This window comes from Clostridium sp. UBA2485 (assembly GCF_002341865.1).
Lineage (GTDB): Bacteria > Bacillota > Clostridia > Clostridiales > Clostridiaceae > Clostridium_J.
Map to the genome: position 1 here is coordinate 1 of NZ_DDOV01000074.1, position 57671 is coordinate 57671.

A 57671-nucleotide genomic window follows, 5' to 3' on the forward strand; every position below is an offset into this window, starting at 1 on the left:
GTTAGAGAAAAAAGCAAGTGGATTAGATCTAAAATTATAATTCAGGAGGAATGTTATTATGAAAAATGATCAACTTCGTGCATCAGTATTAAGCGTTAAGCTAATAGCTAACGTTAATCCTGATATGGCAAAAGAGTTTGAGTTAAAGCCTGAACATAAAAGTATAGGAATAATTACTGCAGATAGTGATGATGTTACATACACTGCTTTAGATGAAGCAACAAAAGCTGCTGACGTTGAAGTTGTTTATGCAAGATCATTCTATGGTGGAGCTGCAAATGCAAATACTAAGCTTGCAGGTGAAGTAATAGGAATATTAGCAGGACCAAGTCCAGCAGAAGTAAGAAGTGGATTAAATGCTGCAGTAGACTTCATTGAAAGTGGAGTTGCAACATTCTACAGTGCTAATGAAGATGATAGCATTGTATACTATGCACAACCTATATCAAGAACAGGTTCATATCTTTCTAAAACAGCAGGAGTTAAAGAGGGTGAAGCAATAGCTTATTTAATAGCTCCACCAGTAGAAGCAATGTACGCATTAGATGCAGCTATGAAAGCAGCAGCAGTTGAATTAAAAGCATTCTTTGGACCACCATCTGAAACAAACTTTGGTGGAGGGCTGTTAACTGGAAGCCAATCTGCTGTAAAAGCAGCTTGTGATGCATTTGCCGAAGCAGTTAAGTTTGTAGCAGATAATCCTACAGATTATTAGAATTAGGTCATTGTTATGAAAGAATCAACATTAGGCCTTTTAGAGACATATGGATTTGTAGGGGCTGTTGAAGGATTAGACGTAGCTTTAAAATCTGCAAATGTTAAACTTGTAAGCTGTGAATTTGTTACAGGTGGTATTGTTACTATACTTATTACTGGAGACGTAGCTTCTGTAAAAGCTTCAATAGAAGCTGCTTGCTCAGCTGTTGATAGATTAGGTAGCTTAAGAAATGCTCATGTTATAGCAAGAGCAGAAGAGAATGTATGGAACATACTAGATGGTAAAAAGAAAGATAGTTCTAGAAAGACAGATGAAATATCAGTAAGCGATAAAATCTTACCTACTAAAGTGGAGAATGAAAATACTGATAATGATGTAAAAGATACAGTAGATAACATAGAAGAAGATACATTAGATACTNNATACTGTAGATGAAATTCAAGAATCAGAAAATGATTCAATTGCAATAGAGGATAAGAAAGATATAAAACTTAGCTTTGAGAATCGTGAAGAGTTAGAAGCATTAAAAGTTCCTGAACTTAGAACTATTGCAAGAGAATTAAAGGAAAGACAAAAGCTTTCACTTACAAAAAAACAAATCAAATTTAGTAAGAAAGATCAGCTTATTGAAGCCATACTGAAGGAACAGTAGGAGGAAATAAAAATGGAAATGGTAGATAAAGACTTAATATCAATACAAGAAACTAGAAATCTTATCATTAACGCTAAAAAAGCTCAAGAAATATATAAAACTTTTTCTCAAGAAAAGGTTGATTCAATAGTGAAGGCTATAGCAGAAGCTGGAGAGCGTGAAGCTGTTAAATTAGCTAAAATGGCTTGGGAAGAAACTGGATTTGGGAAATGGCAAGATAAGGTTGTTAAGAATGTATTTGCTAGCAAATTAGTTTATGAAAACATGAAAGACTTAAAAACTATTGGAATTATAAATGAAGATAAGGTAAATAAAGTTTTTGATGTAGCTGTACCAGTAGGAGTTATTGCTGGATTAATTCCATCAACAAACCCAACATCTTCAACAATATACAAAGTATTAATTGCATTAAAATCAGGAAATGCTATAGTAGTTTCACCACATCCAAATGCAAAGAACTGTATTATTGAAACTGCAAAAATATTAAATGAAGCAGCAATAAAGGCAGGAGCTCCAGAAGGATTAATTGGATGTATAACAGTTCCATCACTTGATGGTACAAATGCATTAATGACTCACAAGGATACATCATTAATACTTGCTACTGGTGGAGAGGCTATGGTTAAAGCAGCTTATAGTTCAGGAACACCAGCTATAGGAGTTGGACCAGGAAACGGACCAGCATTTATAGATAAATCAGCAAATGTTTCCTTAGCAGTTAAGAGAATTATTGATAGTAAAACTTTCGATAATGGAGTAATTTGTGCTTCAGAGCAATCAATAGTAGTAGAGGAATCTATGAAAGAGATTGTTAAGGCAGAACTTATAAAACAAGGAATGTATTTCTTAAATGAAGAAGAATCTGCTAAGCTTGGAAACTTCATATTAAGAGCTAATGGAACAATGAATCCACAAATTGTTGGTAAAAGTGTAGAAACATTAGCTGAAATGGCTAAATTAAATGTTCCTCATGGAACAAAGGTATTAATATCAGAACAAACTACAGTGGGCAAAAATAATCCTTATTCAAGAGAAAAACTTACTACAATATTAGCATTTTACACAGTAAAAAATGTTGAAGAAGGAATAAAACTTTGCACAGAGATATTAATGAATGAAGGTAAAGGTCATACTTTAGTATTACACTGTGAAAATGAAGAAATCATAAAAGAATTTGGATTAAGAATTCCAGTTTCTCGTTTATTAGTTAATACACCAGGTGCTTTAGGTGGAATCGGAGGATCAACAAATCTTACTCCAGCACTTACATTAGGCTGTGGTGCTGTAGGAGGAAGTTCAACTTCTGATAACATAGGACCAATGAACCTATTAAATATAAAGAGAGTAGCTTGTGGTGTTAGAGAGCTAGAAGAACTTAGAGGAAATGGAGCTCAATGCGAAAACGCATCAACTACAATTTCTACAGAACAATTAGATTTAATTGTGAATAAAATCATGGAAAGATTAGCACAAATAAAGTAAGCAATAAAATATTAACATAAATTTAGTTAAAATTTTAAAAAATAATTTTTATGCAATTTAAGGAGGAATTTTAAAATGGCAAATATGAACGCATTAGGAATGATTGAAACTAAAGGATTAGTGGGAGCAATAGAAGCAGCAGACGCAATGGTTAAAGCTGCAAACGTAACTTTAATAGGAAAAGAGCAAATTGGTGCTGGATTAGTTACTGTTATGGTAAGAGGAGATGTTGGAGCTGTTAAAGCTGCTACAGATGCAGGAGCTGCTGCTGCTGAAAGAGTTGGAGAATTAATATCAGTTCATGTAATTCCAAGACCACATAGTGAAGTTGAAGTTATACTTCCAAAATACGAACAACAATAGTCTAAATTTAAATAATCCTAAAAATTATTAATATAACTAGGTATCTTTAAAGAAATAACTAATTAGCATTCTGGTGTATTTTATGTCATACACATGGCAATAACCTATAGATAGCAACACTATCTATGAAAACTTGCTCTTTGCTTGACACAAAATATCTTAGAATCTTTGATAAATTATTTTATTTCAGATACCAAACCAAAGTCTAAAGATTTCTACAACTCATCACAAAAGCTCGTGCCGAATGGCATGAGTGTGATGAATGTAGATGATGTAGATTATATAACTTGTAGTATTTCATGCTACAAGTATTGTGGTTTAACAAATTAATGTCCATCTTATATAAGGATGTGAGATGATGAGTGTTTTAACAGAAAGTATTTTAAGAAGTAAACTGAGAAATGAAAATTTAACAGAATATGTTGTGGAAAAAGGAGTAATAGTAACTCCTTCAGCAAGACAATATTTACAAGACAAAAATATAAAATTAGTTTATAAAGAACAACAAACTGAAAAAAGTAATCAGAATATTCAAAGGGAAGAAAAAGTATTTAACCCTAAATATGTTCATATAAATGGTGGAGTTTTTGAAAATAAACCAGAACATATGACTCAACTAAATGGTAATAAATTAGTAGAAAAAGATCACAGAAGAATTATACTAAGAGGAAAATTAGATAGCCTTCAAGCTAAAATATTACAAACTCAAATTCAATGTAAAAACTTAAATGAAAAAAAGGTGCTAAAGGATTTGGAAGAGGTTTTAGCTTATGTAAGAAAAATATTAGAAGTAGAAGTAACAGAAAAAGAATTACCAGAAGTTGCTTTGATTGGGTTAAATTCAGAAGAATTAAGAGCTACTTCTCATAACCCTAAAAAATATTTTAATATAGACCATATAATTTTCCCAAGCTATGAAATGGGAGATATAGTTGTAGCTTTAAATGCATTAAGAGCAGAAAGCAGAGAAGTTGAAATTGATGCATTAAAAGCATTTAAAAACCAAGATGGAGAACTATCTAGAAATGATATAGCACTAGCTTTGAATAGATTAAGTAGTTGTTTTTATATAATGATGTGTAAGTATGTTTCTGGAAAGTACAAATAAGAGGTGACAATTTTGAGTACAGTAGATTTAAATGTTAATTATATTATAGATGAAGTAGTTAAAAGACTACAAGGTGGAGAAGAAGATAATACAGTACTTGTAGAAGCTTCTGGTCGTCACGTTCATCTTTCACAAAAAGATGTTGATAGTCTTTTTGGAAAAGGTTATCAACTGACTAATAAAAGAGAACTATCTCAACCGGGTCAGTATTTATGTGAAGAAAAGGTTACTCTTATAGGACCTAAAGGAACATTACAAAATGTTTCTGTTTTAGGACCAGTAAGAGGAAACACTCAAGTAGAGTTATCAAAAAGTGATGCTGTTTCTATAGGACTAAATGCTCCAGTTAGAATGTCAGGAGATATTAAAGGTACTCCTTCTATAATTCTTGCTACACCAAAATCAGTATTAAGAATAGAAGAAGGTGTTATTGCAGCTAAAAGACACATACACATAACACCAGAAGATGCTGCAAAGTTTGGAGTAAAAGATCAAGAGGAAATTAAAATTAAGGTTGGTGGAGAAAGAGGATTAATCTTTGAAAATGTTGCTGTTAGAGTAAGTAGTAAATTCCAAACAGCTATACATCTTGACTATGACGAAGCAAATGCTTGTGGTTTCACAAAAGGACTTCGTGCAACAATAGTTAAGTAGAAAGGATTAATTTATGAAAGGCTTAAACGAAGTAGATAATCTAATTAAAGCCGTTGAAAAGACCATTAAAAAACCAGTAAAAGTAAAAAGAAATGATGAACTTTATGTTGGTGTAGACTTAGGTACAGCTTACATTGTAATTGTTGTACTGGATAAAGAAAGAAATCCTGTTGCCTGTGAAATGGAATTTGCGCAGGTAGTTAGAGATGGTCTTGTGGTTGATTTTATTGGAGCTACTAATATAGTTAGAAAATTAAAGAAAAAAATAGAAGATAAGTTAGGAATTGAACTTACGAAAGCTGCTATAGCTGTTCCACCAGGGACTAGTGAAAGAGACATTAAAACTCATAGTTATGTAGTTGAAGGTGCTGGCATGGACGTTGTATCTGTGGAAGATGAGCCTACAGCAGCAAATGCAGTATTACAAATAGAAAATGGAGTTGTAGTTGATGTTGGTGGTGGAACAACTGGGCTTTCCATATTTGAAGATGGAAAAGTTATATACACTGCTGATGAGCCTACAGGTGGAACTCAATTATCTTTAGTTATATCAGGAGCTTACAGAATCCCATTTGAGGAAGCTGAAAATAGAAAAAAGGACCCTGAAAATTATAGAGATATATTTCCAATGGTAACACCGGTAATTCAAAAGGTAGCTTCTATTGTTAACTCTCATATAAGAGGATTTAATGTGGAGAAAATTTATTTAGTTGGTGGAACTTGCTGCTTAAAAGGATTTGAAAACATTATTCAAAAGGAAACAGGTATAGAAACAGTGAAACCAATTAATCCTTTCTTAGTTACTCCTTTGGGTATTGCAATTAACTGCGTTAAATAAGGGAGGTATGTTGATGTATAGTGAAGATTTAGTTGAACTTATAACAAAAGAAGTTATGAATAGACTAAAGATATTATTAGAAGAAAATAATAAATCAAAGAAGAAATTATTAATTCTTGAACATTCAAAAGACTTATGTCCTATATTATCTGGAGCTTTACAGGATAATAACTTCATCATAGATTGTTTAGACAATATGGGTGATATTGAAAGTTATGAAGGAATAATATTACAAAATATCTCTAATAGTGAATTAGCTAATCTTTCATTAACCATTCAAGGGTCAATGAAAGAAAAAGTAGCAATTGAAGCAGCTTTAAAAGGCTTAAACTTATATGCTATGGAAAAAGGGGTAGAATATAAAAAATATACTACCACTGCTAATAGAGTTTTATTCAATACATTTAAAAATCATGAAGAAAAACTTAAAAGCTATGGAGTTAATTTTGTAGGACTAAAAGAGCTTTTATCTACTTTGAAAAGTGAGAATGTCAATGTTGCTCCAAAAACTGAAAGAAATAATAAAACAGATAAAGTAGAAGTTTCAGTTCAACTTAAAGATGAAGCAAATAGATCAGTTAAGAAAAAGCTAATATCTGAAACAGATTTAAGAAATTTATATAAAGATGGAGTAAAGGAAGTAGTAATTCCTAAAAAATCTATAGTGACACCACTAGCCAAAGATTTTGCTAGAATAAATAAATTACTAATAAAATTTGAGAGTTAAGAAATTTATTAGGAGAGGAAAGGTATTTAATTATGATTATTGGAGAAGTAGTAGGAAATCTATGGGCTACGAGAAAAGATGAAAATCTTAGTGGATTTAAATTTTTAGTTGTAAGAAAACTAGACTGCAAAGGTGAAAAAACAGACAACACAATTGTGGCTGTAGATAGCGTTGGCGCAGGAATAGGTGATCAAGTGCTTATTGTTTCTGGTAGCTCTGCAAGATATGTAATTGGAGATAAGAGAGCACCAATAGATGCAACAATAGTAGGAATAGTAGATTCACTAGAATTAGTATAAACTAATTATATTAACATAAATACACATTACATGGAGTTGATTTTATGAGTAAATCTTTAGGACTAATGGAATTTAATAGTATTGCAAGAGGAATAGAAGTAGCAGATATTATGTTTAAGGCCTCTAATGTGGAGGTAGTAACATTAAGACATATATGTCCAGGAAAATTTATGATTATACTTTGTGGTGATGTAGAAGAAGTAAAAGAAGCTATTGAAACCTCAAAAGAAATAGTAAATAAAAATATCGTAGCAAGCTTTGTAATTGCTAACGCTCACGAAGAGTTAATAAATGGACTGAAGAAAAGACCCTCTATTGATAATTTTGATGCTGTAGGCGTTATGGAAACTGCTAATGTTACGTCTTCATTAATTTCCTTAGACCTTGCATTAAAATCAGCTTCCATTAAACTAGTAAAATTAGTTATAGGTAATGGTATTGGTGGAAAATCTTATTTTGTAGTTACAGGTTCGGTGAGCAGTGTGGAGGAAGCTATTAAGGTAGCTGAATCTATAGTTGAACCTAAAAAAATAATTCATAAGACAATTATTCCGTCTCCTAGTAAAATTCTTTTAGAAAATCTATAAAATTATATAAGGAAAGAGGATGGCTATATGGATATAAATGAAATCATTATGTATATTATGGTAATATTCATGGTTGTAGGAGCTGTGGACAAAATCCTAGGAAATAAATTTGGATTTGGAGAGCAGTTCGAAGAAGGACTTATGGCTATGGGAGCTTTAACTTTAGCAATGGTAGGAATTATATCATTAGCTCCAGTTTTAGCAAACGTATTAAAGCCGGTAGTTGTTCCAGTTTATAAAGCTCTTGGAGCAGATCCATCAATGTTTGCTACAACATTACTTGCTTGTGATATGGGTGGATATCAATTAGCACAGCAATTAGCAGAAGCAAAAGAAGTTGCACCTTTTGCAGGATTAATATTAGGTTCTATGATGGGACCAACAATAGTATTTACTATACCTGTTGCATTAGGAATTATAAAAAAAGAAGATCATAAATTTTTAGCTAGAGGTGTGCTTGCAGGTATAATAACAATTCCAATAGGATCTTTTGTTGGAGGATTATTAGCTGGATTATCTCCATTAGTAGTTCTTATGAACTTAACACCTATAATAATAGTTGCAATTCTTATTGCTGTAGGATTAAAATTAATGCCAGAAAAAATGATAAAAGGTTTTACATACTTCGGAAAGTTTGTAACAGCTGTTATTACTGTGGGATTAGCTGCTATAATAATTGAAACAATCACTGGTATAGTTGTAATTCCAGGAATGGCTCCACTTTCAGAAGGAATAAAAGTAGTTGGAGACATTGCAATAGTTCTTGCAGGAGCATATCCATTAGTACACTTTATAACTAAAGTGTTTAAAAAACCATTAATGAAATTAGGTTCATTATTAGGTATAGGAGAAGTAGCAGCTGCAGGTATGATAGCTTCATTAGCTAATAGTATTCCTATGTTTGGTATGATGAAAGATATGGATAATAGAGGAAAAATAATAAACGTTGCTTTTGCTGTAAGTGCTGCCTTTGTATTTGGGGATCATTTAGGCTTTGCAGCAGGTGTTAATAAAGATATGATTGCACCTATGATAGTTGCTAAATTAATAGGTGGTGCTTCAGCAGTAGCTTTAGCTTGTTTTATGACACCAAAAAATGAAGTAAGTAAATAAGATGTTTTAAAGGAGATGTTATTATGGAGAACATAAATGAACAAGCAATTGAGGAAATAGTAAGAAGAATAATAACAGAGAAACTAGGTCAAGTGGCACCTGAATTTGAGAAGCATGTAGATCCAAGTGGCATAATGTCAATAAAGACTAGTACTGTAAAGCCAGAAAAATTTGATACTGGTAAAGAAGGTGACAAGGTTTACTTAAAAGATGTAGTAACACTTGAAGAAAGTCCAAGATTAGGCTGTGGTGTTATGGAAATGGATCAAACTAGTTTTGCTTGGACATTAAAATATGATGAAGTAGATTATATAATTGATGGAACTTTAGAAATCGATATAGATGGAAGAAAAGTTGTAGGTAATAAAGGTGATTTAATCTTTATTCCTAGAAATTCTTCAATTCATTTCACAGTTCCAAATCATGCTAGGTTTGTATATGTAACTTATCCAGCAAACTGGGCAGAGCTTGAGTAAAATAAAACTTATTTTAAATAATATAAAAGTGCCTATGGACATAGTCTATAGGCATTTTTATATCTATAGGAAATTTTGAAAACTAGAATTAAAAGTATTTAACATAAATAGAAAAAACCTGAAAATAATTTAAAACTTTTATCTTAATACTTATTCTTAACAATTATAATTTTGTTATAGTTTTTTATTAGTTGTTCTCTTATGGTTATTTTAATTAATATATTAAGATTATTTTAAGTTATCGTCGTTATTTTCTAATATTTCACTATGTTTACGAATAGGCTAACTTTGAGCTTCTGCTATATTATTTTCTTTAAGTTCCTCATTATATTCTCTGCTTAAAATTTCTTCATTACAGCAACATGTAGAGTCATTGTTTGTTTTTATAGGATATTTTAAAATATGATTTTCATTATTAGGAAATTCATATTTTCTGATATCAGGTATCATTATATGCTCTTTGGCCTTTTTAAAAACATTACTCTCAACATTAACTTTTGAATTATTATCAGAACTGTTAACATCCATCTGTTCTTGAAAGCTATTATCACAGCATTGAAGAGTTTCTTCTTCTTCAAAAGATTTAATTATTATATTTTTACCATTATTAAATTTTTTATCAATGCAATCACAAAGCTTTTTATTATGCATTTCAGAAAGTTTATCTGAAACTACTTTTGCGACTGCTGCCACACCAATAACTGTAAGTGCGGTTTTTATAACCTTTCCAAATTTGTTATTCATTATTTCCACTCCTTTAAAAGTCACTACACTATGCTATTAGTAGTTTGTATACTTTTCTATTTTTTATGTAATAAAATATTTTTATACAGCTACTTTATTTATAATTATCCTATAGACTATTATTGTTAGTTTTATTTTCTTATATCTATCAATAGTATTACCAAAATATATAATCTTAATATTAAACAATTAATTTTCTATTATAGAAATAAAATATATTAAATTTTTTCTTTTTATATTATCTAAATACTCTAATGTGAGTTTTTTCCCTTTAAGAGTTCCAGCTACCATAAGATGACAAAGAGCTATACCACTATCGATTTTGTTAATATGATCAAGAGTTTTTGCCATTTTGCCTTGTTTAACTCTATACATATGAATGATATTATCCTTTTTAAAAAACCTCCAAGGTTGGCTGTTAATTGCAGAGGGTGCATGTCTTACTGCATTCATTATTTCTAGCCAATCTTCAGTTAAGTTGCAATCTATAATTTCACTTAGAGCCTTTCGTTTTGTACTAGAAGCTAATTTTGAAGGTATATCAGTTTCTCTATTAGGATTAAATCCTATAGTATCAATTAAATTATCTTCTAACTTTTTTGGTATAACATCTTCGTAATGAAGAGGATAACCAAAGGAAATAACTATAACTGCCACATGATTATCGGGCATTTCAATTACGTTAGTAAGAAGTTCTTTTTTTATAAATCCTCCAATCCAACAAGTACCTAAATTAAAAGTAGTTAATTTGAGTACTAGATGCTCCAAACTATAGCCTACGTTTTCCATATAGCCTGGTTTTTCTTCAGAGGTAACAATTAAATAATGAGGAGCTTTAATCTTACCATAGCTTCCAATTATACCCCTTGATATGTCTTGAATTTTTTTGCCATCTTCTACAATATGAATTTTCATATCTATGTCTGATAATTTAGGGACAATATGAGTGTATTCTTCAACTTCCTTTAATATAGAAGATGCCAGAGGTTCTAGCTTATATTTTCTAATAGAGCATCGTTTATAAATTGCATCGAACAAATTATTATCAATCACAATACTACTCTCCTTTGATAAGCTTTAATTTTTTCATAATATCTTCTAAATGAAGAATATAGCTTTGAATACTGTTTATGTTATTACTGTATTTAAAATTATTTTGAAGTATATCATTAAAGTATATAAGCCCTAGCTCATTTAGAGATTTTTTAAATTTAATCTTATCTTCTTCATCTAAAGAATTATATCTAATTAAAATTTCATCATTAAATTCACTGATATTATTATTTAATCTTTCAGCCTTTTTTATATAGTTTTTCCTTCCGAAGCAAAAGAATACTATACAAATCAAAATATAGAATATTGTTATATACATAAAAAGTTCCTTTCATTAGGTATTTATAAGAAGAAAATAAGAATTAATTATTATGTAGCTCTTAATATCTTCCATTTAAATATATTTTTTATCATAATTGATTATGGTGCATATTAATAAATATACAATACTTAGAATAAATTTTATCATAATCTTTAAAAAGTATAAAGCTGTATTACTTACAAATATTACAAAGCAGATAAACATTTGTAAGCGTTTTATAATGAATTTATAAAAATTAACATTATAAAAGAAAAAGTAGATTAGAATCTATTACTACAAATAAATCATTGGCTATTATATCTAGAGGTATAATTGGGCAAAGAAGAGTAATAATTCTATAAATATAGTAAAATAGAAACCAATAATTAATAATTTATTAACAATATATTTAAAAAAAGGATATTATACTCATATATAGAAATATTTATATTGAGAGAGTACTTGGAGGTGTTTATATGAGTAAATTATATTATTGTATTGATTGTAAGAGATTGGTTAAAAATTCAGAAAAATGTGATTATTGTAATGGCAGTTTTTTAAAAGCAATAACAAATGGAACACCAGTAAATGTAATAGGAACTAAACAAAAAGGAAAAGTATTAAAAGTAGAAGATAGTACTGTAAAATTGATTGTTATAGATGAAGCTAAAAATAAGCTTATAAAAGAGTATAAAGCAGAACAATTAAGAAAGGTACTATAATAAGATATTTTGCATATAATATAAAAAAGAAGTATTTGTAGCTTGTATTTAACTTATGCATAGACTGTAACAGCTATGACAATTTGTTAAGTTAAGAGTTATGAATACTTTTTTTATTATGTCCTAAGCTATAGGATGATATCTATAATTTTAAAATAAGAACTGTTATAAGATTTGATAAATTGCTATTAAAGTATTAGAATGATTTAGGGGTTAGTACAAAGGAGGGGTGATATGAAAAAAATTAATGGAATAATTTATGCCATGCTTTCTTCAGTAGGTTTTGGCCTTATGCCTATATTTACAAAGATTGCTTATAATAATGGACTAAATCCTATAACAGTAGTTACTCTTAGATTTTTAGTAGCTAGCATTTTATTATTAGGGTATTTTATTATTTGTAAAGTGAACTTTAAGATTAATAAAAAGCAACTTATAATACTTATGGTTATTGGTGTAACAGGATATTCTACCACAGCCTTAACTTTATTTTTATCATATAATTATATTACAGTAGGTTTAGCTACTACTATGCATTTTATATATCCAGCTTTAGTCACACTGTTGTCTTTCATAATTTATAAGGAAAAGTTAAATAAACATAAGATAATATCCTTGTTATTATCTTTAATAGGAATATACATTTTAGTGGGCATGGATATAGGTGGGATAAGTCTTAAAGGAAGTTTCTTGGCATTATTTTCAGGATTAAGCTATGCAGGTTGTGTTGTTAGTATGGCAAGCAAAGCTTTAGAGGACTTAGATAATAAAGTTATAACCTTCTATCTTGCGTTATTTTCAGCTATTGCCATGCTTTTATATGGAGGATTAAAGGGAGAACTTATAACAACTTTGAACATATATTCTACTTTAGCGGTATTAGGAGTGTCCGTAATCTCTACAATAGTAGCTATTATATTGTTTCTTCATGGTGTTAAGATAATAGGAACTTCAAATGCAGCTATATTGAGTACTTTTGAACCTATTGTTGGAGTAATTATGGGAATTATAATATTTAAAGAAACTTTAACTATAGAACTTTTTGTTGGAGGAATATTTATAATAGCATCAGTTATAATACTTTCACGTTCAGTAAAGGATAATTCGATGAGAATAAAGGAAGAAAGATTAGAAGAAGTGAGCATAAGAAAATCACATATTGAGAATTAATTAAATAAATACTAAATTCTAAGTTGAAAACAAAATAAAATAGGTGTTTATAACAGCTCAATATAAACATCTATTTTATTTTGTCATGAAATTGTCATAGTTTTTGTTTACAGTAAACTAAAGAGCATTTTTATTGCAACAGCTAAAGACATGGTTACAAATATAGGCTTTATTATTTTAGAGCCTTTATTAATGGCAAGTTTTGTACCTAATTGTGCACCTAATATCATAAATATTGCTACTACTGCTCCAATCTTATAATCAATAGAATTACTTAGAGCGAAAGTAATTAGTGCAGAAATATTGCTTGCAAAGTTTAAACATTTGCTATTAGCAGAAGCATGTAAAAAATCAAATTTATAAATTTTTATTAATCCAAATACTAAAAAAGAACCTGTACCTGGACCAAAAAATCCATCATAAAAACCAAGTAAAAATGCAAAGCATATACCAATTATTATATTTTTCTTTGTAAGACCAGAAAAATTATCTTCACTACCTATATTTTTTGAAAACAATGTGTATATTCCTATACCTAAAACTAATGCTAATACTAAGGGATAAAGGAACTCTTGATCAATTAATAATACGGTTTTAACGCCTAATACAGAACCTATTAAAGTAAATGGTACAAGGAACTTTAATAGCTTGAAGTTAATAAAACCAGATTTCCCGAATTTATAAGCACTAGTAAAAGAACCGGTAGTAGAAGCAAATTTATTAGTTCCAAGGCTAAGATGTGGAGATACTCCTGCCATTAAGTAGGCTGGTAGACTTATAAGTCCTCCACCACCTGCTATAGCATCAATAAAGGCAGCAGCAAAACAAGCAATAGATAAAAAAATTAATTTAGCTAACATATTAACACCCCTAACAATACATAGTCCATGTAATATTATAAAGGGTATCTATGATATTTAGAAGGGGATTTCTAAAATACTATCATATTAGCTAGTTATTTTCTTGCATATGCCTAAAATAAATATTTTTCTCATTAGTATTATACATAAAGAAGTTAAAATTATAATTAAATAAGGAGAGATAAAATGAGCAATAATAATGAACATATAATAAGCTTTAAGGAAATATTCAAAACTACAATAATAGATTTATTAATTATGCTAGGAATTTCAGCTTTCAGTACCGTTATATTAGACTTTGTATTAAGATTATTTGGGTATTTTGTTGCAGAAAAAATTCAAACTATATTGGTATTATACTTAATTACATATATAATATATAATGTTGTAATGACATTGAAAAAGGATGGAATGACTTTTGGACAAAAGGTTTCAAAGCTAAAATTAGTAAAATGTGAAGAAGAGAACAAAGAGTTACAACCAGCTGTTGATATTGAAGACTAATTTTTAAATTGTCCACCAGAATTTCCTAATTTTTAAAGACGTGTATTAAAGAATAGGAGAAGATATTAGTGAGAAAGAGAAAAGAATATGAATTTTTAATAGAAACTACAGAATTTCCAGGTAAAGGTGTTGCCTTTTATGAAGGAGAAAAAGTAGCTATAAAAAATACATTACCGGGACAAAAGGTAAGAGCAAAAGTTACTAAGAAAAACTCTAATGGAGTAGAAGCTAAATTAATGGAAGTTTTAGAGGATGTAGATTATAAAATAACTCCTCATTGTGAAATATCTAATCAATGTGGTGGATGTAGCCATGCATTTTTATCTTATGAAAAACAACTAGAACTTAAAAGTGAACAAATATTAAAGCTTTTAGATAATGCGGGTATAACTGGATATGAATTTCTAGGGATTGAAGGAAGTCCCAAGGAACTAGAGTATAGAAATAAAATGGAGTTTACCTTTGGAGATATGGAAAAAGGTGGAGAACTTACTTTAGGAATGCATGTAAAAAATCAGAATTTCAGTATAATAACAGTAGATAAATGCAAAATTGTTGATGAAGATTTTAGAACTATATTACATGCAACCCTAGAGCATTTTAGAAAAACAGATCTTCCATATTATAAAGTGTTAAAACATGAGGGATACTTAAGAAATTTAGTTGTAAGAAAGGCAATAAATACAGGAGAAATTCTTGTAAATATAGTAACTACAACTCAGAAAGAATATGATTTTACACCTTACATAGAAGAATTAAGTTCTTTAGAACTTAAGGGAAAAATCACAGGAATAATACATACATTAAATGATTCTTTATCCGATGTAGTTCAAGCAGATAAAGTAGAAATACTTTATGGAAGAGCATATATAATAGAAAATTTATTAGGATTAAACTTTAAAATAAATCCATTTGCCTTTTTCCAAACTAATACAAAAGGCGCTGAAAGACTTTATAGTATAGTAAGAGATTTCTTAGGAGATTCAGACTCAAAAGTGGTATTTGATCTATACTGTGGAACTGGCACTATAGGACAAATTGTAGCTCCAAATGCCAAGAAAGTAATAGGTATAGAACTGATAGAAGAAGCAGTGGAAGCGGCAAAAGAAAATGCTAAATTAAATAATTTAAACAACTGTGAATTTATAGCTGGAGATGTAGCGAAGGTAATACAAAATATAACTGCAAAACCAGACATAATAATTCTAGACCCACCAAGAGCAGGGGTACACCCAGTAGCACTTGACTACGTAATAAAGTTCAATGCAAAGGAAATAATATATGTATCCTGTAACCCAAAAACTTTAGCAACAGATTTACAAGTGCTAACAGCAGATGGCTACAAAGTGGAAAAAGTTAAACTTAAAGACATGTTCCCGCATACACCTCATTGTGAGGCAGTGATGAAATTAATTAAGTAATTGTAACTAAATAATAAAGCTATGTTTTTATAAGAAAGATTTGATTATAGAGCCCACAGGCTATGCCTGTGGGCTTTTTGCCCATTCAAAAAAGAATAGAAAAAGATTGAGAAAAGGAAGAAGAAAAGAGTTTGAATTCATCGATTATGAAGGATTAAGCTTGAAAAAAAGGAGAGAAAAAATAGGAGGAAACCTCTTGAGTCAGAGAAGAAATATAGAAATGAAGATAGCGAGACTTTTGAAGAGCAGAATTGATTGAACAAAAAAAGAAATAATTCTATTCAGAGGAGTTCATTGAAATGTTAAAACAAGAAATAAGTAAGGTATAAAGTCCTAATTGCTATATAAATAGTGATTAGGGCTTTTTGACAGATTAAATAATTTAGGCTTAACTTTTCAGCCATATTTTACGATATATTATATTGAGTGGATTTTTTTTATTAATATTAATTTACAATTTAATTTAATGAGCTGAAAATTTAAAATATAAAAAATACTTTAATTTTATTGGGAATTATGCTAAACTTTACAATAAAAGGAATTAATCTAGGTTATATTGTATTTTTTACCTATCAATTAATTAATATAATTTACATGTTTTTTTATTAACTCAAGTATGAAATAGAAACAAATTAACTTTGATTATTAATTTTTTAATTAATATAAAATTTTTTATTAGCCGAATTAAGGGGGACATAGTTATGAAATCTAAGAAATTAAAATTATCGTTGTTATTGGGTGCTTATGCATTGTGTTCAATGTTATTAACGAGGCCTGTCAAGGCAGATGTTGGAGTTGTTAAGGGTGCTACACCTATCAATCAAGGTATGGCTATTCACGCAGACGATTTTACAATATACAATGATAAAATTGCTGCATCTTTTGCAGTAGGAACAAATAACTACTGGAACATGACAAATGGAAGTATCCTTGATGTTGCTATTATGAAAGATGGCAAATTTGGTGTTGATTTAGTAAATGATATTGAATTTCTAAACAATTACTGGACATCTACAGGAGCATTTAATGGTGAAAATCTACAGAAAAATCCAAAGGAAAATATTACATACAAAATAGAAGAGAATAAGGTTGTTGTTACTGCTAAAACAAGATATTGGACGGCAGGACATAAATTACCTTTAAATGTCACAATTGAGTATACATTAGAAGATGGTAAAAATTATATTGGTTTAAAAACAACTGTTGAAAATCCAAAAGGAAATGATGTTTATGAAAACATGTATGGAGGATATTCAATTAGTACTTTAGCTGCTAGCACTTTTGGGCCTTTTGGATATTATCCGGACAAAAAAATAACTGGTATCGGAATTGGTGCTGATAAAGATGTTAATGAAAGATTTGGAAATTACGTTGTAACTTATGATAAAAATTATGCTGTTTCCGTTCAATTAGATAGGGCAAATACATATAAAGGGTCAAGTGGATATAAGGATGTCTATGTAAATAATACAATTGAACCAGGAAAGAGCTGTATTTATACAGGTGAAATTTTAGTCTCAGATAAAGGTGAAACAACACCTATTATTGAACGTTTCATAGAAAAAGATCCAACAATTCAATCAGCGAATGTAAACGGTGTAGTTAAGGATTCGAAAGGAAATTCTGTAAAAGATGCATTTGTAGTAATCAGTAAAAAAGGTTCTTATAAGGAAACTGTAAAATCTCATGGTAAAGAACAACTTAAAAAAGATATTATGCAGCCATTTGCTTGGAAAATAACAGATGAAAATGGTCACTTTGAATTTGATTTACCAAAAGATGAATATGAGGTTCATGTTGAAGCTAAGGGATATACACCGTCAGATATTCAGAAGTTAAGCCTAACAGAAAATTCAACCTTAAATTTTATGGTTAAAGATGGAGCTCAAGCTTCTCTTAAAGCTGTTGATGAAAATGGAAATCCAGTTGATTTCAAGGTAACTGTATCAGGAATTACATCAACATTTAAAACACTTGGGGGAAATGTATTCTTTACAGATCCAAAAACACATGAAGCTAAATTTGAGGTATCAGCTCCTGAGAATCCTGTGACGTTTATAATTACACGTGCCAGTGATTATGAATCACTTCCAGCTACAATAACAAAAACAATAAAGCCGGGTGAAACGCTTAATGAAGAAGTTGTACTTCCTACATTAATAAAAACAAATTCAAGAAATTGGTATAGTATGGACAACCATCAACATGCAGACTTTGGTGATGGTGCAACACCAGTTAAAGAACTATATAAAGCTCAAGTTGCAGCAGGTTTAAATTATAACCTTGTTTCTGATCATGATGCAGTAGTAAATGATCCTCTTATGGCTGAATTAGCCAAAGAAGGTAACAGACCATTTATTCCAAGTATTGAAGTTTCTCCAGGTTGGGGTCATTGGGGTATTTTAGGTGCTGATTATACAAAGAATCCGATTTCTCCAGACTTAACTCCAGCAGAAATAATTAAAGCTGGACATGATATGGGTGCTCTTGTAGTTGTTAATCATCCATATACAGAATATGGTTTCTTCTATAATAGAGATAGCGTTAAAGGTGGATATGATGAAGGTACTGAAGATTTCGATTTACTTGAATTACAATCTACAATTGATTTAACTGATAGTACTAACATGGATAAAAGAGCATTAGATTCTGCAATGGGATATTGGAATAAAGGTATTAAAAAATACTTAAGTGCAGGTTCAGACCAACACGATGTAACTTCAGGATTATACCCAGGAATTATCAGATTATATGCTCATATTGAGGGGGAAAATACAACTGAAAAGTATCTTCAAACTATAAAAGATGGTCATAGTTATGTAACAATGGGACCTATATTTACACCAAAAGCAAACACAATGTTTGGTACAACACAAAAAGTCAAAGCAGGTAAAAAATACACACTAAATACAGAAATCCAAGCTGTTAATGGATTAAATCATATTGATGTTTACAGCGAAGGTAAGATTATTGCATCAAAAGACTTTGATAATACACAAGATGCTGTTAACTATAAACTAGATGTAAAACCAACAAAAAATACATGGTATAGTTTTGTTGCAACTGATGGAAAAGGTCACTATGCAGTTACAAATCCTATTTGGGTAGAGATTGCAGACGATACTAAAAAACCAGGGTCAAATGAAAACCAGGATCAACAAGGAAACCAGAATCAACAGGGAAACCAGGGTCAAATAAAGGGACAAAAGTGACTACAGTTGGAAAAGGGGACTTCCCAATACTGCTACAAATATATACGGAATATTACTAGCAGGTTCTATATTATCATTACTAGGTGCAGGTGTATTTGTATTTAAAAAGCGTCATGAGTAAATTTAAGTTATCATCTAAAAAGTTATCATTAGTAAAAGTCTTAAGTCTAGGAATTATAGTCCTAGGCTTAGGGTGTATTTTTTGGTCATTAATTAATATATGGTCACAGCCAAAAAATTCTTATGATGAAGGCACTGATANNTAAGGGACGGTTCATTTTAATTCTTATCCTTTTAGAAGAATTAAAATGGACCCTCTTTTAGGTATAATAAAAACGTAGATTTAAGAGTTAGTATAAGCGTTATATAATATAAAATAAAAATTATCTCTAGCAAAGATGCAGTAGGTATATATAATTTTTTATATATGACAATCAATATTTAACGTTTGTAAAAAGACTTATCGATGGTAGGTCTTATTTTTATACGTAAAATTAATCATAATGAAAATTATTTCATGAAATTAAAAAAGAAAAGGCTATTAATCAAGCTTTTTATCTTAGTTAGCGGTATTTTATTTAGCATTTATTTTTCAACAATTATGTATTTCCTATTAATAAAGCGAATGTTAGCTTTAGCAATTCTAAATTTATATAAAACCATAATAGTAAAAGAAAAAATGTTTACTGTTATTTATGCCTAGAGGGGTTTGTAGATATGCCTATATCTATTATGCAGAGAATAATGGCTTTGCTAGGTAATATCTCTAAAAATTTGATATGGATATCAGTCGATAAAATGTAATTTGATTCTGCTCAATAACTAATATAAATAGAAACTCGATGAAAATTTTTATAAAAAAGTGTTGACAGATTTAGTTATTAGGAATATTATAAAAGCATACCCACACCCGGTGGGGGTATGGAGGTGAAAGATTGAATAAAGAAAAAGAAGAAGCAGTAAAAGCTCTAAAAATATCTAGGGGTCAAATTGAAGCTACTATTAAAATGATAGAAGAAGAGTGATATTGTATAGATGTGTCAAATAAAATAATTGCTGCACAATCACTTTTAAAAAAAGCTAATTTGATGATTTTAAGACAGCATATGGACTACTGTGTTATGGAGGCTTTTCAGCATGATAATGCAGGTGAGAAAATAGATGAAATTATAGAGCTTTTATCAAAAGTAATTGGTAAATAAAATACTTTATTATTAGATTAAGGAGGGAAAATATATGGCAAATAAAGTATTAAAAATAGAAGGAATGACCTGTGCATCTTGTGCAAAGGCTGTAGAAAGAGCTACTAAAAAGCTAAAAGGTGTAACAGAATCAAATGTTAACTTTGCTACAGAAAAATTAAATATAAGCTTTGATGAAACAAAGATTTCTGTAGCAGATATTCAAGAAACTGTTAAGAAAGCAGGGTATAAGGCCATTGCTGATTCCACAAATAAAATCTTAAAAATAGAAGGAATGACCTGTGCATCCTGTGCAAAAGCAGTAGAACGGGCAACTAGAAAACTTAATGGAGTTACAGAAGCAAATGTTAATTATGCAACTGAGAAATTAAGTGTAAGCTATGAGCCCTCAAAGATAAAGGCTTCAGATATAAAGAAAGCAATAGAAAAAGCAGGTTATAAAGCAAGAGAAGAAGAAACAACAGTAGATGCAGATAAAGAGAAAAAAGAAAAAGAAATGAAACTTTTATGGAGAAAGTTCATTATATCTACAATATTTACAATACCATTACTATATGTATCTATGGGGCATATGGTAGGGCTTCCTCTTCCAGACTTCATTAATCCAAATATTAATCCAATAGCATTTGCTTTAACCCAATTATTACTTACATTACCTGTAATAATTGCTGGAAATAGATTCTATACAGTTGGATTTAAGGCATTGTTTAAAAGAAGCCCAAATATGGATTCACTTATCGCAATAGGTACATCTGCAGCATTCCTTTATGGGGTATTTGCTACAGTTAAAATTTTTGGTGGACACCATGAGTATGCTCATGATTTATACTTTGAGTCAGCAGCTGTAATTATTGCTTTAATAACTCTTGGTAAATATTTAGAAGCAGTTTCCAAGGGAAAAACTTCTGAAGCTATAAAGAAACTAATGGGACTTGCTCCTAAAACAGCTATAGTCATAAGAGGCGGAAAAGAAGTAGAAATTACTATTGAAGAAGTAGAAGTAGGCGATGTAATAGTAGTTAAGCCAGGAGAAAAGATGCCAGTAGATGGGGAAGTGGTAGGTGGTACTACTTCTGTAGATGAGTCAATGCTAACAGGTGAAAGTATTCCAGTAGAAAAAAATGTTGGTGATAAGATTATTGGTGCAAGTATAAATAAAAACGGTACTATAAAATATAAGGCTACTAAAGTTGGTAAAGATACAGCTTTAGCACAAATTATAAAGCTTGTAGAAGATGCTCAGGGATCTAAAGCACCAATTGCAAAACTTGCAGATATTATTTCAGGGTACTTTGTTCCAATAGTTATTGCTTTAGCAGTTATTGCAGGTTTAGCATGGTACTTCATTGGTGGAGAATCAGAAATATTCTCACTTACAATATTTATCTCTGTACTAGTTATTGCGTGTCCTTGTGCTTTAGGTTTAGCAACACCAACAGCTATTATGGTTGGTACAGGTAAAGGTGCTGAACATGGTGTTTTAATAAAGAGTGGTGCTGCACTAGAAACTGCTCACAAAATAAAGACAATAGTATTTGATAAAACAGGTACTATTACAGAAGGTAAGCCAAAGGTTACAGATGTAGTTGTTACAAATGGTATAACAGAAAATGATTTATTACAATTAGCTGCATCAGCAGAAAAAGGATCAGAACATCCACTTGGTGAAGCAATTGTAAAAGGCGCTGAAGAAAAAGGATTAGAGTTTAAGAAACTTGATTTCTTTAAAGCTATCCCAGGTCATGGAATCGAAGTTAAAATAGATGGCAAAGATATTTTACTTGGAAATAGAAAACTTATGGTGGAAAGCAAGATATTATTAGAAAATCTAGAAGCAACTTCTCATAAATTAGCAGGAGAAGGCAAAACTCCAATGTATATAGCTATAAACAATAAGATGGCTGGAATCATTGCTGTTGCTGATACTGTTAAGGAAAACAGTAAAAAAGCAATAGAAAAACTTCATGAAATGGGAATTGAAGTAGCAATGATAACTGGTGATAATAAAAGAACTGCTGAAGCTATAGCTAAACAAGTTGGAATAGATAGAATTCTAGCAGAAGTTTTACCGCAAGACAAAGCAAATGAGGTTAAAAAGCTTCAAGCTGAAGGTAAAAAGGTTGCAATGGTTGGTGATGGTATAAATGATGCTCCAGCACTAGCACAAGCAGACATTGGTATAGCTATAGGTTCAGGAACAGACGTTGCTATGGAATCTGCAGATATAGTTCTTATGAGAAGTGATTTAATGGATGTTCCTACAGCTATACAGTTAAGTAAAAATACTATTAAAAATATTAAGGAAAATCTATTCTGGGCATTTGGATACAATACATTAGGAATACCAATAGCTATGGGAGTTCTTCATATCTTTGGAGGACCACTATTAAATCCTATGATAGCAGGAGCCGCAATGAGCCTTAGCTCTGTATCAGTATTAATGAATGCTTTAAGACTAAAAAGATTTAAGCCAGTTAAATAATGAGTTAAAAATGATTAACAAATAATTTATAAATATAATAACAGATTAAATAAAAATTCATATTTGAAAGGGGAAAAACAAAATGAAAAAGAAAATATTAGTTGAAGGTATGAAGTGTGAAAATTGTGCTAAACATGTAAAAGAAGCATTAACTAATGTAGAGGGCGTAACTAATGTAGATATAAATCTATCAGATAAATATGTTCTACTTGATACAGCAGCTGATGTAAGTGATGAAGCTATAAAAAATGCTATTAATACTGAAAAGTATAACGTAATTGGAATAGAAACATTATAAGCAAATAGAAGAGCTTTGATAATTAAATTTTAAAATATACCCTATAAAACGCTTAAAAAAGGCTATGTTGAATTAAGAAGATGATTTCTGTATTGTGCAGGAATCATCTTTTTTTATTCCACTGATATCTATAATTATTTTAGTAATTTATATAAATTTAGGAGATTATATGAGATTGAATCTTCTTTATCTGTTATGATTTTCGTATCTTAAAACTTACAAATGTCATATTTTCTATATGTAGCCAACTATTTTTTACTTGATAGCTCAATAAGTTTAATATTAAGAATATCTATCTTAAAGCCATACTCTAAAAATATTACCTTAGAAAATTTCAATTTATTTCTTTGTAAATAGTTTAATAATAATTTTTATCTGTTTCTAATGTTAGTTATTATACATAAAGTACCTTATAAATATAAACTTGTAAAAAACAATATATTACAAAATATTACATAACATCGGTGTATAATAATAATTATAAATAATAAAGACGTAGGTGAGAGTTTTATGAAAATTTATGCTGTGAGAATTTTAGATATCAGTGAATCAGAATTAAAGAACTTAACTAGATATATTGATGTAGAAAAAAAATATAAGATAAATAAGTTTATAAATAAAAAAGATAAAATTAGGTCTTTAATTTCAGAGATTTTAATTAGGAATATAATTTTCGAAAACTTAAATATAAACAATAGAGATATAATATTTGAAAAAAATGTACAGGGGAAACCATATTTAAAAGGCTATTCTAATTTTAATTTCAACCTTTCGCATTCAGGTGACTTTGTAGTATGTGCAATTGATAATAAACCTATAGGGATTGATATTGAAAAAATAGAATCTATTGATCATAAGGGGATAGCTCAAAGTTTCTTTTCCAAAGACGAATGTGATTTTATATTAAAAGGAGATTTACAAGCTCAAATAGATAAATTTTATGAAATATGGACGTTGAAAGAAAGTTATATTAAAGCAGATGGAAGAGGCTTAACAATACCTCTAAAGTCATTTTCTTTTAATATAGATGAACACCATAATATTGAATTAATTACAAAAAATAAAATGAAGAAATATAACTTTAAGAAGTTTAATATTGAATCAGAATATAAAATGGCAGTATGCTCGCTAAACGAAGAAATTCCAAATAACATAATAAGAATAAATCAAAATTATTTAATTGATAGCTATTGGAGAGTTACTTAATGATTGTAAGGGCTAATTTTTAAGGGACGGTTCATGATTTATATTAAATTATATTTTAATATTTTACAAAAATATAGAAATTAAAATGAACCGTCCCTTTGAGAAAGCTGTTTTAACTTCTTGATGAATTTTTCAATTATTTTTAAATAGAATTTTACAGCTCTTAAAATAATATGCTAGCTAATATTAAATAATTACGGTAATAATTTTTAAATAAATAAAATGGAGGGAGAAATATAAGTTGTATTTTAGAGTGTTCAGGTTATTACACAGTAAAGGCAGATATTGTAAGAGCCCAAGATTGTTATTTATACGATAGTGAAGGTAAGAGATATATTGACTTAGAGTCTGGTGTTTGATGTACAGCTTTAGGACATAATAATGAAAGGATTAATGAAGTAATTAATAAGTAATTACAATTAGTTAGTCACCTAGGTTATCGATATACAAATCCAATAGTAGAAAAGGCAGCTAAGAAGATATTAGAAACTGTTAAAATGTCTGAAGGAAAATGTATCTTTCTCAGTTCAGGAAGCGAAGCGGTTGAATTTGCAGTGCAGATTGCAAAACGTATAATAAAACAGCCTGTATTCATTACATTATCAGATTCATATTTATCAGCATATGGATCTGCTGGAAGAAGAAGTTCAGATGAATGGTATTGCTTTGATTGGAGTAGATGTCATAAGTGTAATAATTTAGAACAATGTAATTTGAATTGTGAATACTTAAATAAAATACCAATAGATAGAATAGGTGCACTTATATTTGAACCTGGCAATGCATCAGGCTTAGTGAAGTTACCACCAGAACAATTAATAACAACTCTCGAAAACATGGTTAAACAACAAGGCCTAATTATTATTGATGAAGTTATAACTGGTATAGGTCGTACTGGTGAATGGTATGGATTTGAACATTATAATATTAAACCAGATATTGTTGCTATTGGTAAAGGACTAGGTAATGGTTATCCAGTTAGTGCCGTTGTAATGTCACAAAAAGTAGCAGAGAATCTTGAAACAAATGGCTTTCATTATGCTCAGTCTCACCAAAATGATCCATTGGGATGTGCTATAGCTGATGAAGTTATTAATATAATTGAAGATGATGGATTACTCCATAGAAGTTACTATTTAGGAATAAAGTTTTTAGAAGACTTGAAAAAACTGGCGAAAAAGCATAAATGCATTAAGGAAGTTAGAGGAAAAGGGCTAATGATAGCTGTTGAGTTCAATGACAATGCTGAAAAATTTTCTTTGGAGAGTGTATATCTTCAATTAGTGGAAAGAGGTTTTTTAGCTGGATTTAAACCTGTAGCAAATTTATTAAGGTTCTATCCACCATTAACAATTAAAAACAGGATATAAATAGTATGTTAAATAATTTGGACCAAGTTTTATCAATGATAGAGTGATTATCTTAAAGGCAATGTGTAAGGGACGGTTCATTTTAATTCTTAATTTTACAGCTCACAATTTTAATTTTATTCAACATAAATTTACTCCTCAATTAATTATGAAAACAATATTAAATCTATCATATTAAAACACAACTCTAATTTATGTTTTAATGCAATAATTGCAATATAAGTCATAGGGGTGATTTATGTTAGATTTAATCTTATAGTTATAAAGTGTAATATATAATTATAACTATAAGTTTGTGGGAGGTATTTTATATGGGGGAGAGATATAAAATAAGTATAAAAAATGGCAATGCACACCTATTCAAAAAAGGATCATTCTTTAATGAGGATTGTGGAAAATTACACAAAACTTTTACAGGTAAACTTAAAACTAGCAATTTATTTTCTACTAACTATACGTTAGAAGATATATCATCTGCATTTTCTTCTGGAAAAAAGTATAAGCTAATAAAATCAAATGGGGAACAAGGAATTATGACAAAAGGCTCATTTAGTGATTATTATGAATATACAAGTCTTAAATAAAATTAACTTTAAGCAATAGTTAATTTAGTATTATCTTTAAGGGACGGTTCATGATTTATTTTATATTTTGAAATAATTGTTATGGCAAAATATAGTATTAAAAAATACACACTAAAAATTTCTAAAAAAATTAGTGTGTATCTTGACCTTTTTATACTTTAGGTAGCTGACTTCCAATAATTTGTTTTACTTGAGCAGGTAGATTATCCAGTTCTTCTTTCGTTAGTTCTGCGGTTTCTATTATTGGATGAATAATTATTTTAACATCTGCCGGTTTAATTCTATTACCGTTTTGTTCCATTAGTTTATACGATCCTTGGATTGTAACTGGTACAATTGGTACCTTTGCTTTAGTAGCCAATTTAAAGCTCCCAGCTTTAAATTCTCCCATTATATCACTTTTACTTCTTGTGCCTTCTGGGAAGATAACAAGGGAATACCCTTCTTTCAATATTTGTACACCTTCTATGATTGCTTGCGCTGACTTCCTCAAATTGTTTCTATCCATAAATACACAGTTCATATATTTCATCCATGTACGAATCAATGGAACTTTTTCCATCTCAGCTTTAGCGATATATCCTTTAGGTTTATCAATATAGCTCATAAATAGTGCAATATCAAAGTTACTTTGGTGATTACTCATAAAAACTACAGGTATATGTTTAGGGATGTTTTCTTGTCCAATTACTGTGACTTTTGCACCACTTATCTTCACATGAGACATTGCCCACTTAGATGTAACTTTGTGAACATAATCTATTTTATCATCTATTTTACCTTGCTTTTCTAAAGATTTCACCTTATACATTTGAGGAGTTTTTCCAAGTAAACTTGCTGCAAAATGCGTGTACCAAGCGATTGTTCTTAGCATAATAACCCTCCATATTTAATTTAATATATTTTTATTATAGTACAAAGTCATATATAGGGAAAGAGATTGAAATTTAGATGATAGTTTTTATGTTAGGGACGGTTCATTAAAAAGTATAAATAATTTCCAAGTATCATATAAAAATGTGTTTAGGGACTTAAGCAATGGCAATAATTATAAAAACTATAATAATTGGAGGATATTTTATGGCAAGAGTAGCTAGAGTATTAAGTGAAAGTGGAATATATCATGTTATGACTAGAAGTTTTCCTGATAAACCTTTATTTTATAATGACAAAGATAAAGAAAAAATGCTTCAAATTCTAAGAAAGCTACAAATTGAAGAAAATTTTAAGGTTTATGCCTATTGCTTAATGGATACCCATACTCATTTTTTGATAGACATTAATGGCGGAGATTTAAGTAAAATAATGAAAAAATTTAACTTAAGATATGGAGGATATCTTAGAAAGTGTAAGAAGCATAACGGACCAGTATTTAGAGACAGATATAAAAGCAAGCCCATAAATAGCGATACATACTTAATAGAAGTTTCTAAATATATACATAGAAATCCAGTAGATATAAAAGAATACAAAGAAAAACCAGAAGATTATATGTATTCAAGTTTATCACTGTATTTAGGATTAGAAAAAAACAGATTTAATATTTGTAATGAAGAATATATAATGAGTTTCTTTGGGAGAAGAAAAAGAAGAGCAAGAGAGAACTACTATAAAGCTATGTTTGATATAGAAAAAGAAAAGCTTAAAGAAATGGAATTTGAAAATGATAAATCAGAATATAGAAGTGAAAAGGTTATTTTGCTTAGAAATTGTTCAGAAAAAGAAATAAGCAATTTTGTATGTGAAAAAACAGGAGTTGATGAGATAGAGTTAAAATTAAAACATAGAAGAAAAAGTAGACAGGCAAAGGCGATATATACAGTTTTTTTAACTCAGTTCAGTGGCAAAAGCCAAAAAGAAATATGCAAAACACTAAAGAACATAACACAATCTAATGTATCTATACTTTGCAAATATGGAGTAGAACTGATAATTAAAGATAAATTTTATAAAACTATGTTAGATGAATTAGTAGAAATTAATCTTAAAAGAACAGCATGCTAATATAAAAAATATCTTTATATATTAATGTTATGCTTATAAAGAAAAAAGGGACAAGTTTAGAAATATTTATGATAAAAATTAAAATAACAATAGATTTACATATACTTGATTATAATAAACAATAATATTTAATCTTTATTCATTTAATTTAAGGGACGGTTCATAATTATATTTAAAATGAATTATAGTATTGTATAAAAATATGAGAATAAAAATGAACCGTCCCTCAAATATAAATATGGAAAAAGCCTACTTACATTAAAAGTAAGTAGGCTTTTGTATATAGATTTTAATATAAATTTTATTTTACTTTAAGATGATGAGCTAAATAAGTAGTTATTTCTTTATTGTTTGCAGAGCTAGCTGGTGTGAAAGCATAACCGATTACAGCCATTTTATTATTCTGTGGCATGTGTATTTGAATTTGTTTATAATATACTTCATCTTTTAAAGCATCTATAGAACCAGTTTTATTAAGTATGTCTAACCATTCTTTATCAAGTTTATTGCTATCTACTAAAGCTTTAATTGTTTCAGATGAAAGCTTTATGTCTAATTCAAATAAAGCACCTTGTCCACTTGGAAGATTTATAACTTCAGAATTAGTTACATTAAAAATAAGTCCTTCTTGAGTATTTTCAAGCTCCTTCTTTAAAAGTTCAACGTATTTACTCATGTCTCCTAAGTCCTCTTTAGGCAAGTCTAATATGTTAACATTAGCATTAGAAGTAAAATTTTCAGTACTTTCGGAAACGTTTAAAAATGCTACCATAGGAGCCATTGTTGTTTCATCAACTTCCCAATTTGCAGGGATTGATGCAGTGAAATTCTTTCCATCGTAATCTTTAGTTTCAAAGCTAGCTTTCATAGGCTCTACAGGTTCTGTTTTTTCTTTAGAAGAACAACCTCCAAAAGCAAATACAGCTAAAACAGCCGTTAATAAAAGTAAATTTTTTAATTTTTTCATAAAAACAATCCTTCCTTTTTAATGTAAAATTATGTTGTAAAGCATAACAATATGTAATATTAGCATGAAATTGTAAAAATGTAAATGAGATTTTATGAAAATTATAGAAAGAAATGTATAATTAATTCAAATTAATGTATCGTATAAAATATTTATAATTATGAAATTCATTTTAAGTTGAATGTGCTAAACACTTAATTTAAGGATAAAAATTTTATATATTTATATATAGTAAAAATGATTAAATTTTTTTATATTTAAAGATATTAGCTATGAGAATATGCTTTGAAAAACTTTTAGTAATGTGAAAATGTAACAGATTCTTTTAAGAAAAGAGATAGTTTCATAGCAAAATTATATCTAAGGGACGGTTCATAATTATATTTTAAATTACATTATATGTTTAATAAGAATGTAATAAGAATGTAAGAATAAAAATGAACCGTCCCTTAAAGGAAAATGATATAATGGATATATGAGATTATAATGGAAGCGATTGATGAAAGTGATTTAATAGTAGTTATTAAAAGAAATGGAAGAATTTTTGTTATGGATGTGTTGATAATGATGATTGCAATTAGTATAATACATATTAGGTAATGTTATTTTAATAAAATAGTTTTTTATTTATAATATAAAGCAGCTTTTAATAGCTGCATATTTTAAAAATATATAATGAAAATGATTATTATTATCATTATATTGTGTTTAATATCATATATAGTATAACAGAGATTTAAAAATATGATATGTTTTTGCCGACTTTTACACTCATTAATATAAAGCAAAAGACTATGATAATTATAAAAGCATAATAACAAAAGGGAGTGAATTACTATGCTTAATAAAGGGATGAGGGAATATGACATAACAAATATAGTAGAGGGAAAATGTTCTGTTTGTAAAGATCTTACTAATATATATAATTTAGAAGCTAATGGCTATGAATTCGAGATTCCTAAAGAAATAGGGCATGGGTACTTCAAGCAAATTGTTTCTTATGAAAATATTCAAATTATAGATTTTAATATGACTTTTCATAAAAAGATGGAGGTGCAAGGTATTTCAAAGACCCCACATATAGATATGTTTTTTTGTGTAGGGGATGGAATAGAATGGGAATTCAAAGGGAATAAAGATCAATTTGAACTTTTTAGCGGAGAGAGTTTTTTCGCTAAAGCTAAAAATAGAGAGAATATAAAAAGATGCACTTATTTACCTGACCGAAACTTTAACTTTATGGAGATTAAAATTCATCCTAAGAGATTTTATCAAATAACAGAGAACATTGAAAAAGAATGGAATACATTTTGTAATGGTAAAAAGGATGAAATATTCTATAGGGATAAGATTACACCATCTATACAGGTTGTTTTACAACAAATACTGAATTGTCCATATGAAAAAGGATTAAAAAATATTTATATGGAAGGTAAAATACTTGAGATTCTTGCAATATATCTCAATGAAAGAATTTATCAGCAAGAAAAGCATAATTCAATAAAGCTTTCTAATGAGGATGTAGCAAGCCTTTATAAAGCTAAAGAGATTTTAGACAATAGTTTAGTAGATCCACCTACATTAGCGCGTTTATCTAAAATGATATGTCTTAACGAATTTAAGCTGAAAAATGGATTTAAAGAGATATTTGGTGATACGGTATATGCATATGTTATCGATAAGAGATTAGAAACAGCTCGTTTATTATTAGAAAAAAAGAATATGCAGGTTAGTGAAGTTGTAAGCCTAGTGGGATATGCAAATGCAAGCCATTTTGCTTCAGCTTTTCGTAAGAAGTTTGGAGTTAACCCAAAGGAATATTTACAAAATGTAGTTAAACAATGAGATATAGAATATTAAAAAATTGCTGTGTAAAAAATGATAACAGCAATTTTTTATTTAATAATCCTTTTTTCGTCTTTTTAAATCCTTATATGAGTAGAGAGGAAGAATTAGTTCTTTTATAATAAATGATAGGGATAATCATTATCAATAATATTTTTGAAGAAAATTAAAATATCAACTTATAGAGGAGGTGTATTAAGCAAGTAAAGTATATTTACCTTCAATAATATTAAAGCAACTTCAAGAAAACAGCTAGTATATTAGCATATTTGGCATCTTTAAATAGTTATTTTCTTTCAGATGCCTAAGATGATATGTATAAAGGAAAAGGAGAAGAATTAAATGTCAAAACTATCACTGGAAGAAGTAAAATATACAAAAAACAAATTGATGGAGAAAGGTTACAGATTAACTGTTCAAAGGAAAGCAATAGTCAATGTTATTATAGAAAATAAATTTGATCATTTATCTGTAAAAGATATCTATGATCTTGTAAAAATCACCATACCTGATATAGGTATTGCAACGGTATATAGAACTGTACTTTTACTAAAAAAAATAGGTTTTTTGCATGAGATTGATTTAGGTGATGGTTTTACTAAATATGAGATTATTCCTATAGGTTCAAAAGGATATCATCCACATTTAATATGTTTAAATTGCAAAAAGATTATAGAGATTGAAGCTGAACTTTTAAACAAAGTAGAACGCACAATAGAAAATAATAATAAGTTTAAAATAAATAACTATAATATTATATTTTATGGTCTATGCAGTGTATGTAATGAAAATAGTAAGCTTCATACATAATAAAAAATTAAAACAATTAAATGTACAATATTTTCAATATAAAGGAGGCAAAAATTTTGGAAAAGAAAAAAACAGGAATCCCTCGTTTATTAGAAATTGCCGGAGAAAAACGAGGGTTACTAATTATTTCAGGAACATTATCATCTATTAGTGCTATTTGTATGCTTGTACCTTATATATCTATTTATTTTATACTTGCAGAATTGTTAAAGAATGCTTTTAATCCGTCTTTAGCTGATGGAGCATTGATGATGCATTGGGGTACTATAGCATTAATGGGATTAATTGGTGGAATTATAACTATGTATTTTTCAGGGTTATGTTCTCATATGGCGGCTTATCGTATATTATATGGCTTACGTGTAAAACTTTCAACTCACATAGGAAAGCTTCCACTTGGATATTTTACTAAAAATTCTACAGGAGCAATTAAAAAAACTATGGAACAAAACGTAGAAAAAATTGAGAACTTTGTTGCTCATCAATTACCAGATTTAGTTAATGTATTAGCTACAACAGTAGTAATGATAATAGCAATGTTTTATCTGAGTCCACTGCTTGCAATCGCTTGCATTGTACCGCTATTTTTAGGTTTCTTTGTTCAATCTAGAATGAGAACTGGTGAAAAAGCTAAAGAAAACTTAAAGTTTTATCATGATTCATTAGAGAGAATTAATGGATCAACTGTACAATATGTAAGAGGTATGCCAGTTATAAAGATATTTGGACAAACTGTCCGTTCTTTTAGAAAATTTTATGATGATATGATAAGTTACAGAGATTATTGTGTAAGATATACAGATCAATTTCAAAATAGCTATGTTTTTTTCAAAGTAATGTTAGGATCCTCTTTAACCTTTATTTTACCTGTAGGTGTATATATTTTAAGTGGAAAACCTGAAAACATGGCATTTGCGTTAACGTTACTTTTCTTTCTAATTATGGCACCAGGAGTATCAGCTCCTATGTATAAGTTTGCTAATTTTGCTTCTACAATAGGAGATATTTCTGAAGGCGTTGAACGTATAGATAAAATTCTTAACGAAGAAGCTATGCCAGAAGTAAAGAATCCTAAAATACCAAAAAAATTTGATATTAAATTTCAAAATGTATCCTTTAGTTATGATTCAACTGAAAACTCAATACGTAAGGAAGCACTTTCAAATATAAATTTTAAAGCAGAGCAAGGAAAAGTAACTGCTCTTGTAGGGCCTTCTGGTTCAGGAAAATCTACAATTGCAAATTTAATTCCAAGATTTTGGGATGTAAAAAAGGGTTCCATCACTATAGGTGGAGTGGATATACGAGATATGAGTACAGAGAATTTAATGGATACAGTGTCCTTTGTTTTTCAAGATTCATTTTTATTTTATGATACTATTTATAAAAATATTTTAGTAGGAAGGCCTGATGCAACTAAAGAGGAAGTGTATGCGGCTGCAAAGGCTGCACAATGTCATGATTTTATTGAAAGATTTCCAAATGGATATGATACTCTCATAGGAGAAGGTGGAACTTATCTTTCTGGTGGCGAAGAACAGAGAGTATCTGTAGCAAGAGCTATACTTAAAAACTCCCCTATTTTAGTACTTGATGAAGCAACAGCTTTTGCTGACCCAGAAAATGAGTATCAAATGCAATTAGCACTTAAAGAACTGATGAGAAATAAAACTGTAATAGTTATTGCTCATAGACTTTCATCTATACAAGATTCAGAACAAATTATTGTTCTAAATGAAGGATGTATTGTAGAAAAAGGTACACATCAAAAATTAAAAGCCAATAATGGACTTTATAAAAAAATGTGGGATGCATATACTGATGCAGGAAAATGGAAGCTTGAAAAGGGAGGTAGTATAGCATGAAGATCCTTTATAATATAACTGCTGGAAATCCAGAAAAGTTAAGAAAACCAATTTTCTTTTCAGTTCTATCTAATATTCTAAATATCTTACCTTTTACTTTAGCGATAACAGCAGCAAAGATAATATTTGAATCCTATTCAACTGGAACGGCTCTTGATATAGGTAAGCTGTGGTTAACCTGTGGTGCATTATTTGTATCCATGATAATAATGTTTTTAGGAGAAATACCGGCTTATAAGTCAGCATATAGAGGAGCATTTATAGTTGCTGCCGAGGGAAGGGCAAAATTAGCTGAACATTTAAGACAATTACCACTTGGATATTTGACAAGTAGAGATCCTGGTGATCTTGGAAATATGATGATGGGTGACTTTGCTCTAATAGAACATTGTATATCTCACCTTATGCCTCAATTAGTGGGAGCATTAGTTATGCCGGTGATTGCTTTTATTGGATTGTTATTTCTGGATTGGCGTATGGCTATTGCCATGTTTGTGGCGCTACCTGTAGGAACTTTGATTATAAAAGCTACTTCTAAATTACAAAAAAGAGTAGGTAAGAGACATATGGAATCTAAAATATATGCTGCTAATAGATTACAGGAGTATTTAAACGGTATAGGAACTATTAAAGCGTATAATTTAACAGGAGAAAGATTTACTCGTCTTGAAAAGGCATTTAGACAGTTTATGATTGAAAGTATAAAAATAGAAGGATTTTTACAACCAATAGTGTTGACAGCGTTAGCATGTATTAGAGCAGGACTTACAGTAATGGTATTTGTGGGTACACATTTACTTTTAGGTGGGAAATTGGATATTATAACCTTCGTTACATTTTTAATTGTAGGGACAAGAGTATTTGATCCTCTAACTACAGCACTTGGAGATTTCTCAGAAATTAATTATGATCAGCAGGCAGGAGAAAGAATTGTAAATTTATTAAATGAGCCTGTTTTATCAGGAGATAAAATGCCATCTGAAGGTCATGATATTGAATTAAAAAATGTTACATTCGGGTATGGAAGTAATAGTGTTCTTAAAGATGTTTCTGTGAAAATGTCAGAGGGCTCATTAACTGCATTGGTGGGACCTTCCGGCAGTGGAAAGAGTACTATTTTAAAATTAATAGCTCGTTTTTATGATCCGCAGAAAGGTGAAGTTCTTATAGGGAATGAAAATATGAAAAAATTAGAGCCAGAAGCACTTCTTAAAAAAGTTTCTATGGTATTTCAAGATGTATATCTTTTTCAAGATACCATTGGAAATAACATAAGATTTGGCAAAGAGAACGCAACGCAAAGTGAAGTAGAAGAAGCGGCGAAAAGAGCATGCTGTCATAATTTTATTATGAAGCTTCCTCAAGGATACGATACTCCTGTAGGAGAAGGAGGTTCTACTCTTTCTGGTGGTGAAAAGCAACGTATTTCTATTGCTAGGGCAATACTAAAGGATGCACCAGTAGTACTATTAGATGAAGCAACTGCATCATTGGATCCAGAAAATGAAGTGGATATACAAAAAGCAATAAATGAACTTATTCAAGGAAGAACAGTTATTGTAGTTGCACATAGACTAAAAACTATTTATGAAGCGGATAATATTATTGTTTTAGATAATGGAGAAGTTGTAGAGCAGGGCATCCACGATGAGTTAATTTCTCAAAAAGGATTATATTCTCGTCTTTGGAATTTACAACATCAATCTAGCAGATGGAGTATATCTTCATAATAATTATAAAGCAATCCTTGTAGAATAAATAAGTTCTACGGGGATTGCTTTATGGTTATGAATTTTTGATATTCAAATGCTCTAGGATAAAGATATTTGAGATAGTGTTATTTCTATGCTTTTATTATTTTATCATTACTATCCATTAATTTTAGATACTCTTCTTTAGTCATTTTAGGAGTAAAGTTATCTAATATTTTATTTGCATTCTTTGCATTATCACATAATAAATCTACTACAGTTAATGCCATTGCTTTCGCAGAAGTTATATATGCTAAATCTTCGTCTATTATTTCATATTCTCTAGAATGAAGGCTTCCCTTTATTCCACCTATCATTGGGTGAAGAGTAGGCATTAATTGTGATACATCTCCAAAATCAAAGGAGCCTGTAAAATCTCCTCCATCTATTATTTTATCTTCAGCTATTCCAATAGCAACTAAATTGTCTTTAAATAAATTATCTAATTCTCTATATCTTAATATTGGTAAATAGCCTGGAATTTCTGTAATCTCTATTTGAGCTCCTACAGCAAAAGCACCAGCCATTAGAGCACGATTAATTTTAGCATTTGCGTCTAATATTCCTTCTATAGTTCTAGCTCTAACATAAGATTCCATTCTAACATCTGCAGGAACTGAATTTACTATGTTTCCACCTTTAGTTATTATTGGATGAAATCGAACTCTTTCGCTTTCTTTAAAAGTTTCCCTTTGAGCATGTACATTATTTATAGCGAGCATAGCAGCATTTAAAGCATTGATGCCTTCATGAGGTGCTGAACCAGCATGTGCTTCTTTTCCTATAAAATTAATTTTTTTTGCTATAAATCCATTACTTTCAGTACCTACTAAGGCTTTATTTTCGCCCATATCTAAAGAGTGAAACATTATAGAAATATCTACATCATCAAAGTAACCACGATAAATAAGTTCCTGTTTTCCACCAAAGAATTTTATTTTTTTATCTTTCCTTAAATTATCTCTATATTCTAATTCAATTAATTCTTCAGCAGGAGTTGCCATAAGTCCTATTTTGCCATCTAACTTATCAGCAACACCAGATTTAACTAGTCCTACAGCGGCTCCTAACATTCCAGCTATTTGTATATTATGACCGCATGCATGAATAGCATCTATTTCATTAGCATCCTTATGGTCTTTGCATGATATGGCATCTAACTCACCTAATAAGGCTATCTTAGGGCCAGTTTTATTAGAGTTTATTTCAGCTCTACATCCTGTAACCGCAATATTTTCTTCAACATCCAAAGTTAACTCATTTTTCATAAAATCTACTACTGTATTTGTAGTTTTAAATTCTTTATATCCAAATTCGGGAGTAGAGTATATTTTTTTACCTATTTCAATAATTTTATTTCTATTTTCATCAATAGTTTTAATTATTTGTTTTTTTAATTCATCTTTATTCATTTTTATTCCCCCTATATTTTATCTTAAAATTTTAGAACAAAATGGGATATACTTCGTAAGAAAAGAAGATATTTATAAATACTATTATATATTATTACAATTTTACAAGACATTTCTTTTATTGCCTACATAAATTCCTGTAGAAGCTAAGATAGTCGTAATAATACTTAGAAAATATATATTATTAGTTTAATCCATAAAAAATTAAGATATAGAATACTAGAAGGTAGAGTTAAAAGTAGACCTATAATATGGGAAAATATCTTTAACTATCATAGTAATCATAGTAGGTAATACTAAAATCATCATACCTAGGCTTTAATAACAGAAATGTCTAAGTTTATTCATTGACTAATTAAAGACATTGCTAAGAATTAAGTAACATTTCTTTTAATATCAATTTTACTAAAGTAAATATCTTCTGCTTTTTATTTTTTAAAAATTAGGTTCTAATATTTTATGATATTAATTATCAAATTGTAGGAAAACAAAGACTAAAGAGGTTATTATTTTGATTACTGAAAGCATATTATTTGTAGCAACATAGGCTAGAACAGTTTCTGTCATTTCAGGAGGGGCTGCAGCAGTTAATGAAGAGGCAGCAGTTATGAAAAGTGTTTTATATAAGTATTTTTATGTTAAATCTTTATTATGTGTAATTTTCCATTTGTGATTTAAATTACCATGAACTACATATTTAAAAAGTACTGAATTTCTTAATTTCATAAGTTATAATATTAATGCAAAATAATTAATTCTTGTAAGAATATTTATGTAAAAGTATTTACATTATATTTAATATTTGTAATAAATATAAATATTTAAATATTATATTTATAGAATAGTAGAATGGAGGTTAAAATGTTTGAGACTCAAACTAAAGTAAAGAATAAAACAAATTTATTTCATAAAAAAATTTATATTAAAGTACCTTATAAGTTTTTATTAAGTCATATAATTGCATTTAGTTGGATGATATTTTCTATATATGTATCTTTACCATGGATAAATGATCTTGGAATGATAGTTACAAAGCCGGTAGCAATATTAATTATTGCTGGTATAGGGTATATACCAGGTTATATTAATGCATTTATTGTTACTAGTCTTCTAATGGATAGGCAGCCAGTTTTTTTAGATACAAGCCCTAATGACGAAGTTACAATTATCATTGCATGTAAAAATGAAGAAAAAAATATTGCTAATACTTTAAGATATATAGCAAATCAAGATTACGATGGAAATATTAATGTAATTGTTGTTGATAATGGTTCTACAGATAACACATTTCATTCTGCACAGGTAGCAGGAGAAGAATTGAGCTTAAATTTGCAAGTTCTTTATGAAGAAAAGCCAGGAAAATATAATGCTTTAAATAAAGCTTTAAATTACATAACAACAGAGTATACAGTTACTTTAGATGCAGACACTTTATTGCATAAATCTGCAATAAGGTACATTGTATCAAGAATTAAATCTGCACCAAAAGAGGTTTGCGCTGTGGCAGGAACTGTTTTGGTAAGAAATAGTAGAGAAAATTTTATTGCAAAGCTTCAGGAATGGGATTATTTTTTAGGAATTGCTAGTATTAAGAGAATGCAAGGCTTATATCAAGGAACATTGGTAGCTCAAGGAGCATATTCTTTATATAAGACAGAGGCTTTAAGATTGATGGAAGGATGGCCTGATGCCATTGGTGAAGATATTGTTTTAACTTGGAATTTTTTAAAGCATGATCTTAAAGTATATTTTGAACCATTAGCTGTAGCTTTTACAGATGTACCTAAAACATTAAAGCATTTGTCAAGGCAGAGAAGCAGATGGGCAAGAGGAATGCTTGAGGCTTTAAAAATAGTTAAACCTTGGCAACATCCAATATTCTATGTTCGTTATCTTACAGGTATAAATCTTGTTATGCCATATCTTGATTTTGTATATACTTTTTGCTGGATGCCAGGATTAATACTAGCACTATTTGGAAAGTTTTGGGTAGTAGGGCCTTTTACATTATTTGTTATGCCTTTAGCACTATTTCAGAATTTTATACTTTATAGATATCAAAGGCATGTATTTAAAAGATTAGGATTAAGAGTAAGAAGAAATATATTAGGTTTTGTTGTATATGTACTTATGTACCAAATGATTATGAGTCCTATGTCTATAATAGGATATTCTCAAGAGATATTAAATCTTAGACGTAAGTGGAAATAATAAATAAAAGATATCTCAGAAAAATGGATGATAATTTAATATTAATTAAGAAGGCTGTTCTTTTTAGAACAGCCATAATTTTTCTATTTATATGAGTAACTTATAAGAAAAATTTTAGTTAATATTATGAGAAAAGTCACTATGGAGTGCAACTTCCTGGAATTGGTGGATNNAATTTCCTGGAATTGATGGATTGCAATTTGGAAGAGTAAAGAAACCAGAAACAGTTATACCTTTAATTACTCCAGGGAAATTAGGGCAAGCTAATGGTGTAAGAGGATTAATAGTTGCATCAACACAAGTACAGTTAGCTAGTTTTCCACGAATAATATCACATGCAGCATTAGCTTCAGCTTCACTACATCTAGTACATATAATATTATTTACACATACAGAATCATGACAACATAAAGAAGCATCTCTAGGGAAGCCATTTCTCACTCTTGTACATGCTGTACTAGTAATAAAGGCATTTATTAAGAATGGGATACATCCTACAATTTTCACATTAAACACAGTAAGAGTTATAGGGCAGCCACAAACTGTAGCAGTAGTAGTGCAAGGTTCTACAACACACTGTAAACAATCAAGGTTATAGGTAATTCTTGCAGCATCAAATGCAGTGATTCTTAGATTACTAGGAATATCTATGATACAACAAAAATTTACTGTACGATTAGGAACTGGAGGGCAAGGAGACCCACATGGTAATACGGCTTTAACTTCTGTAGTTTCAGTTGGTAAATCAGTTAATTCTTTTGTTTCTTCTTCTAATGTTGTATTTACCAATGCTTCTTTTGTCATTGATGTTTCTAATGTTAATTCAGGAATCATTTTTTCTTCTGTTGATGTAGTTGCTGTTTGATCATTTGAATTATCTATATTAATAACTTCTTTTATATTCTTCATAATTAAATCTCCTTTTACAAACTAATTGAAAGGATTACTTTCTAATAATTATAGTATGTAGTTTGAAAAATCAGGCTACAGCTTTTTGGGATTTTAGAGTATAACTTTTAAAATTTCTAGTATATACTATGAAAAATCTAACAAATAATTTTTATAATTACAATTATGTTTTAAAAATATGGTTTTTATGTAAATTTATTAATAATAGCTTTAAAGATTTCTTCCAAATAATGTGAATGTCATTTAAAAGTGTTATAATTATATAAATAACGCATCCTTTAAAAAATAACTAGATAATATTGTGGGATTTATATTATATACATCGAATTTCGTAGAAAATGTCCTCAGAAGTTTTTACCAGTTATTTTTAAAAGATGTATAAATTTATTTTTGTAAAATTTTCCTACTAAATGTTTGGAGGGAATGTTTTGAAGAGTAAGGATAAAATATTACAGACTGTTTCAGTATTGCAAAAGAAAATGCCAAAAGGAGTATCTGCTTTTGATGTGAGTAAAATTTTAAATTTAGATAGGGCAAATGTTAGCAGATATCTTAATAAACTTTATTTAGAGAAAAAACTTCAGAAGATTCAAGGCCGTCCTGTTCTTTATAAAACTTTAGAAGAAAATATTGTTATTTCAGAGGAAAATAAAAATAGTTTGGATAGCATTATAGGGGCTAAAAATAGTTTGCAAATAGCTATCCAGCAGGCTAAGGCAGCTATACTTTATCCACCAAAGGGGCTACATACCCTTATCCTTGGAGAAACAGGAGTTGGAAAGTCACTTTTTGCGGAACTTATGTATAAATTCTCTGTGGAGGCAGGAATGCTTTCTTTTGATGCACCTTTTATACATTTTAATTGTGCAGACTACGCAGATAATCCTCAACTTTTAATAGCTTATATCTTTGGAGTAAAAAAGGGTGCTTATACTGGAGCAGATAAGGATAGAGAAGGATTACTAAAAAAAGCTGATGGTGGGGTTATATTTCTTGATGAAGTGCATAGACTGCCACCCCATGGACAGGAAATACTTTTTACATTTATAGATAAAGGACACTTTAGACCGTTAGGAGAAACGGAAAGAATAGAAAAGGCATCAGTACAGATAATAGCTGCTACTACGGAAAATCCTCAATCTCATCTTTTAAAGACATTTACTAGAAGAATTCCAATGATAATTACTTTACCATCATTAATGAGTAGAGGAATGAAGGAAAGGTATAGGCTTATTGAGTTATTCATAAAGGATGAATCAAAAAGATTGGGAAAGAGTATATATATTAATCGTAATTCTTTGGAGTCTTTCTTATTATATGATTGCCCCAATAATATAGGACAGTTAAAAAGTGACATACAATTAGCCTGTGCAAAGGCATTCTTAAATTATAAATCACAAAGAAAAAATTATATAATAATCACTCAAGAAGATCTACCTAGTTATGTAAAAAAAGGGATTTTAAAAATAAAAGATAATAGAGAAGAAATAGATAATATTTTAAAAAATACTGGAGATATACTTAAATTTTATTATAAAGAAGAGGAATTAAAAGAAATGGAGGAGAGTCATGAAGAAAAAGGAGATTTTTATGATGATATAGAAAGAAAATTAGAAAATTTAAAAGCAACTGGTATTCAAGATAGTGAGATTAATCAAATCCTTAATATTGATATAGAAAGTCATTTTAAAAAGCATATTGGATATATAACATCTAAGGTTAAGAGAGAGGAAATAATAAATATAGTTGGAGAAGAGATAGTTAATACAGTAGATTATATATTAACTTTTGCTCAAAATAAGCTTTATAAAGAATATGATGACAATTTATATTTTGCTCTTGCATTACATTTAAATGGCAGTATAAGAAGAATTAAAAATGGAAGGAAAATATATAACCCAAAATTGAATTTTATAAGAGCCAAATATGATGAAGAATTTTTAGTTGCTATGGAAATAGCAAAGGCCATTGATAATACTTTTTATATCGAAACACCTCTTGACGAAATAGGCTATATTACTATGTTTTTAGCATCAAATTCTTTCGAACTAGAAAATGAAGAAAAAGATAAAGTGGGGATACTTGTAATATTTCATGGAGACAGTACTGCTAGCAGTATGGTACAGGTTGCTAATGATCTAGTGGGAGTAAATCATGCAGTTGCTTTAGACATGCCTCTAGCTATGAATGCAGAAGAGGCATATCAGCTAGCGAAGAAGAAGGCACAAGATATAAATAAAAGTAAGGGAGTTCTGCTTTTAGTAGATATGGGGTCACTAGTAAACTTTGGAGACATGATATATGAAGAAACTGGGATAATTGTTAAAACTATTGATAGAGCTAGTACTCCTATGGTTATTGAAGCTTTAAGAAAAGCAGTTTTAGGCAGAGAATTAATAGAAGTATACCAAAGTTGTAAAGAAAATAATTCTTTTACAAGAGGACCAATCAGAAAAGCTAATATAGAAAAGAAAAATATTATTATAACTGCTTGTTTTACTGGAGATGGGGCAGCTGAGAGATTAAAGAGAGTTATTTGTGAAAAACTACCAAATCTTGAGAAGATAGAGATAATTCCAATGAACATCATAAATAGAAGAGAATTTTTAAGTTCAGTAGATTATTATAGGGAAAATTACAAAATTTTAGCTATAGTTGGAACAGTAAAAATTCATATAGATGATATACCTTTTATATCTGCAAAAGATTTATTAATTGAAGGTGGGATAAATACCCTTAAAGAAATAGTTGAAGTAAATGATACTTATAATAAAATTAGCTCATCACTTAAAGAACACTTAAATTTTGATGGCTGTGAAAGAACTGTTGAAGATGTAAAACAAACGGTTGAAGAAATAAAAATACAGTTAGAAAAAGCTCTTAGTGATGAAGTAGAAGTAGGAATAATAATTCACATATGTTTTTTAATAGATAAACTAAAAAATGGGGGTAATGAATCAATATTTAAAGATTTGGAAGGCTTTATTGATGAATATAGTAGAGAAATTGCACAAATAAAACAGTGTTTGAAAAAACTTGAAGAACAATATAATGTAAAAATTACAAATAATGAAGTAGCTTATATTTGTCGTATGTTTATGTTCAATGAATTAGATTAAATATTTAAATATCTTTGAAGAATATTTAGGTATTATACTAAGTCATTTTATACCATATTATGTCAATAAATTTTGTTATTAGATTTATTATTAACATAACTTATTTACTTATATAAGTTTACCACCCTTAAGTAGTCATATTATTTTATATCTATTATATTGTAATTATAGTGTAATCTGTGTAGTCTATAAAAATAGTGTGTATATCAGTGTACACACTATTTTTGCGTATAAATATATTTATTAAAATATAAGTATTTTTATTGTTATAATGATATTAATAATCCTCAAACTATTGAGATAACAAAAGTTAAGGGCTTATAATAAAATATAAATTTTGAAAAAATTTCTTGATCTATATGAATTATTTAAAGTCAGTTCCTTTTTAATATTAACCATAGATAGTGCTGTGAAAAATTTTTGTTTATGGTAATAAAGCCTTTAGTAGAGCCATTCATTATTAAAAAAGTAAAAAAATATAGAATAATTATATATAAATGAGAATTTTGGCATAGCATTTGCTTTAATTATTAGTGTAAAGGAGGTAAGCTATGAAGAAATTAAATGTAACAGTAAAAAGTAAATCAGGACTTCACGCACGACCAGCAGCTACATTGGTTAATCTAACACAACAATTTGAATCTAATATTACCATTGAAAAGGACGGAAGATCAGCAAATGCAAAAAGTATAATAGGAATTTTGAGTATTGGGGCAGCAATGGGAGATAGCGTATCTGTTTTAATAGATGGGGAAGATGAAACAGAAGCATTTAATGAACTAGAGGAATTATTCAATAAAACTTTACCTAATGAATAACAATTAATGTCCCATTACAAGAAGGAGGATTATATGGGTTATTATATTGGAATTGATGGAGGCGGCACAAAAACTATTTGCCTTTTAGGAAACCATAATAATGAAGTTATAGACAGTTTTAAATCTGGCCCTACAAATTATCACAGCGTAGGCATAAAACAAACACAAGAAGTATTCAGTTCTATGTTCACTTATTTGTATGATAAACACAATATTGCTAAAGAAAATATTAGTGCAATATGTTTAGGCGGAGCTGGAATTGATTGTGAGGATGATGAAAACCTTTTAAAGAATATTTTTAGGGCATTAGGCTATAAAAATAAGTTATTAATATTTAATGATTCCATAACTACTTTGGTTGGGGCAAATGGTGATATGAGAGATGCCATTTTAATTAGTGGTACTGGATCCATATCCTATGGCATTGATATCCATGGTAATGCTGTTAGAGTAGGAGGATGGGGACATATAATTGATGATGATGGAAGTGGATATGTCATTGGGAGAGATGCTCTTAAGAAAATAATGGAGAGCTATGACGGAAGAAGTGAAACAACTATACTCTGGGAAAAGGTAAGTAAAAATCTTGGAATTTCAGACTATGAAGAACTTATACCATTTATTTATAATTCAAAAAAACAACATATTGCTGACCTTGCACCTCTTGTATTAGAAAGCTATTATTCCGATAAAGTTTCTAAAGACATCGTAGATAAAGCTGTAGAAGATTTATTTAAAATGGTCAAAACTCTTTCACTTAAGATGAAAATTCAGAATTTTCAACTAAGCTTTGGAGGTAGCATACTTTTAAAATCATCTCTTATAAATAGTTTATTAAAGAAAAAGATAAATGATGAATTCCCAAAAGTAATAATTCATGCTCCTTATGAAGACTCAGCCCATGGTGCATTAAATCTAGCCTTAAAAAGTAATGGATACTAAAAAGGAGAGAAAGTTATGAAAAAAATAATGTTGGTTTGTTGTGCAGGAATGTCTACCAGTTTACTAGTAAAAAAGATGCAGGATGCTGCAGCTAAGGAAAATTTAGAAGCAGAAATATTTGCAATAGGAGAAGCAGATGTAAAAAATCACGAAGATGTAGATGTGGTTTTACTTGGTCCTCAAGTTAGATATCTACTTGGAAAGATGGAAAAATTAATGGCACCAAAGGGAATACCAGTAAGTGTAATTGACAGTATTTTATATGGAACTATGAATGGAGAGGCAGTATTAAAACAAGCTATTGATATGATTAAGTAAATAGAATCTCTTTTATAAATATTAGGGGGGTAAAAAATGAAAAAGTTTATTAATTTTATGGAGAAATATTTTGTACCTGTGGCAGGGAGAATAGGTGCTCAAAGACATCTTGTAGCAATAAGAGATGGCTTTGTAATTTTAATGCCGCTAATCATAGCAGGTTCATTAGGTACATTGATTAATGCATTTCCAGTTAAAGGGTACCAAAATTTCATGATTAATGTATTTGGTGAATCATGGAAAAGTTTTGGAAGTAATATTTGGAACGGATCTATTGCCATAATGTCTTTTCTTGCAGTATTTACTATAGCTTATAATCTTGCGAAGTGCTATGAATCTGATGGTCTTACAGCAGGTGTTGTAGCTTTTGCAGCACTATTATCCATAACAAAAGCTACAGAAGATGGTTCTGGAATACCTTATAGTGCAGCAGGTGGAGTAGGGTTATTCTTAGCAATAATTGTAGCACTTATCTCTACGGAAATATTTGTAAGGCTAAGAAGAAATAAATCACTTATAATTAAAATGCCGGACAATGTACCGCCAGCAGTTTCTAAATCCTTTGCTTCATTATTACCAGTTATTATAACAATATCTATATTTTCAATAATTAGAATTTTATTTGCAGTAATTGGAGTAGATGATATTCATAAATTGATTTATGATGCACTGCAAGCACCTTTAGTAGCAGTAGCCAACACACTTTGGTCAGCAATATTAATTGCACTTTTAAATCACTTATTTTGGTTCTTTGGACTACATGGATCCAATATATTAGAACCGGTTATGCAAGCAGTTTATCTTCCAGCACTTGAGAAAAATATGGCTGCTGCAGCAGCTGGAGATGTAATACCAAATATTGTTACAAAACCATTTTTCGATGCTTTTGTATATATGGGAGGGTCAGGTGCAACAATTTGTCTTATAATTGCTATCTATATAGCTTCAAAACGTAAACATCATAGAAATATGGCTAACCTTTCATTAGGACCAGGATTATTTAATATAAATGAATCTATGATATATGGTATGCCAATTGTATTAAATCCAGCATTTATAATACCATTTATTTTAACACCAGTGCTATTAACCATAATAAGTTATGCTGCTACTGCTATAGGACTAGTTCCTCGTACTATTGCTATGGTACCATGGACTACACCACCTATACTTAGTGGATGGATTGCAACTGGAGGATCAGCTGCAGGCTCCATATTGCAAATAATAAATCTTGTTATCGGTGTAATTATATATATTCCTTTTATTGTTTTAGCAGAAAAAATTGAGGATAAAAAATCTAAAAATATTGTGAAGGAAATAGATAATAGCATAAAAAGTTAAGGTTTAAAATTATGCATGGAATCTGCAATATTTATTGTGAATTCCATGCATAATTCAACAAAAGAGATTTTCCTATTTAAAGGAAAAGTATTACATAATTTTACGATTGGAGGGAAAAGCATGGAAGGTATTAAAATTGCTGTAATTGGTGGAGGAAGTAGCTATACTCCGGAACTTATTCATGGAATAATACAAAGAATTGAGGAATTCCCTGTAAGAGAAATAGCATTAGTAGATGTAGAAGAAGGACAATGGAAACTTGACATAATTAGCAAACTTTCTTTAAGGATGTTAAATAAACATAATATCAAAACAAAAATAACTTCAACTTTGAATAGAAAAGAAGCTATAAAAAATGCAGATTTTATTGTTACTCAATTTAGAGTAGGTGGACTTGAAGCAAGATTAAAGGATGAAACAATACCATTAAAATATAATCTTATTGGTCAAGAAACTACTGGAGTAGGAGGATTTATTAAAGCACTTAGAACAATACCAGTGATACTTGATATATGTAAGGATATTAGTGAATTAGCTCCAAATGCATTCTTAATTAATTTCACAAATCCAGCAGGAATTATTACTGAAACTGTTTTAAATTATACAAAAGTTAAAGCTATTGGGGTATGTAATGTTCCAATAACAATGAGAAACAATATTGGAAAATTACTTGAGGTAGAGTCAAATAGAATAAGAATAGATTTTATAGGTCTTAACCATATGGTATACGGACAATCTGTTTATCTTGATGGTGAAGATATAACAAGTGAGATAATTGAGAGACTTTCTAATGGTGCTTCTATAAATATGAATAATATTCCTGATTTAAAATGGGATAAAGAGTTTTTAAAATCTTTAAATATGATTCCTTGTCCTTATCATAGGTATTTTTATATGAAAAATGAGGTTCTAAAGGAAGAATTAGAAGAGATAAAAAATGGACATGGTACAAGAGCAAAACAAGTAATGGAAATAGAAAATAAATTATTTAAAATATATGATGACGAAAACCTTGATGAAAAACCATCAGAGCTAGATAAAAGAGGAGGTGCATATTATTCAGAAGCTGCAGTTTCTCTTATGAGTGCTGTATATAATGATAAAAATGAAATTCATACTGTAAATATAAAAAATAATGGAGCTATATTAGATTTACCTAATAATTCTGTTATAGAAACAAATGCAATTGTAAATAAAAATGGAGCAACATCTATATCAGTAGGAATTTTGCCCCATTCTATAAGAGGGCTTATACAACAGGTCAAAGCTTATGAAACTCTTACAATAGAAGCAGCAATAAATGGAGATTATAATCAAGCTTTTTTAGCATTAATCAATAATCCATTAGGAGGTTCAATAAACATTACTAAAAAATTATTAAAAGATATACTTGATGAAAACAAAGAATATTTACCTCAATTTAAGTAGGGAGGAATTTATAATGGAAAATATAATATTTAAATTAATATCTTATAGCGGAGAAGCTAAAAGCTTTTCTATGGAATCTATAGCCAATGCAAAAATAGGAAATTTTGAAGAGGCTGAAAAATGTCTTCAATTAGCAGATAAAGGTCTTGAAGAGGCACACAAAGAACAAACAAAACTTATTCAATCAGAAGCAAGAAATGAAAAAATTGAAATTACATTGCTTATGGTTCATGCTCAAGATCATTTAATGAATGCCATAACCGTAAGGGATTTAGCTATAGAATTTGTAGATATGTATAAAAAAGTGTCAAGTAATAATTAAGAGAAAAGTATATATTGTTATCTTATCATAAATTAAATTTTAAAGTAAAAATGGAGGTAGTTAAATGCGAAAATTAGGAATATCAATATATCCTCCACAAGGGGACATAGAAAAATATAAAGATTATTTAAAAATGGCTGCAAAATATGGATTTACAAGGATATTTACTTGTCTTATATCCTTGGGAGAAAATATAGAAAATAATTTAAATCAGTTTAAAGAAATAACAAATACTGCAAAAGAGCTAGGGATGGAAGTTATTGCAGATGTAGATCCCTCTATTTTTAAAAAGTTAAACTTAAGTTATAAAGATCTTCAATTCTTTTCTCAAATAAATTTAAGCGGAATAAGATTAGACTTAGGATTTTCAGGAATGGAAGAAAGCATAATGAGTTTCAATCCATACGGGCTTAAAATTGAAATAAATATGAGCAATGGAACTAAATATCTTGATAATATTTTAAGTTATTGTCCTAATAAAAATAATATAATAGGATGTCATAACTTTTATCCTCATAGATATACAGGTATATCAAGAAAGCAGTTTTTAAACACATCAAGAGAGTTTAAAGAAAAAGGCATAAGGACGGCTGCTTTTGTTAGTTCTTCCAATGGAACCTTTGGACCATGGCCAACATCACATGGACTTTGCACTTTAGAAGAACATAGATTTTTGCCTATTGATGTTCAAGCAAAGGACTTATTTAATACAGGGTTAATTGATGACGTTATAATAGCAAATTGTTTTGCATCAGAAGAAGAATTTTATAAACTAAGCAAATTAAATAAGAATATTCTTGAACTTAAGGTCAAACTTTTAGAGGATTTACCAGAAACAGAGAAAAAGATAGTTTTAGAAGAAAGCCACTTTAATAGAGGAGATATATCTGAATATATGATTAGATCAACGGAAAGTCGTGTAAAATATAAAAATCATAAATTTGAATTATTTAATGCAAAACCTATAAAAAGAGGGGATGTATTAATTGAAAGCTCTCTTTATGAAAGATATAGTGGAGAACTTCAAATTGCACTAAAGGATATGGAGAACAGTGGAAAAACTAATGTAGTAGGAAAAATTGATGAAGATGAAATTTATTTATTAGATTATATTAAACCATGGCAAAAATTTAAGTTTGAATTATAAATTTTAAAATAAACTTAAAAAATAATATTTTCATGAAAATGTACAAGTTATTTTAATCATTAATTTATTATGGATAATAAATAGCAAAGAATTTTAAGTTTGAAATTTTCATGCAAGCTCTCTAAAAATAAGATTTTATGAAAAATATAGAGGTAGGTAAATATATGGCTGTAAAATGTATTACAAATGGTAAGATAATCCTAAAAGATAGAGTTTTACAGGGTAAATCCATTATATATGATGAAAAAATAATTCAAATTGTAGAAAATAATGTTCTTAGTAAAGATATAGAAACTATTGACGCAGAAGGAAATTATATATCACCTGGCTTTATAGACATCCATATTCATGGATCAAAAGGTTTTGATGTTATGGATGGCAGTATTGAAGGCATAGAAGCTATTAGTAAGAGTCTTTGTAATCATGGGGTTACAGGTTTCTTACCTACAACTATGACAATGCCAGTGGAGGATATTCATAAAGCTTTAGATGTGATAAAGATTTCTATGGATATGAAGTTTAATGCTTCAAAAATTCTTGGTGTTCATTTGGAAGGTCCTTTTATTAGTCCAAAGTATAAAGGAGCACAAAATGAAAAGTATATTTTAACACCAACAATAGAAATTATAAAACCTTATCTTGATATAATTAAGATAATTACAATTGCTCCTGAAATGGATGAAAATCACATTTTTATTAAATCTATGAATGTGAATAAAAATATGATATTATCAATAGGACATACAAATTCTACTTATGAAGAAGCAATGAGTGCTATAGAAGATGGTATAAAAAGTGCAACTCATTGTTTTAATGCTATGACTCCACTTCATCATAGAAATCCTGGGGTAATTGGAGCAATTTTAAATAGTGATATTTATTGTGAGCTTATTGCGGATACAATTCATGTACATCCTGCATTATTTAATATTTTAGAAAAAGTTAAAGGTGAAGATAAGATAATTTTAATAAGTGATGCTATGAGAGCAGCTTGTATGAAATTAGGAAATTACGATTTAGGTGGACAAAAAGTACTTGTATCACATGGAAGAGCAGCACTTGAAGATGGTACATTAGCTGGAAGTCTCCTCACTTTAGATAAAGCAGTAAAAAACATGAGAGCCCATACTAAATTAAAACTTGAAAAAATAATTAAGATGGTTACAATAAATCCTGCCAGTGCTATTGGGATAGATAGTATGAAAGGAAGCATAAAAGTAGGAAAATATGCTGATTTTACAGTATTTAATGAAAATATGGATATTTTATATACCATAGTAGAAGGAAACTTGTGTTTTAGGAAGGAATTTTAGGTTATGCAAATTATTAAGGTAAAAGATTATAAGGAACTAAGCAGAAAGGCAGCAAGTATATTGGCGAGTCAACTTATATTAAAGCCTAAAAGTATTATAGGTCTTGCAACAGGATCTACACCTATAGGTACTTATGAAGAGTTGATTCGCTTATACAATGAAGGATTTATAAGCTTTTCAGACGTAATTACTTTCAATTTAGATGAATATTGTGGATTGGAATCTAATGATATAAATAGTTATTATAACTTCATGAAAACTAAACTATTTAATCATATAGATATAAAAAAAGAGAACATTAATATTCCTGATGGATTAGCAGGAGACATTCAAAGAGAGTGTGAGTGTTATGAGAAAAAAATTGAAAAATCTGGCGGTATAGATGTACAACTACTTGGTATAGGGAGAAATGGTCATATTGGTTTTAATGAACCAAGTTTTAAATTTGAATCAAAAACATTTCTAGTGAATTTAGATGAAGATACAATTAAGGCCAATTCAAGATTTTTTAACAATATAGAAGATGTACCTAGACAAGCAGTAAGTATGGGAATAAAAACTATTATGAGTTCAAAAAAAATTCTTTTGCTTGCTAATGGTGAGGAAAAAGCAGAAATATTATATAAAGCGATTTATGGTGATATAATTCCAGAAGTACCTGCATCAATACTTCAATTACATCCAGATGTTACTATAATTGTAGATGAGAAAGCAGGTAGCTATTTAAAATAAGTATAAAATAACTAGTCAGAGATTGGAAAATATGGAGGTATACTGACTAGCTATTCTCTAAATGCTAGTAATTAAAAACTATGAAGAGGTACTTAGGAGGTCGTTATATGAAAGGTATAGGTGCATCTACAGGTATTGCTATTGGGAATATATTAGTTAAGCATAATAAAATTGAAGTGAAAAAATATAGTATTGAAGATTATGATGAAGAGGTAAAAAGGCTTAAAAAAGCCTTAGATACATCTATTGATCAAATAAAAGAACTTATTATATTTACAGAAAATACATTGGGGAAAGAAGAAGCGAAGGTCTTTGAAGCTCATATTCATATGCTAAAAGACGAGGAATTTATTACTCTTATTGAAAATAAAATTAAAGAGTTTAAGTTTAATGTTGAATGGGCGGTTAAGGAAGCCACTGATTTCTATGTAGATATGTTTAATTCTTTAGATAATAGTTATATGCGTGAAAGAAGTAGTGATCTTATAGATGTTTCAAATAGGATAATAAATAACTTACTAAATTTGAATACTATAGATTATAACAGTTTAACTGAATCCTTTATATTAGTAGCTCATGATTTAACGCCATCTGAGACGGCTAAGCTTCCTAAAAATAAAATACTTGGTTTTATAACAGAAATAGGAGGCCCTACATCTCATGTTGCTATTATGGCTAAAAATCTTGGCATTCCAGCAATTGTAGGTGCTGGAAAAATATTAGATTTATTTAATGAAAAATCTTTATTAGCTATGGATGGAGGTACAGGTGAGTTTTTTATTGAGCCAAATTGCTTGATAATAAATCAGTTCAATGAGAAGAGAGCCTATTTAGAAAGTGAAAAAGAGCTTAATAAATCTTTATTAGGTATGAAATCTCTTTCAGAGGATGGTAAAGATTTCGAAATAGTATGCAACATCGGTTCACCGGAAGAATTACATCAGGTATTAGATAATGATGGTGAAGGAATTGGACTTTTTAGAAGTGAATTTATATATATGGGAAGAAATGAGGCACCTAATGAAGATGAACAATTAAGCTGTTATAAAGAAGTAATTCAAGGAGTGGACGGAAAACCCGTAACAATCAGAACTTTAGATGTAGGAGGAGATAAGGAGCTTACTTATTTAAATATTAAGAAGGAGCAAAATCCTTTTCTTGGTTTTAGAGCAACAAGATATTGTTTGAAAGAAAGAGAATTATTTAAGGTTCAACTAAGAGCTNNAGCTATTTTAAGAGCAAGTGTCTTTGGTAATGTGAAAATAATGTTTCCTATGATATCTAGTGTTCAAGAAGCTAGAGAGGCAAAGGAAATTCTTGAAGAATGTAAAAGGGAATTAAAATCAAGTGAAATACCTTATGATGAGCATATAAAAGTTGGTATAATGATTGAAATACCTTCAGCAGCAATTATTTCTGATATTCTTGCAAAAGAAGTAGATTTTTTTAGCATAGGCACTAACGACCTTATCCAGTATACTATTGCTGTAGATAGATTGAATGAAAAAGTATCAAATTTATATACTCCATATCATCCATCAATACTTAGGCTTATTGACACTGTAATTAAAAATGGGCATAAGGAAGGTATACCAGTAGGAATCTGTGGAGAAGCAGCCAGTGATATAAAACTTCTTCCTGTATTTATGGGGATGGAACTTGATGAGTTTAGTGTAAGTCCAGCTTTAGTTTTAAAATTAAGAAGACATATGAAGAAATTTAAAGTTGTGGAGGCAAAAGAACTTAGTGATAAAGTTCTCAAGCTAGAAGATTCGGAAAGCATTGAAAAATTTTTAAAAGATATTATTAGTGAATGTCAGAAAATTAAGAATTAAAGAGAAGATTAAAAAAAGAAAAGTGAATTTGAACTTTTCTTTTTTTAATCTTTTTTTAAAGATGTATTTAGAAACATAATAGACTATTTATTATAAGAATATCTAATATTTTTATAAAATCTATTATTTAAGAGGATTTTACATAAAAACATTGAATTTGTTAATTTGTAAATTATTATTGAATTAAGATAGAATTTTGTAATGACATATCCTAAATATAAAATAACATAATATGTAATGTTGAGATTTATCACAAACACAGTTTTAGAATTAAATATTTATAGATAAAGGAGGATGATGGCTTAAGTAATAGATATAATAAAATAAATGTAGTAAAAAAGTGTTAATACTATTAGCAATTATATAAGATATTTTTACTTTTAAAAATAACATTATTAGAAATTTTTAATTAAGGAAAAGTTATAAAATATAAATCTTAATGAAATAAGTACTATCTTCAACAATATTTTTTAATTAGATAATATAAAGTTTTATTGTATGTAATATATGAAGATATAGTATTATAAATAAAAATCTCAAATTATAATAATGAGATTTAATTATTATGAAAATAATTAACAGAATATAAGAAAAATGCGAAGGATGAGAGTTACATAAAAATGGAGGAGATTGGAAATGACATGTCCAATGTGTGGAGCTGAAAATTTGGAAGATAGCTTATTTTGTAATAAGTGTGGTACTAAATTAAACTCTAATACAAATTTTATTAGAAAAAATAAAGTTAAGCTTAAGGAGAAAATAGGGATTATTGGAAGCTTTAGAAATAATGCTATTTTAAAAAACAAAAGAAATAGAATAATATTATTATTAATTATATTAGGATTTACCATATTATGTTCAGTATATTTTTATAATAAGGATACGAGAAAATTTATTCATCTTTTTAATAATAAAAAATATAGTGATGCACAAACATATTATAATGAAGTAATTGACAAATTTGGAGATAATAAAAAAAATAGAATTGATAAATCCTTGAAAAATTATTTTAGAAAACAATCAAATAAGATAAAAGAAGATTTTTTAAATGATGAAAAAAATTTAGAATATAGTGTTCAAATAGCCACACTTGAGAGAATGTTATATTATGATATTGATAACGAAGAGATTAAATCTGCTCAATACTTTTTAACTAAATTTAGGGATTCAAGACATGCTTTTAATGAAGCAGAAAAGGCTTTTAGAAATAAAGATTATTATAATTCAATTTTGCAATATAAGAATGTAATTGAGGATGATAAAAGTTTTAGTAATGCAGAAAAGAGAATAAATGAGATATTGCCATTATTAAAAAAAGAAAGATTTGATTTAGCAGAAAAACACTATAAGGCTAAAGAAATTGACAGTGCTATAGATGCTTTGAATTCAATCACTAAATTTTATGATGACGATAAAGCATTAAATGAAAAGCTTAACTTTTATAAGGCTGAGAAAGTTAAAGAAGACAAAATTATAGCAGAAAGAAAAGAAAAACGTAAAAATGAATTATTAACTTATATGAATAAGTATGTTGATTCAGTTTCAAATAATGTTATGTATGTTCATAAGCCATATGGGGAATTACTTGAAATCCATACAAATGAAGTCATATTTCAACCTTAGTTAAGGGGAGAGATTGGTTCTACGGTATTTAAATTAATTGCAGGATTTAATAGAAGTAATTGGTTGTTTATGAGAAAGATTATCTGTAATGCTGATGGATATATTTTTGAATTAAACTTTGACTATTTTAGCAGGAAAACTGAAGTAGTAGTTGGTGGTGGAGTTGATGAATGGGTAGAGATACCATGTTTTGATAGAAAAGATATCGACATAGGAATTGATAAAAATCCAAAAATGTTAGAGGATTTAATTAAATTAGGGAAATCAAGAAATGCTCTTATTAAGTTTGAAGGAGACACACAAGCAATGGATTACACTTTAACAGAAGAGCAAAAAAATATATTATTAAATGTAATAGAATTACATAATATATCAAAAAAATATTAACAAAAAAGTCTATGCTTTTAAGTATAGACTTTTTTAAATTATAGCTATTATAAGAAATTAGTTAGTGATAAAATAAATTATAGTTATTTGTTTACAAACTAATAGCTTAGAAAAATATAGGTATTATAATATAACAATTATAAAAATTAGGTTATAATAAATTATAAATATAAGTTATACAATTAGGAGTGTCTGGATAACTTAGGAGAAAAGAGTTTAAATTATTTATTGAGATTATATTATAAATTTATAGTTAGGAGAGATTTTATTGAAAAAAACTTTAATTATAATTTTAATGGCAATATTAATCTTTACTGGTTGTAACATTAAAACTTCAGAAGAGAAAGTTCTAGATAATGGAATTAAAGAAAATACTACAAAAGAAGCAGTTAAATTAGAGGAATCTGTAGATGAGAAGATAGAGAAAAAAATTTCTTCAATGAGTATTGAAGAAAAGGTAGGACAATTACTTATGCCTTCTATAGATACTGTAAATACTAATGGAGAAAAGATTGACTTTACAATGGTTACTCCAGAAGTAGAAGAAGTATTTAATAAATATAAATTAGGAGGAATCATCTTATTTAAAAATAACATGATAGATAAAGAGCAAACTAAAAAGCTTACAGAAGATATACAAAAGACTTCAAGAGATATTGGAGTATTTATAGGGACAGATGAGGAGGGAGGAACTGTAACAAGAATACCTAGAGATGTTGAAGCGCCTAGTGCTAGAACAATAGGAGATAGTAAAGATCCCAATTTATCTTTTGAAACTGCAAAAAGCATAGGGAAAGATATGAAAAATTTAGGACTAAATTTAGATTTTGCTCCTGTAATGGATGTAGATACTAATCCTGAAAATCCCGTTATAGGTATTAGAGCATTTAGTAATAAACCAGAGATAGTTGCAGAATTTGGAGTCAAATTTATGGAAGGATTAAAAAGCGAAGGTATAATTAGTTCTGTTAAACACTTTCCAGGACATGGAGATACTATAGGAGATTCTCATAAAGATTTAGTAAGTATAAACCATTCTAAAGATAGAATAAATGCTATAGAATTATATCCTTTTAAAAAAGCTATAGAAAATAATGTGGATATGGTGATGGTAGGTCATATTCAAGCAAAAGCTTTAGATGATAGCAAAATTTATTCTTCTAAGAAAGATACTGAAGTTTTAGTACCATCCACTTTTTCTAGTAAGATAATAGGAAACATTTTAAGAGAAGAACTAGGATTTAAAGGTGTGGTTATCACTGATGCTCTAAATATGGGAGCTATAGAAAATTATTTTACACTAAAGGAAGCTTCAGTTAATGCATTAAAAGCAGGAGCTAATATACTGCTAATGCCAGCACCTCTAGAACCAGGCGGAAATAATGAGCAGTTCGATGAAGTTTTTTATGGAATAATTGAAGATGTTAAAACAGGAAATCTAAGTGAGAATATAATAAACGAGAGCTTAAAAAGAATATTAAAATTAAAATATAATTATGGGCTTTTAAAATTGGAATAACATTATATTGAACTTTTTTAATATAGGTTATAAAGATTAATAATTAAGATTTGCTTTATGAATAATTAAGAATATTATATGGTAACACTACCATATAGAAAATATAAGGGAGGAGTTAATATGAATATTACATTTCAAGGTAATCCTATAACTTTAATTGATAAGGAACTTAAAGTAGGTGATAAAGCACCAAATTTTACATTGGCTAATAGTGATTTGCAGCCTGTAACATTGGATAACACAAGTGGTGTAAGAATTTTTGTAGTGGTGCCTTCTATTGACACAGGAGTATGCGATTTAGAAGTTCAAACATTTAACCAAAAAGCAGGAGAAGTTCCAGGTGTTCATATTTATACAATTTCAATGGATTTACCTTTTGCACAATTAAGATGGTGTGGAGCAAAAGCGGTAAAAGCTTTAACTATGTTGTCTGATTACAAGGATCATAGTTTTGGACATAATTATGGTAGCTATATAAAAGAATTAGGGTTATTAACTCGTGCAGTATTTGTGATAGATAGTAGTAATACAATAACTTATGTAGAGTATGTACCTGAAGTTACAGAACAGCCTAATTTTGAAGAAGTTATAAAAGCTGCAAAAGAAGCAAAATAGATATTTACACTAAAAAAGCCTTATAAAGCGAGACTATCCGAAATGGAAAGTCTCGCTATTATTTTGTAAATTTATTCTATATACTTACAAAGATGTAAGTTTTAAATAAAAGTTGTAAGCCTAATCTATGGTGTGAGAATTTATAGAATGATAAAATTTTACATAAATAATGATTTGATATTTGTAAGGAGAGAGTAGTGTGAAATTTAATTTACTAAATATTAGCTTAAACAATGTAAAGCATAATAAGAAGAATTATTTTACATACATTGTTTCTATAATAATTAATATA

The 57671-nt window shown here is 29.0% G+C and carries 52 protein-coding genes and 3 pseudogenes (1 of these 55 running past the window's edge); 47 read left to right on the forward strand and 8 right to left on the reverse strand.

Going from position 1 to position 57671, the window contains the following annotated elements; translation table 11 throughout:
* Window positions 1-58 precede the first annotated feature (58 nt).
* The 12 genes from eutL (at window position 59) to B3603_RS14930 (ending at window position 9017) form a co-directional block, all read left to right on the forward strand.
* On the forward strand, window positions 59-715 hold the full coding sequence (gene eutL, locus B3603_RS14875) for an ethanolamine utilization microcompartment protein EutL (protein ID WP_291566308.1): 657 nt from the start codon (window positions 59-61) through the stop codon (window positions 713-715).
* Between the two features lie 15 nt (window positions 716-730).
* Window positions 731-1153 (forward strand): BMC domain-containing protein, encoded by a 423-nt coding sequence (locus B3603_RS14880; RefSeq protein WP_291566310.1) that lies wholly within the window; start codon window positions 731-733, stop codon window positions 1151-1153.
* A gap of 229 nt (window positions 1154-1382) precedes the next feature.
* Entirely contained in the window at window positions 1383-2852 is a 1470-nt protein-coding gene (locus B3603_RS14885) for an acetaldehyde dehydrogenase (acetylating) (RefSeq protein ID WP_291566312.1), read from the forward strand.
* A 75-nt stretch (window positions 2853-2927) separates the two neighbouring features.
* Window positions 2928-3215 carry an ethanolamine utilization microcompartment protein EutM gene (eutM, locus tag B3603_RS14890; RefSeq protein ID WP_291566314.1) on the forward strand — a complete coding sequence of 96 codons (288 nt, stop codon included), beginning with the start codon at window positions 2928-2930 and terminating at the stop codon, window positions 3213-3215.
* 358 nt (window positions 3216-3573) lie between these two features.
* A complete protein-coding gene (locus B3603_RS14895) occupies window positions 3574-4323 on the forward strand; it encodes a cobalamin adenosyltransferase (protein WP_291566316.1) in 750 nt (249 codons plus the stop codon).
* Between the two features lie 12 nt (window positions 4324-4335).
* Window positions 4336-4977: an ethanolamine utilization phosphate acetyltransferase EutD gene (eutD, locus tag B3603_RS14900; RefSeq protein ID WP_291566318.1), complete on the forward strand. Its 642-nt coding sequence runs from the start codon at window positions 4336-4338 to the stop codon at window positions 4975-4977.
* A gap of 13 nt (window positions 4978-4990) precedes the next feature.
* On the forward strand, window positions 4991-5815 hold the full coding sequence (gene eutJ / locus B3603_RS14905) for an ethanolamine utilization protein EutJ (protein ID WP_291566320.1): 825 nt from the start codon (window positions 4991-4993) through the stop codon (window positions 5813-5815).
* A 13-nt stretch (window positions 5816-5828) separates the two neighbouring features.
* Window positions 5829-6542 (forward strand): hypothetical protein, encoded by a 714-nt coding sequence (locus tag B3603_RS14910; RefSeq protein ID WP_291566321.1) that lies wholly within the window; start codon window positions 5829-5831, stop codon window positions 6540-6542.
* Window positions 6543-6574: 32 nt separating this feature from the next.
* Window positions 6575-6841, forward strand: coding sequence for a EutN/CcmL family microcompartment protein (locus tag B3603_RS14915; RefSeq protein WP_291566323.1), 267 nt, complete (start codon window positions 6575-6577; stop codon window positions 6839-6841).
* Between the two features lie 44 nt (window positions 6842-6885).
* Window positions 6886-7428: a BMC domain-containing protein gene (locus tag B3603_RS14920; protein ID WP_291566326.1), complete on the forward strand. Its 543-nt coding sequence runs from the start codon at window positions 6886-6888 to the stop codon at window positions 7426-7428.
* Window positions 7429-7455: 27 nt separating this feature from the next.
* A complete protein-coding gene (gene eutH / locus B3603_RS14925) occupies window positions 7456-8541 on the forward strand; it encodes an ethanolamine utilization protein EutH (RefSeq protein ID WP_291566328.1) in 1086 nt (361 codons plus the stop codon).
* A gap of 23 nt (window positions 8542-8564) precedes the next feature.
* Complete coding sequence (locus tag B3603_RS14930) at window positions 8565-9017, forward strand: cupin domain-containing protein (RefSeq protein ID WP_291566330.1); 453 nt, start codon at window positions 8565-8567, stop codon at window positions 9015-9017.
* A 282-nt stretch (window positions 9018-9299) separates the two neighbouring features.
* Here B3603_RS14930 and B3603_RS14935 read toward each other — a convergent pair whose 3' ends face one another.
* The 3 genes from B3603_RS14935 to B3603_RS14945 all read right to left on the reverse strand — a co-directional run bounded on the left by B3603_RS14935 (window position 9300) and on the right by B3603_RS14945 (window position 11133).
* Window positions 9300-9761, reverse strand: a complete 462-nt coding sequence (locus B3603_RS14935) for a hypothetical protein (RefSeq protein ID WP_291566332.1) — start codon at window positions 9759-9761, stop codon at window positions 9300-9302.
* A 189-nt stretch (window positions 9762-9950) separates the two neighbouring features.
* Window positions 9951-10814, reverse strand: coding sequence for a nitroreductase family protein (locus tag B3603_RS14940; RefSeq protein ID WP_291566334.1), 864 nt, complete (start codon window positions 10812-10814; stop codon window positions 9951-9953).
* Between the two features lie 4 nt (window positions 10815-10818).
* Complete coding sequence (locus B3603_RS14945) at window positions 10819-11133, reverse strand: hypothetical protein (RefSeq protein WP_291566336.1); 315 nt, start codon at window positions 11131-11133, stop codon at window positions 10819-10821.
* A gap of 458 nt (window positions 11134-11591) precedes the next feature.
* Between B3603_RS14945 and B3603_RS14950 the strand changes: the two genes are divergently transcribed.
* Together B3603_RS14950 and B3603_RS14955 are read left to right on the forward strand one after the other, a co-directional pair.
* Window positions 11592-11837, forward strand: coding sequence for a hypothetical protein (locus B3603_RS14950; RefSeq protein WP_291566338.1), 246 nt, complete (start codon window positions 11592-11594; stop codon window positions 11835-11837).
* A gap of 234 nt (window positions 11838-12071) precedes the next feature.
* Entirely contained in the window at window positions 12072-13007 is a 936-nt protein-coding gene (locus tag B3603_RS14955; protein ID WP_291566340.1) for a DMT family transporter, read from the forward strand.
* Between the two features lie 107 nt (window positions 13008-13114).
* On the opposite strand, the gene B3603_RS14960 is transcribed toward B3603_RS14955, so the two are convergent.
* Window positions 13115-13867 carry a sulfite exporter TauE/SafE family protein gene (locus B3603_RS14960; protein ID WP_291566342.1) on the reverse strand — a complete coding sequence of 251 codons (753 nt, stop codon included), beginning with the start codon at window positions 13865-13867 and terminating at the stop codon, window positions 13115-13117.
* A 186-nt stretch (window positions 13868-14053) separates the two neighbouring features.
* Here B3603_RS14960 and B3603_RS14965 point away from each other — a divergent pair, with 186 nt between their 5' ends.
* The 11 genes and pseudogenes from B3603_RS14965 to B3603_RS15015 all read left to right on the forward strand — a co-directional run bounded on the left by B3603_RS14965 (window position 14054) and on the right by B3603_RS15015 (window position 26146).
* The gene (locus B3603_RS14965) at window positions 14054-14371 is read left to right on the forward strand and encodes an RDD family protein (protein WP_291566344.1); all 318 of its coding nucleotides are present in this window, start codon (window positions 14054-14056) and stop codon (window positions 14369-14371) included.
* A gap of 68 nt (window positions 14372-14439) precedes the next feature.
* Window positions 14440-15792, forward strand: coding sequence for a 23S rRNA (uracil(1939)-C(5))-methyltransferase RlmD (gene rlmD, locus B3603_RS14970; protein ID WP_291566346.1), 1353 nt, complete (start codon window positions 14440-14442; stop codon window positions 15790-15792).
* A 40-nt stretch (window positions 15793-15832) separates the two neighbouring features.
* Window positions 15833-16051, forward strand: a complete 219-nt coding sequence (locus tag B3603_RS14975) for a hypothetical protein (protein ID WP_291566348.1) — start codon at window positions 15833-15835, stop codon at window positions 16049-16051.
* A 442-nt stretch (window positions 16052-16493) separates the two neighbouring features.
* Window positions 16494-19125: pseudogene (locus B3603_RS14980) on the forward strand (CehA/McbA family metallohydrolase).
* Window positions 19100-19264, forward strand: a pseudogene (locus B3603_RS23145) (class D sortase); the annotation flags it as partial. The pseudogenes B3603_RS14980 and B3603_RS23145, both read left to right, overlap by 26 nt.
* Before the next feature lie 675 nt (window positions 19265-19939).
* A pseudogene (locus B3603_RS14990) lies at window positions 19940-20206 on the forward strand (metal-sensing transcriptional repressor).
* Window positions 20207-20240: 34 nt separating this feature from the next.
* Entirely contained in the window at window positions 20241-22688 is a 2448-nt protein-coding gene (locus B3603_RS14995) for a heavy metal translocating P-type ATPase (protein WP_291566352.1), read from the forward strand.
* Window positions 22689-22770: 82 nt separating this feature from the next.
* Window positions 22771-22986 carry a heavy-metal-associated domain-containing protein gene (locus B3603_RS15000; protein ID WP_291566354.1) on the forward strand — a complete coding sequence of 72 codons (216 nt, stop codon included), beginning with the start codon at window positions 22771-22773 and terminating at the stop codon, window positions 22984-22986.
* A 510-nt stretch (window positions 22987-23496) separates the two neighbouring features.
* Window positions 23497-24192 carry a 4'-phosphopantetheinyl transferase family protein gene (locus B3603_RS15005; RefSeq protein ID WP_291566356.1) on the forward strand — a complete coding sequence of 232 codons (696 nt, stop codon included), beginning with the start codon at window positions 23497-23499 and terminating at the stop codon, window positions 24190-24192.
* A 497-nt stretch (window positions 24193-24689) separates the two neighbouring features.
* Entirely contained in the window at window positions 24690-25562 is an 873-nt protein-coding gene (locus B3603_RS15010) for an aminotransferase class III-fold pyridoxal phosphate-dependent enzyme (protein ID WP_291566358.1), read from the forward strand.
* A 311-nt stretch (window positions 25563-25873) separates the two neighbouring features.
* The gene (locus tag B3603_RS15015; protein ID WP_291566360.1) at window positions 25874-26146 is read left to right on the forward strand and encodes a hypothetical protein; all 273 of its coding nucleotides are present in this window, start codon (window positions 25874-25876) and stop codon (window positions 26144-26146) included.
* Window positions 26147-26297: 151 nt separating this feature from the next.
* On the opposite strand, the gene B3603_RS15020 is transcribed toward B3603_RS15015, so the two are convergent.
* Window positions 26298-27020 (reverse strand): lysophospholipid acyltransferase family protein, encoded by a 723-nt coding sequence (locus tag B3603_RS15020; RefSeq protein ID WP_291566363.1) that lies wholly within the window; start codon window positions 27018-27020, stop codon window positions 26298-26300.
* Window positions 27021-27226: 206 nt separating this feature from the next.
* Between B3603_RS15020 and B3603_RS15025 the strand changes: the two genes are divergently transcribed.
* A complete protein-coding gene (locus B3603_RS15025; RefSeq protein ID WP_291566365.1) occupies window positions 27227-28150 on the forward strand; it encodes a transposase in 924 nt (307 codons plus the stop codon).
* Between the two features lie 301 nt (window positions 28151-28451).
* Here B3603_RS15025 and B3603_RS15030 read toward each other — a convergent pair whose 3' ends face one another.
* Window positions 28452-29117 carry a hypothetical protein gene (locus B3603_RS15030; RefSeq protein WP_291566367.1) on the reverse strand — a complete coding sequence of 222 codons (666 nt, stop codon included), beginning with the start codon at window positions 29115-29117 and terminating at the stop codon, window positions 28452-28454.
* An 837-nt stretch (window positions 29118-29954) separates the two neighbouring features.
* Here B3603_RS15030 and B3603_RS15035 point away from each other — a divergent pair.
* The 4 genes from B3603_RS15035 to B3603_RS15050 all read left to right on the forward strand — a co-directional run bounded on the left by B3603_RS15035 (window position 29955) and on the right by B3603_RS15050 (window position 35367).
* Complete coding sequence (locus B3603_RS15035; RefSeq protein ID WP_291566369.1) at window positions 29955-30962, forward strand: helix-turn-helix domain-containing protein; 1008 nt, start codon at window positions 29955-29957, stop codon at window positions 30960-30962.
* Window positions 30963-31304: 342 nt separating this feature from the next.
* Window positions 31305-31772 (forward strand): Fur family transcriptional regulator, encoded by a 468-nt coding sequence (locus B3603_RS15040; RefSeq protein WP_291566371.1) that lies wholly within the window; start codon window positions 31305-31307, stop codon window positions 31770-31772.
* A gap of 56 nt (window positions 31773-31828) precedes the next feature.
* Window positions 31829-33637: an ABC transporter ATP-binding protein gene (locus B3603_RS15045; RefSeq protein ID WP_291566373.1), complete on the forward strand. Its 1809-nt coding sequence runs from the start codon at window positions 31829-31831 to the stop codon at window positions 33635-33637.
* Window positions 33634-35367, forward strand: a complete 1734-nt coding sequence (locus B3603_RS15050; RefSeq protein WP_291566375.1) for an ABC transporter ATP-binding protein — start codon at window positions 33634-33636, stop codon at window positions 35365-35367. Before B3603_RS15045 ends, B3603_RS15050 begins: the two co-directional genes overlap by 4 nt.
* 113 nt (window positions 35368-35480) lie before the next feature.
* Here B3603_RS15050 and B3603_RS15055 read toward each other — a convergent pair whose 3' ends face one another.
* The gene (locus tag B3603_RS15055; protein WP_291566377.1) at window positions 35481-36800 is read right to left on the reverse strand and encodes an amidohydrolase; all 1320 of its coding nucleotides are present in this window, start codon (window positions 36798-36800) and stop codon (window positions 35481-35483) included.
* A gap of 861 nt (window positions 36801-37661) precedes the next feature.
* Here B3603_RS15055 and B3603_RS15060 point away from each other — a divergent pair.
* The gene (locus tag B3603_RS15060; protein WP_291566379.1) at window positions 37662-39011 is read left to right on the forward strand and encodes a glycosyltransferase family 2 protein; all 1350 of its coding nucleotides are present in this window, start codon (window positions 37662-37664) and stop codon (window positions 39009-39011) included.
* 114 nt (window positions 39012-39125) lie between these two features.
* Here B3603_RS15060 and B3603_RS15065 read toward each other — a convergent pair whose 3' ends face one another.
* Window positions 39126-39920: a hypothetical protein gene (locus B3603_RS15065; protein WP_291566381.1), complete on the reverse strand. Its 795-nt coding sequence runs from the start codon at window positions 39918-39920 to the stop codon at window positions 39126-39128.
* Between the two features lie 428 nt (window positions 39921-40348).
* On the opposite strand from B3603_RS15065, the gene B3603_RS15070 reads away from it, so the two are divergent.
* The 16 genes from B3603_RS15070 to B3603_RS15145 all read left to right on the forward strand — a co-directional run.
* Complete coding sequence (locus B3603_RS15070; protein ID WP_291566383.1) at window positions 40349-43039, forward strand: sigma 54-interacting transcriptional regulator; 2691 nt, start codon at window positions 40349-40351, stop codon at window positions 43037-43039.
* A 551-nt stretch (window positions 43040-43590) separates the two neighbouring features.
* On the forward strand, window positions 43591-43857 hold the full coding sequence (locus B3603_RS15075; RefSeq protein ID WP_291566385.1) for an HPr family phosphocarrier protein: 267 nt from the start codon (window positions 43591-43593) through the stop codon (window positions 43855-43857).
* A 33-nt stretch (window positions 43858-43890) separates the two neighbouring features.
* Window positions 43891-44799, forward strand: a complete 909-nt coding sequence (locus tag B3603_RS15080) for a BadF/BadG/BcrA/BcrD ATPase family protein (RefSeq protein WP_291566387.1) — start codon at window positions 43891-43893, stop codon at window positions 44797-44799.
* Window positions 44800-44814: 15 nt separating this feature from the next.
* The gene (locus B3603_RS15085; RefSeq protein WP_039632314.1) at window positions 44815-45117 is read left to right on the forward strand and encodes a PTS sugar transporter subunit IIB; all 303 of its coding nucleotides are present in this window, start codon (window positions 44815-44817) and stop codon (window positions 45115-45117) included.
* A 36-nt stretch (window positions 45118-45153) separates the two neighbouring features.
* On the forward strand, window positions 45154-46458 hold the full coding sequence (locus tag B3603_RS15090) for a PTS sugar transporter subunit IIC (protein ID WP_291566391.1): 1305 nt from the start codon (window positions 45154-45156) through the stop codon (window positions 46456-46458).
* Between the two features lie 120 nt (window positions 46459-46578).
* On the forward strand, window positions 46579-47886 hold the full coding sequence (locus tag B3603_RS15095; RefSeq protein ID WP_291566393.1) for a 6-phospho-beta-glucosidase: 1308 nt from the start codon (window positions 46579-46581) through the stop codon (window positions 47884-47886).
* 13 nt (window positions 47887-47899) lie between these two features.
* The gene (locus B3603_RS15100) at window positions 47900-48208 is read left to right on the forward strand and encodes a PTS lactose/cellobiose transporter subunit IIA (protein ID WP_291566395.1); all 309 of its coding nucleotides are present in this window, start codon (window positions 47900-47902) and stop codon (window positions 48206-48208) included.
* A gap of 64 nt (window positions 48209-48272) precedes the next feature.
* Window positions 48273-49355, forward strand: a complete 1083-nt coding sequence (locus B3603_RS15105) for a DUF871 domain-containing protein (RefSeq protein WP_291566397.1) — start codon at window positions 48273-48275, stop codon at window positions 49353-49355.
* Between the two features lie 137 nt (window positions 49356-49492).
* Complete coding sequence (nagA, locus tag B3603_RS15110) at window positions 49493-50668, forward strand: N-acetylglucosamine-6-phosphate deacetylase (RefSeq protein WP_291566400.1); 1176 nt, start codon at window positions 49493-49495, stop codon at window positions 50666-50668.
* A gap of 3 nt (window positions 50669-50671) precedes the next feature.
* Window positions 50672-51400, forward strand: coding sequence for a glucosamine-6-phosphate deaminase (gene nagB / locus B3603_RS15115; RefSeq protein WP_291566402.1), 729 nt, complete (start codon window positions 50672-50674; stop codon window positions 51398-51400).
* A gap of 107 nt (window positions 51401-51507) precedes the next feature.
* The gene (gene ptsP / locus B3603_RS15120; RefSeq protein ID WP_291566404.1) at window positions 51508-53235 is read left to right on the forward strand and encodes a phosphoenolpyruvate--protein phosphotransferase; all 1728 of its coding nucleotides are present in this window, start codon (window positions 51508-51510) and stop codon (window positions 53233-53235) included.
* Between the two features lie 636 nt (window positions 53236-53871).
* Complete coding sequence (locus B3603_RS15125) at window positions 53872-54858, forward strand: zinc ribbon domain-containing protein (protein WP_291566406.1); 987 nt, start codon at window positions 53872-53874, stop codon at window positions 54856-54858.
* 69 nt (window positions 54859-54927) lie between these two features.
* Window positions 54928-55245: a hypothetical protein gene (locus tag B3603_RS15130; RefSeq protein ID WP_291566407.1), complete on the forward strand. Its 318-nt coding sequence runs from the start codon at window positions 54928-54930 to the stop codon at window positions 55243-55245.
* Window positions 55246-55513: 268 nt separating this feature from the next.
* Window positions 55514-56764 (forward strand): glycoside hydrolase family 3 protein, encoded by a 1251-nt coding sequence (locus tag B3603_RS15135; RefSeq protein WP_291566409.1) that lies wholly within the window; start codon window positions 55514-55516, stop codon window positions 56762-56764.
* Between the two features lie 120 nt (window positions 56765-56884).
* Window positions 56885-57379: a thiol peroxidase gene (gene tpx, locus B3603_RS15140; RefSeq protein ID WP_291566410.1), complete on the forward strand. Its 495-nt coding sequence runs from the start codon at window positions 56885-56887 to the stop codon at window positions 57377-57379.
* 199 nt (window positions 57380-57578) lie between these two features.
* A protein-coding gene (locus B3603_RS15145; RefSeq protein WP_291566413.1) for an FtsX-like permease family protein crosses the window boundary here: on the forward strand, window positions 57579-57671 show its beginning. Its footprint extends 1836 nt past the window's final position; the window shows 93 of its 1929 coding nt (coding positions 1-93); it begins with the start codon at window positions 57579-57581; its stop codon lies off the right edge, out of view.

Bases quoted from the DNA above. Each gene is read 5' to 3' on its own strand.
- B3603_RS15130 (WP_291566407.1), top strand. From the start codon at position 54,928: ATGAGAAAGATTATCTGTAATGCTGATGGATATATTTTTGAATTAAAC.
- B3603_RS15125 (WP_291566406.1), top strand. From the start codon at position 53,872: ATGACATGTCCAATGTGTGGAGCTGAAAATTTGGAAGATAGCTTATTT.
- B3603_RS15025 (WP_291566365.1), top strand. From the start codon at position 27,227: ATGGCAAGAGTAGCTAGAGTATTAAGTGAAAGTGGAATATATCATGTT.
- B3603_RS14930 (WP_291566330.1), top strand. From the start codon at position 8,565: ATGGAGAACATAAATGAACAAGCAATTGAGGAAATAGTAAGAAGAATA.
- nagA (WP_291566400.1), top strand. From the start codon at position 49,493: ATGAAAAATATAGAGGTAGGTAAATATATGGCTGTAAAATGTATTACA.
- eutH (WP_291566328.1), top strand. From the start codon at position 7,456: ATGGATATAAATGAAATCATTATGTATATTATGGTAATATTCATGGTT.
- B3603_RS14885 (WP_291566312.1), top strand. From the start codon at position 1,383: ATGGAAATGGTAGATAAAGACTTAATATCAATACAAGAAACTAGAAAT.
- B3603_RS15035 (WP_291566369.1), top strand. From the start codon at position 29,955: ATGCTTAATAAAGGGATGAGGGAATATGACATAACAAATATAGTAGAG.
- B3603_RS15000 (WP_291566354.1), top strand. From the start codon at position 22,771: ATGAAAAAGAAAATATTAGTTGAAGGTATGAAGTGTGAAAATTGTGCT.
- B3603_RS15010 (WP_291566358.1), top strand. From the start codon at position 24,690: ATGTCTGAAGGAAAATGTATCTTTCTCAGTTCAGGAAGCGAAGCGGTT.
- B3603_RS14895 (WP_291566316.1), top strand. From the start codon at position 3,574: ATGAGTGTTTTAACAGAAAGTATTTTAAGAAGTAAACTGAGAAATGAA.
- B3603_RS15050 (WP_291566375.1), top strand. From the start codon at position 33,634: ATGAAGATCCTTTATAATATAACTGCTGGAAATCCAGAAAAGTTAAGA.
- B3603_RS14965 (WP_291566344.1), top strand. From the start codon at position 14,054: ATGAGCAATAATAATGAACATATAATAAGCTTTAAGGAAATATTCAAA.
- B3603_RS15095 (WP_291566393.1), top strand. From the start codon at position 46,579: ATGGAAGGTATTAAAATTGCTGTAATTGGTGGAGGAAGTAGCTATACT.
- B3603_RS15075 (WP_291566385.1), top strand. From the start codon at position 43,591: ATGAAGAAATTAAATGTAACAGTAAAAAGTAAATCAGGACTTCACGCA.
- B3603_RS15080 (WP_291566387.1), top strand. From the start codon at position 43,891: ATGGGTTATTATATTGGAATTGATGGAGGCGGCACAAAAACTATTTGC.
- B3603_RS14915 (WP_291566323.1), top strand. From the start codon at position 6,575: ATGATTATTGGAGAAGTAGTAGGAAATCTATGGGCTACGAGAAAAGAT.
- B3603_RS15105 (WP_291566397.1), top strand. From the start codon at position 48,273: ATGCGAAAATTAGGAATATCAATATATCCTCCACAAGGGGACATAGAA.
- B3603_RS15090 (WP_291566391.1), top strand. From the start codon at position 45,154: ATGAAAAAGTTTATTAATTTTATGGAGAAATATTTTGTACCTGTGGCA.
- B3603_RS14950 (WP_291566338.1), top strand. From the start codon at position 11,592: ATGAGTAAATTATATTATTGTATTGATTGTAAGAGATTGGTTAAAAAT.
- eutL (WP_291566308.1), top strand. From the start codon at position 59: ATGAAAAATGATCAACTTCGTGCATCAGTATTAAGCGTTAAGCTAATA.
- B3603_RS14935 (WP_291566332.1), bottom strand. From the start codon at position 9,761: ATGAATAACAAATTTGGAAAGGTTATAAAAACCGCACTTACAGTTATT.
- B3603_RS14955 (WP_291566340.1), top strand. From the start codon at position 12,072: ATGAAAAAAATTAATGGAATAATTTATGCCATGCTTTCTTCAGTAGGT.
- tpx (WP_291566410.1), top strand. From the start codon at position 56,885: ATGAATATTACATTTCAAGGTAATCCTATAACTTTAATTGATAAGGAA.
- B3603_RS15030 (WP_291566367.1), bottom strand. From the start codon at position 29,117: ATGAAAAAATTAAAAAATTTACTTTTATTAACGGCTGTTTTAGCTGTA.
- nagB (WP_291566402.1), top strand. From the start codon at position 50,672: ATGCAAATTATTAAGGTAAAAGATTATAAGGAACTAAGCAGAAAGGCA.
- B3603_RS15005 (WP_291566356.1), top strand. From the start codon at position 23,497: ATGAAAATTTATGCTGTGAGAATTTTAGATATCAGTGAATCAGAATTA.
- eutM (WP_291566314.1), top strand. From the start codon at position 2,928: ATGGCAAATATGAACGCATTAGGAATGATTGAAACTAAAGGATTAGTG.
- B3603_RS15060 (WP_291566379.1), top strand. From the start codon at position 37,662: ATGTTTGAGACTCAAACTAAAGTAAAGAATAAAACAAATTTATTTCAT.
- B3603_RS15040 (WP_291566371.1), top strand. From the start codon at position 31,305: ATGTCAAAACTATCACTGGAAGAAGTAAAATATACAAAAAACAAATTG.
- B3603_RS14910 (WP_291566321.1), top strand. From the start codon at position 5,829: ATGTATAGTGAAGATTTAGTTGAACTTATAACAAAAGAAGTTATGAAT.
- B3603_RS15055 (WP_291566377.1), bottom strand. From the start codon at position 36,800: ATGAATAAAGATGAATTAAAAAAACAAATAATTAAAACTATTGATGAA.
- B3603_RS14995 (WP_291566352.1), top strand. From the start codon at position 20,241: ATGGCAAATAAAGTATTAAAAATAGAAGGAATGACCTGTGCATCTTGT.
- B3603_RS14945 (WP_291566336.1), bottom strand. From the start codon at position 11,133: ATGTATATAACAATATTCTATATTTTGATTTGTATAGTATTCTTTTGC.
- B3603_RS15100 (WP_291566395.1), top strand. From the start codon at position 47,900: ATGGAAAATATAATATTTAAATTAATATCTTATAGCGGAGAAGCTAAA.
- B3603_RS14920 (WP_291566326.1), top strand. From the start codon at position 6,886: ATGAGTAAATCTTTAGGACTAATGGAATTTAATAGTATTGCAAGAGGA.
- B3603_RS15015 (WP_291566360.1), top strand. From the start codon at position 25,874: ATGGGGGAGAGATATAAAATAAGTATAAAAAATGGCAATGCACACCTA.
- B3603_RS15020 (WP_291566363.1), bottom strand. From the start codon at position 27,020: ATGCTAAGAACAATCGCTTGGTACACGCATTTTGCAGCAAGTTTACTT.
- eutJ (WP_291566320.1), top strand. From the start codon at position 4,991: ATGAAAGGCTTAAACGAAGTAGATAATCTAATTAAAGCCGTTGAAAAG.
- B3603_RS15085 (WP_039632314.1), top strand. From the start codon at position 44,815: ATGAAAAAAATAATGTTGGTTTGTTGTGCAGGAATGTCTACCAGTTTA.
- B3603_RS14960 (WP_291566342.1), bottom strand. From the start codon at position 13,867: ATGTTAGCTAAATTAATTTTTTTATCTATTGCTTGTTTTGCTGCTGCC.